At 62.1% G+C, this 56,431-nt stretch carries 52 protein-coding genes and 2 riboswitches (1 of these 54 cut by a window edge); of the genes, 25 read left to right on the forward strand and 27 right to left on the reverse strand.

The features are described 5' to 3' along the window. The first annotated feature begins 179 nt into the window (after positions 1-179). Complete coding sequence (locus AADJ04_RS03695; RefSeq protein ID WP_341238785.1) at positions 180-839, forward strand: NAD(P)H-dependent oxidoreductase; 660 nt, start codon at positions 180-182, stop codon at positions 837-839. Between the two features lie 163 nt (positions 840-1,002). Here the strand turns inward: AADJ04_RS03695 and AADJ04_RS03700 are convergent, their stop codons facing one another. The 7 genes from AADJ04_RS03700 to AADJ04_RS03730 all read right to left on the reverse strand — a co-directional run bounded on the left by AADJ04_RS03700 (position 1,003) and on the right by AADJ04_RS03730 (position 5,480). Beyond that, complete coding sequence (locus tag AADJ04_RS03700) at positions 1,003-1,404, reverse strand: FKBP-type peptidyl-prolyl cis-trans isomerase (protein WP_341238786.1); 402 nt, start codon at positions 1,402-1,404, stop codon at positions 1,003-1,005. 388 nt (positions 1,405-1,792) lie between these two features. Continuing rightward, a complete protein-coding gene (locus tag AADJ04_RS03705) occupies positions 1,793-3,097 on the reverse strand; it encodes a hypothetical protein (protein ID WP_233100151.1) in 1,305 nt (434 codons plus the stop codon). A gap of 94 nt (positions 3,098-3,191) precedes the next feature. Beyond that, a complete protein-coding gene (locus tag AADJ04_RS03710; protein ID WP_341238787.1) occupies positions 3,192-3,437 on the reverse strand; it encodes a DUF1010 domain-containing protein in 246 nt (81 codons plus the stop codon). A 141-nt stretch (positions 3,438-3,578) separates the two neighbouring features. Then, the gene (locus AADJ04_RS03715) at positions 3,579-4,397 is read right to left on the reverse strand and encodes a serine protease (RefSeq protein WP_341238788.1); all 819 of its coding nucleotides are present in this window, start codon (positions 4,395-4,397) and stop codon (positions 3,579-3,581) included. 15 nt (positions 4,398-4,412) lie between these two features. After that, positions 4,413-4,658, reverse strand: coding sequence for a DUF1010 domain-containing protein (locus AADJ04_RS03720; RefSeq protein WP_341238789.1), 246 nt, complete (start codon positions 4,656-4,658; stop codon positions 4,413-4,415). A 16-nt stretch (positions 4,659-4,674) separates the two neighbouring features. Next, on the reverse strand, positions 4,675-4,974 hold the full coding sequence (locus tag AADJ04_RS03725; protein WP_341238790.1) for a DUF1010 domain-containing protein: 300 nt from the start codon (positions 4,972-4,974) through the stop codon (positions 4,675-4,677). A gap of 143 nt (positions 4,975-5,117) precedes the next feature. Beyond that, entirely contained in the window at positions 5,118-5,480 is a 363-nt protein-coding gene (locus AADJ04_RS03730; RefSeq protein WP_013722854.1) for a cupin domain-containing protein, read from the reverse strand. 174 nt (positions 5,481-5,654) lie between these two features. On the opposite strand from AADJ04_RS03730, the gene AADJ04_RS03735 reads away from it, so the two are divergent. Together AADJ04_RS03735 and AADJ04_RS03740 are read left to right on the forward strand one after the other, a co-directional pair. Then, entirely contained in the window at positions 5,655-5,945 is a 291-nt protein-coding gene (locus AADJ04_RS03735; RefSeq protein ID WP_341238791.1) for a phage integrase N-terminal SAM-like domain-containing protein, read from the forward strand. 100 nt (positions 5,946-6,045) lie between these two features. Further along, entirely contained in the window at positions 6,046-6,852 is an 807-nt protein-coding gene (locus tag AADJ04_RS03740) for an integron integrase (RefSeq protein ID WP_341238792.1), read from the forward strand. A 69-nt stretch (positions 6,853-6,921) separates the two neighbouring features. On the opposite strand, the gene gcvP is transcribed toward AADJ04_RS03740, so the two are convergent. From gcvP to AADJ04_RS03770, 6 genes are all read right to left on the reverse strand, one after another. Beyond that, complete coding sequence (gcvP, locus tag AADJ04_RS03745; protein ID WP_341238793.1) at positions 6,922-9,822, reverse strand: aminomethyl-transferring glycine dehydrogenase; 2,901 nt, start codon at positions 9,820-9,822, stop codon at positions 6,922-6,924. Positions 9,823-9,947: 125 nt separating this feature from the next. Next, entirely contained in the window at positions 9,948-10,322 is a 375-nt protein-coding gene (gene gcvH, locus AADJ04_RS03750) for a glycine cleavage system protein GcvH (protein WP_044401996.1), read from the reverse strand. Between the two features lie 107 nt (positions 10,323-10,429). Next, positions 10,430-11,596: a glycine cleavage system aminomethyltransferase GcvT gene (gene gcvT / locus AADJ04_RS03755; RefSeq protein ID WP_198847036.1), complete on the reverse strand. Its 1,167-nt coding sequence runs from the start codon at positions 11,594-11,596 to the stop codon at positions 10,430-10,432. Positions 11,597-11,643: 47 nt separating this feature from the next. After that, positions 11,644-11,769, reverse strand: a riboswitch (glycine riboswitch). A gap of 13 nt (positions 11,770-11,782) precedes the next feature. Continuing rightward, a riboswitch (glycine riboswitch) is annotated at positions 11,783-11,892 on the reverse strand. 8 nt (positions 11,893-11,900) lie between these two features. Continuing rightward, complete coding sequence (locus tag AADJ04_RS03760) at positions 11,901-13,178, reverse strand: TRAP transporter large permease (protein WP_341238794.1); 1,278 nt, start codon at positions 13,176-13,178, stop codon at positions 11,901-11,903. Next, positions 13,175-13,669, reverse strand: coding sequence for a TRAP transporter small permease (locus tag AADJ04_RS03765; protein ID WP_312782725.1), 495 nt, complete (start codon positions 13,667-13,669; stop codon positions 13,175-13,177). Before AADJ04_RS03765 ends, AADJ04_RS03760 begins: the two co-directional genes overlap by 4 nt. Positions 13,670-13,749: 80 nt before the next feature. After that, positions 13,750-14,721 carry a TRAP transporter substrate-binding protein gene (locus tag AADJ04_RS03770; protein ID WP_044402008.1) on the reverse strand — a complete coding sequence of 324 codons (972 nt, stop codon included), beginning with the start codon at positions 14,719-14,721 and terminating at the stop codon, positions 13,750-13,752. A gap of 344 nt (positions 14,722-15,065) precedes the next feature. On the opposite strand from AADJ04_RS03770, the gene AADJ04_RS03775 reads away from it, so the two are divergent. After that, positions 15,066-15,521: an Lrp/AsnC family transcriptional regulator gene (locus AADJ04_RS03775; RefSeq protein ID WP_044402098.1), complete on the forward strand. Its 456-nt coding sequence runs from the start codon at positions 15,066-15,068 to the stop codon at positions 15,519-15,521. A gap of 96 nt (positions 15,522-15,617) precedes the next feature. Here AADJ04_RS03775 and AADJ04_RS03780 read toward each other — a convergent pair whose 3' ends face one another. From AADJ04_RS03780 to AADJ04_RS03795, 4 genes are all read right to left on the reverse strand, one after another. Next, positions 15,618-16,412: an ABC transporter ATP-binding protein gene (locus AADJ04_RS03780; RefSeq protein ID WP_066697352.1), complete on the reverse strand. Its 795-nt coding sequence runs from the start codon at positions 16,410-16,412 to the stop codon at positions 15,618-15,620. Positions 16,413-16,434: 22 nt separating this feature from the next. Next, positions 16,435-17,325, reverse strand: coding sequence for an ABC transporter permease (locus AADJ04_RS03785; protein WP_142084410.1), 891 nt, complete (start codon positions 17,323-17,325; stop codon positions 16,435-16,437). Between the two features lie 103 nt (positions 17,326-17,428). Further along, positions 17,429-18,400, reverse strand: a complete 972-nt coding sequence (locus AADJ04_RS03790; protein WP_341238795.1) for an ABC transporter substrate-binding protein — start codon at positions 18,398-18,400, stop codon at positions 17,429-17,431. Between the two features lie 216 nt (positions 18,401-18,616). Next, positions 18,617-20,317, reverse strand: coding sequence for an electron transfer flavoprotein-ubiquinone oxidoreductase (locus tag AADJ04_RS03795; protein WP_341238796.1), 1,701 nt, complete (start codon positions 20,315-20,317; stop codon positions 18,617-18,619). Positions 20,318-20,460: 143 nt separating this feature from the next. Between AADJ04_RS03795 and AADJ04_RS03800 the strand changes: the two genes are divergently transcribed. Both AADJ04_RS03800 and AADJ04_RS03805 read left to right on the forward strand, forming a co-directional pair. Beyond that, positions 20,461-21,243 (forward strand): SDR family oxidoreductase, encoded by a 783-nt coding sequence (locus AADJ04_RS03800; RefSeq protein WP_044402016.1) that lies wholly within the window; start codon positions 20,461-20,463, stop codon positions 21,241-21,243. Between the two features lie 33 nt (positions 21,244-21,276). After that, on the forward strand, positions 21,277-21,696 hold the full coding sequence (locus tag AADJ04_RS03805) for an acyl-CoA thioesterase (RefSeq protein WP_341238797.1): 420 nt from the start codon (positions 21,277-21,279) through the stop codon (positions 21,694-21,696). 117 nt (positions 21,697-21,813) lie between these two features. On the opposite strand, the gene AADJ04_RS03810 is transcribed toward AADJ04_RS03805, so the two are convergent. Further along, a complete protein-coding gene (locus AADJ04_RS03810; protein ID WP_341238798.1) occupies positions 21,814-22,536 on the reverse strand; it encodes a hypothetical protein in 723 nt (240 codons plus the stop codon). Further along, on the reverse strand, positions 22,533-23,114 hold the full coding sequence (locus tag AADJ04_RS03815; RefSeq protein ID WP_341238799.1) for a peroxidase-related enzyme: 582 nt from the start codon (positions 23,112-23,114) through the stop codon (positions 22,533-22,535). Before AADJ04_RS03815 ends, AADJ04_RS03810 begins: the two co-directional genes overlap by 4 nt. 96 nt (positions 23,115-23,210) lie before the next feature. On the opposite strand from AADJ04_RS03815, the gene AADJ04_RS03820 reads away from it, so the two are divergent. Beyond that, complete coding sequence (locus tag AADJ04_RS03820; RefSeq protein WP_066697743.1) at positions 23,211-23,603, forward strand: carboxymuconolactone decarboxylase family protein; 393 nt, start codon at positions 23,211-23,213, stop codon at positions 23,601-23,603. A gap of 6 nt (positions 23,604-23,609) precedes the next feature. Here AADJ04_RS03820 and AADJ04_RS03825 read toward each other — a convergent pair whose 3' ends face one another. Further along, positions 23,610-24,155 carry a PAS and helix-turn-helix domain-containing protein gene (locus tag AADJ04_RS03825; RefSeq protein WP_044402105.1) on the reverse strand — a complete coding sequence of 182 codons (546 nt, stop codon included), beginning with the start codon at positions 24,153-24,155 and terminating at the stop codon, positions 23,610-23,612. A 123-nt stretch (positions 24,156-24,278) separates the two neighbouring features. On the opposite strand from AADJ04_RS03825, the gene AADJ04_RS03830 reads away from it, so the two are divergent. The 6 genes from AADJ04_RS03830 (at position 24,279) to AADJ04_RS03855 (ending at position 29,767) form a co-directional block, all read left to right on the forward strand. After that, positions 24,279-24,986, forward strand: coding sequence for a CoA transferase subunit A (locus tag AADJ04_RS03830; protein ID WP_066696721.1), 708 nt, complete (start codon positions 24,279-24,281; stop codon positions 24,984-24,986). Positions 24,987-25,018: 32 nt separating this feature from the next. Continuing rightward, positions 25,019-25,660: a CoA transferase subunit B gene (locus AADJ04_RS03835; protein ID WP_066696707.1), complete on the forward strand. Its 642-nt coding sequence runs from the start codon at positions 25,019-25,021 to the stop codon at positions 25,658-25,660. A gap of 149 nt (positions 25,661-25,809) precedes the next feature. Further along, positions 25,810-27,015: an MFS transporter gene (locus AADJ04_RS03840; RefSeq protein WP_341238800.1), complete on the forward strand. Its 1,206-nt coding sequence runs from the start codon at positions 25,810-25,812 to the stop codon at positions 27,013-27,015. A gap of 130 nt (positions 27,016-27,145) precedes the next feature. Beyond that, positions 27,146-28,201, forward strand: coding sequence for a methionine ABC transporter ATP-binding protein (locus tag AADJ04_RS03845; RefSeq protein WP_341238801.1), 1,056 nt, complete (start codon positions 27,146-27,148; stop codon positions 28,199-28,201). A gap of 5 nt (positions 28,202-28,206) precedes the next feature. Continuing rightward, a complete protein-coding gene (locus AADJ04_RS03850; protein ID WP_044402037.1) occupies positions 28,207-28,872 on the forward strand; it encodes a methionine ABC transporter permease in 666 nt (221 codons plus the stop codon). A 268-nt stretch (positions 28,873-29,140) separates the two neighbouring features. Continuing rightward, positions 29,141-29,767: a DUF1566 domain-containing protein gene (locus AADJ04_RS03855; protein WP_341238802.1), complete on the forward strand. Its 627-nt coding sequence runs from the start codon at positions 29,141-29,143 to the stop codon at positions 29,765-29,767. Between the two features lie 21 nt (positions 29,768-29,788). Here the strand turns inward: AADJ04_RS03855 and ybaL are convergent, their stop codons facing one another. Then, positions 29,789-31,525, reverse strand: coding sequence for a YbaL family putative K(+) efflux transporter (gene ybaL, locus AADJ04_RS03860; protein WP_341238803.1), 1,737 nt, complete (start codon positions 31,523-31,525; stop codon positions 29,789-29,791). Between the two features lie 244 nt (positions 31,526-31,769). Between ybaL and AADJ04_RS03865 the strand changes: the two genes are divergently transcribed. Both AADJ04_RS03865 and AADJ04_RS03870 read left to right on the forward strand, forming a co-directional pair. Then, positions 31,770-32,861 (forward strand): tetratricopeptide repeat protein, encoded by a 1,092-nt coding sequence (locus tag AADJ04_RS03865; RefSeq protein ID WP_341238804.1) that lies wholly within the window; start codon positions 31,770-31,772, stop codon positions 32,859-32,861. 150 nt (positions 32,862-33,011) lie between these two features. Beyond that, complete coding sequence (locus tag AADJ04_RS03870; RefSeq protein WP_341238805.1) at positions 33,012-33,809, forward strand: MetQ/NlpA family ABC transporter substrate-binding protein; 798 nt, start codon at positions 33,012-33,014, stop codon at positions 33,807-33,809. Positions 33,810-34,057: 248 nt separating this feature from the next. On the opposite strand, the gene AADJ04_RS03875 is transcribed toward AADJ04_RS03870, so the two are convergent. From AADJ04_RS03875 to AADJ04_RS03885, 3 genes are all read right to left on the reverse strand, one after another. Continuing rightward, positions 34,058-35,296, reverse strand: a complete 1,239-nt coding sequence (locus tag AADJ04_RS03875) for a diguanylate cyclase (RefSeq protein ID WP_341238806.1) — start codon at positions 35,294-35,296, stop codon at positions 34,058-34,060. Between the two features lie 7 nt (positions 35,297-35,303). After that, on the reverse strand, positions 35,304-36,404 hold the full coding sequence (locus AADJ04_RS03880; protein WP_341238807.1) for an ABC transporter substrate-binding protein: 1,101 nt from the start codon (positions 36,402-36,404) through the stop codon (positions 35,304-35,306). A gap of 185 nt (positions 36,405-36,589) precedes the next feature. Further along, positions 36,590-37,204, reverse strand: a complete 615-nt coding sequence (locus AADJ04_RS03885) for an FMN-dependent NADH-azoreductase (protein ID WP_198847022.1) — start codon at positions 37,202-37,204, stop codon at positions 36,590-36,592. Between the two features lie 145 nt (positions 37,205-37,349). Here AADJ04_RS03885 and AADJ04_RS03890 point away from each other — a divergent pair, with 145 nt between their 5' ends. Both AADJ04_RS03890 and AADJ04_RS03895 read left to right on the forward strand, forming a co-directional pair. Then, entirely contained in the window at positions 37,350-38,297 is a 948-nt protein-coding gene (locus tag AADJ04_RS03890; protein ID WP_142084384.1) for a LysR family transcriptional regulator, read from the forward strand. A 125-nt stretch (positions 38,298-38,422) separates the two neighbouring features. Then, positions 38,423-39,322 (forward strand): HDOD domain-containing protein, encoded by a 900-nt coding sequence (locus tag AADJ04_RS03895; protein ID WP_341238808.1) that lies wholly within the window; start codon positions 38,423-38,425, stop codon positions 39,320-39,322. A 60-nt stretch (positions 39,323-39,382) separates the two neighbouring features. Here the strand turns inward: AADJ04_RS03895 and argA are convergent, their stop codons facing one another. Then, on the reverse strand, positions 39,383-40,729 hold the full coding sequence (gene argA / locus AADJ04_RS03900) for an amino-acid N-acetyltransferase (RefSeq protein ID WP_341238809.1): 1,347 nt from the start codon (positions 40,727-40,729) through the stop codon (positions 39,383-39,385). 195 nt (positions 40,730-40,924) lie between these two features. Between argA and hrpA the strand changes: the two genes are divergently transcribed. Both hrpA and AADJ04_RS03910 read left to right on the forward strand, forming a co-directional pair. After that, on the forward strand, positions 40,925-44,971 hold the full coding sequence (gene hrpA, locus AADJ04_RS03905; protein WP_341238810.1) for an ATP-dependent RNA helicase HrpA: 4,047 nt from the start codon (positions 40,925-40,927) through the stop codon (positions 44,969-44,971). Between the two features lie 188 nt (positions 44,972-45,159). Next, complete coding sequence (locus AADJ04_RS03910; RefSeq protein ID WP_341238811.1) at positions 45,160-46,860, forward strand: long-chain fatty acid--CoA ligase; 1,701 nt, start codon at positions 45,160-45,162, stop codon at positions 46,858-46,860. Positions 46,861-46,887: 27 nt separating this feature from the next. Here AADJ04_RS03910 and AADJ04_RS03915 read toward each other — a convergent pair whose 3' ends face one another. Continuing rightward, a complete protein-coding gene (locus tag AADJ04_RS03915; protein ID WP_341238812.1) occupies positions 46,888-47,265 on the reverse strand; it encodes a PilZ domain-containing protein in 378 nt (125 codons plus the stop codon). Positions 47,266-47,522: 257 nt separating this feature from the next. On the opposite strand from AADJ04_RS03915, the gene AADJ04_RS03920 reads away from it, so the two are divergent. Further along, positions 47,523-47,948 carry a hypothetical protein gene (locus AADJ04_RS03920; RefSeq protein WP_242638041.1) on the forward strand — a complete coding sequence of 142 codons (426 nt, stop codon included), beginning with the start codon at positions 47,523-47,525 and terminating at the stop codon, positions 47,946-47,948. A gap of 46 nt (positions 47,949-47,994) precedes the next feature. Here the strand turns inward: AADJ04_RS03920 and AADJ04_RS03925 are convergent, their stop codons facing one another. Then, positions 47,995-49,065, reverse strand: coding sequence for an AI-2E family transporter (locus tag AADJ04_RS03925; RefSeq protein ID WP_207373350.1), 1,071 nt, complete (start codon positions 49,063-49,065; stop codon positions 47,995-47,997). A 243-nt stretch (positions 49,066-49,308) separates the two neighbouring features. Between AADJ04_RS03925 and AADJ04_RS03930 the strand changes: the two genes are divergently transcribed. The 5 genes from AADJ04_RS03930 to AADJ04_RS03950 all read left to right on the forward strand — a co-directional run. Beyond that, on the forward strand, positions 49,309-52,185 hold the full coding sequence (locus AADJ04_RS03930; RefSeq protein ID WP_142084375.1) for a 2-oxoglutarate dehydrogenase E1 component: 2,877 nt from the start codon (positions 49,309-49,311) through the stop codon (positions 52,183-52,185). Between the two features lie 48 nt (positions 52,186-52,233). After that, positions 52,234-53,502, forward strand: coding sequence for a 2-oxoglutarate dehydrogenase complex dihydrolipoyllysine-residue succinyltransferase (gene odhB / locus AADJ04_RS03935; protein WP_341238813.1), 1,269 nt, complete (start codon positions 52,234-52,236; stop codon positions 53,500-53,502). Positions 53,503-53,619: 117 nt separating this feature from the next. Further along, a complete protein-coding gene (lpdA, locus tag AADJ04_RS03940) occupies positions 53,620-55,047 on the forward strand; it encodes a dihydrolipoyl dehydrogenase (protein WP_341238814.1) in 1,428 nt (475 codons plus the stop codon). Between the two features lie 119 nt (positions 55,048-55,166). Next, positions 55,167-56,264 carry a cell division protein ZapE gene (zapE, locus tag AADJ04_RS03945; protein ID WP_341238815.1) on the forward strand — a complete coding sequence of 366 codons (1,098 nt, stop codon included), beginning with the start codon at positions 55,167-55,169 and terminating at the stop codon, positions 56,262-56,264. Further along, positions 56,261-56,431: the 5' portion of a hypothetical protein gene (locus tag AADJ04_RS03950; RefSeq protein ID WP_341238816.1), read on the forward strand. 534 nt of this gene lie beyond the right edge of the window; 171 of the gene's 705 nt are visible here — the first part of the coding sequence; its start codon is at positions 56,261-56,263; the stop codon falls past the right edge of the window. The genes zapE and AADJ04_RS03950 overlap by 4 nt, the downstream gene beginning before the upstream one ends.

Genomic DNA, 56,431 nt, shown 5'->3' on the forward strand with positions numbered 1-56,431 from the left:
CCAAGACCGAAGCATGCGCCTTGCCGTCAAAAAATCACCCCATTGTTGACCGTTTGGGAACAATCAATTTCCCAACGCCCGCTTTTTGCCGTGGGGCATCAAATCTACATTTGCCAATGTGCGTGGTAGTCCTGCTGCCGCGCAATTCTTGATCCTCATCCAACGAAAGCCGCATTTCCATGACCACCACCCATTCCGTTGCCGACAACGCCCTCATCGACAAGCTGCAATGGCGCTACGCCACCAAGAAGATGAACCCCGCCAAGGTGGTGCCCCAAGACAAGGTGGACCGCATTGTCGAAGCCGCGCGCCTGGCTCCCACATCCAGCGGCCTGCAGCCGTTTGAAGTGTTTGTGGTGACCGATGCCGCTGTGCGCGAACGCATCAAGCCCATCGCCTGGAACCAGGGCCAGATCACCGACGGCTCCCACCTGCTGGTGTTTGCTGCGTGGGACGACTACACACCCGAGCGCATCAACGCCATGTTCGACTACACCAACGAGGTGCGTGGCTTCAAGAACGAAGGCTGGGAAAACTACCGCAACATGCTGCTGAGCACCTACCCCCAGCGCGGCGCCGAAGTGAACCACCAGCACGCTGCCCGCCAGGCCTACATTGGCATGAGCGCCTCCATCATTGCTGCCGCCTTTGAAGAAGTGGACAGCACCCCCATGGAAGGCTTCGACCCCGCCGCCCTCGACGAAATCCTGGGCCTGCGCGCCAAGGGCCTGCGCAGCGTGGCCATTCTGCCGCTGGGCTACCGCGCGGACGAAGGTGACTGGCTGGTCAACCTGAAAAAGGTATGCCGCCCCACTGAGCAGTTTGTGACCACCGTGTAAGCTGCAAAGCCCACACGGCCATAAAAAAGTAAGCCTACCGTCCAAATGACGGGAGGCTTTTTGCTTGGTGAGCTGGCCCTTTGAACTCAATACATCCGTTCGTGCTCAGTATGTCGATACCCAGCGCTTCGCATCAAGCACGCAAAGCCAGTTCTGCGGCGCTTCAGCGCCTCACAGAAATCAACTCGACCTCAAAGTTCAAAGTGGTGTTCGGCGGAATCACGCCACCCGCGCCACGCTCGCCATAGGCAATGCTGGCAGGGCAGGTCAGCTTGGCCTTGCCGCCCGGCTTCATGCGCTGCACACCTTCCGTCCAGCAAGGAATGACGCGGTTCAGCGGAAACTCGGTGGGCTCGCCACGCTTGTAAGAGCTGTCGAACTCCTTGCCATCCAGGAACATGCCCTTGTAGTGCACCTTCACAGTGTCGGTGGCCTTGGGCGACTCGCCAGTGCCGTCCTTGATCGATTCATAGACCAAGCCACTGGCGGTGGTGACAGGTTTGGCTTGTGCCATGGCGGCGGGGGCGATGGCCAGCGAAGTGAGCAGGGCAAAAAGAACGCGCATGAAGAAAGCTCTGACAAAAACAAAGGCCGATGGTAGGGCCTTGGGGGTGACGTGAGGGAGGCAAGGCGGTGCGGATTGGGGCGCTATCTGCCTGCAGGGGGGCTGCCGGTGGTGCAGAGGCGGCACAACGCTTTGAAAATGATAGCTGCCAGCGCTTACTGCGAAAGCCCTAGAGGCCAAAAAGACCACAAACCAGCGTAACGCCACCAGGCGAAGCCCGGAGAAACGGCAAACCCATCGCTGCACAGCGTTTGAGAAACTGAATGCCGTTTGAATAAACATGGGCTTGAATAAAGCTGGGTTTCAGTGGTGCTAACGTTTGACATGAGGGGCAGCTGGAGGCGGGCGAAGCCCGCCGGAAGCTGTCCCCTCGATGGAAGGGTTAGAACTATTTGCTCCAGTGCGTATATGCAGCGGCTGCCTTGGCCGGAACGGTAGATGCATCAATGAGCTGAACCAGAGCTTTGAAGCGAGTACGGCAACTTGCATGTGTCCTGAGTCGCTCTGCTAGCACTCCCTTCTTTCCAGGGAGACTCAACATGATTTCAACTTCACTCGGAGAGAAGCTCTTGATCATCTTGTGATAGTGAGGGATTGCCGCATTTGAAACGCCGTATGGGTTTCCCGTCGCGCATGTCACGACAGTCTCAACAAGCTCATCCTTGACGGTGTCAGGTGTTGCAACTTGCCCAGACAGTTGTAGCAATCGCTCAGCAAATGGAGGCTCGTTATAGAAGTTGTCGAACGACTGATGAACAGCAAGAAGGCGCTTGCAAGCGTTTGACAGCAAGGAATGGACTTCATGCTCCCCAAGCAGGGCGAGCATTCCAAGCTTCTCGAAGAACTGCTGCGATGCCTTGTGGCGCTTCTCATCGCCCTTTGCTATGTAATCGTGATGACGATTGATGAGATCTGATCGAGCTTTGGGAGTGAAGTGCGGCGCAAAATCTGCTGCCACCGACAGCGCGTTCACTCGGGCTTCTTCGTTGCTCGCAGGGTCGCTGTAGATGCCGTGAAGGGAACCGAAAATCAGATACTGCTGCGCTTCGTGGGTCTTCTGAATGCGATGCGCCCACTGATCTTTTTGTTCGGGTGAGAACTTTCCGCCTTTGATGGCCGCCATGAATGCGGAGAGATTGACGCCGATCGGGTTGTGCTCATTGCCCAGTGCGTACTTGGCGCAGCGGTTTGTAAAACCGATGAATTCGTGGTCATCAATCTTTCCGACGACCGGATGAGCTGCAGAGAAGTTGTTTCGAATATCTCGGCATTGGTCGAGGAAAAAGTAACCATCCTCTGTAATCAGATTGAGCTTGAGGCAGAGACTCAGCAGTTCAGCGTCTTTTAGGTCGAGGAGGGCCTGCTCGTCGAACGAGGTCTTACCCGTGATCTGTTCAACGACATTGAGCCCAAACCGCTTGACCTTCTCGCGGAGTTCAATGATTGAACAGTTCCAGATGTAATTGATGGCACTGTCAAAGAGTCCGGATGCGACCGCGACGCACATTCGCGCCATGCCTTCAGTTCGAAGCGCTGGCGGAATTTTCTTGAGAATTCCCGGAAGATTCGTCCACGCCGTTTCGATCTCAGACTGAGACGCAAGAATCTCGCGAGGTATGCCGAGCGCTTTAGTTAGCTGATCCAGGACTGGCAGTGTGTTCGCCGAAATGGCGGGCAGGTGGACATCTGTCATTTTTCTCTCCCTTAGATGTTGGCAGTGTGGTTCCGAGTACTTCTAACGGCCAAGATAAGCGGCTGGCTGAAAGCCAGTCCGCTTGAGCGCAAAGTTAGACCCGAAGGCCAAAAGGGCGCCCTGACTTGAAGACGGGCGCAGCCCATGAAAAAGCGCTGGGCCACCGAAGCGGAGCAGCGCTGCAAGAATGATAGCTGGTGGCGCTTGCTGCACAAGCGCCAGAGGCCCAAAAGGCTTGAAACCGACCAAGCAAACGCAGGCGAAGCCCAGCAGAGCGCCAAAACCACCAAAGAGAAACCTTTGAGAAAGGCGAAGCGCTGGAATAAATGCGGTCCTGCATAAAGCGGAATATGAAGGGACTAACGTTTGACTTAAGCGGACCGCCGTAGGCGGGTCCGCTTGAAGGAATGGTTAGGCCTGCGTGGCGTGTTCTTTTGCTGAGCGTTCGTTTTGAAAGGCTTGCTGGACCGCATCGTGCACTTCACTTGAACTTGCCCTCGAAAGCTAGAAGCTGTTCAGATTTGATGATGATTCCTAGGTTGTTCGGAATACCGGCAAGAGAAACGGCCTTCTGTTGGGTCGGAACGGTCACGATCCGGACTTCGCCTTCCACGGTGTGCTGTGGTCCTGCGTAGAGAACACCGAGCAACTTGATTCTCGAAGCTCCCATGAAGGTTCCCTTCTTCGTTTGGTAGCCACCAACTTCAAAAAGCATGACAGGAGAACCGCTTGATCCGGGAAAGCAGGCGGCGTCGATCAGAAACTCCTTCTTTCCGTTCCAGTCCCTTTTGAAGTCAGTTGCCAAGACGCCTCGGCGAAAGATCGGAAGGTTGTTTGCTCTATCCCACAACCCGTTTGGATAACCAACCATCACGATCCCTTCCAAACCGATCATGTCGTCAATCTCTGAGGCGCTAGGAATAAGGCCTCGATCCAGCGTTGCAAAGAAAAACGTGGTTCCGGTTTGATTGGCTTCCAGCAGCAGCGGCGCTATGGGCATGACACATAGATCGACGGTAGGGTCAGGATGCGGAAACCAGCGCTGCTCAAAATTGTCGAGCTCATATGCCCTTGATTTTCCAACCATGGGCATTCCGTCAGGTCCTCGCAGGGTCAGGAGGAAGCGTCCCTTCGTCGCGCCTAGAACAACATGCTTGTTAGTAACTATTACAGGAACGTGCTGCTCTCCGTTTCTATCGAGGCTGTAGAAGAAGCCCGTGCCCGTTCCAATGCCGCCGGGCAGATCACATTCGATCCGAACGGTGCTATGTGCGAGTTGCTCAGAGGGTGTGAGGGACATAGTTGCTCATAAGTCCTAACGGCCAAGGTAAGCGGCCCGCAGAATGCGGGTCCGCTTGACCGCAGAGTTAGACCCGAAGGCCAAAAGGGAGCGCCCAGCCTTGACGACGTGCGCAGCCCAAGAAAAACCGCTGGGCCACGGAAGCGGCGCAGCACTGCAAGAAGGATAGCTGGTGGCGCTTGCTGCACAAGCGCTGGAGGCCCAAAAGGCTTGAAAGCCTTTGGAACAGGGCGGAGCGCTGGAACAGGTGGGTGCGCGCATGAAACGGGTGATGGGACTAACGGCCAAGGTAAGCGGCCCGCAGAATGCGGGTCCGCTTGACCGCAGAGTTAGACCCGAAGGCCAAAAGGGAGCGCCCAGCCTTGAAGACGGGCGCAGCCCAGGAAAAAGCGCTGGGCCACGGAAGCGGCGCAGCACTGCAAGAATGATAGCTGGTGGCGCTTGCTGCACAAGCGCTGGAGGCCAAAAAGGCTTGAAACTTGCGCAGTGCAGACAGGCGAAGCCCGGCGCAGCGCCAAAACCCCAAAGGAGAAACCTTTGAGATTGGCGGAGCGCTGGAATAAATGCTGGCCTGCATAAAGAGGAATATGAAGGGACTAACGCCCGCGGTAAGCTGCGCCGGAGCGAAGCGGAGGGTACCAACAGGCGGAGCCTGTTGGCGTCAGCTTGACCAAACAGTTAGGCTGGGGAGCGGAGGCAGCTTGTTGCACTTGATATCCCCTATGTTTTTGCTGATAGCGGTTCATAACCAGCATCCAAAGGCGCAACCACTGAAATGAACCGAAGTGGGCCAACGCTGGTGCAAAGAACACCGTGCACCTGCCCTTTGTTTGCAACTACGATATCCCCCGGAACAATTGCAACGGTGTTGCCTTGCTCGTCAATTTGATATTGACCTTCCCCTGAAAGGATGGTCCATGTATCTTGTCCGTCGGGGTGAATATGTGGCGCAATAGTTTGGCCGGGCTCCACATGCCAAGCCACGATAACTGAATGCGAAGATTCAACAACAACAGACCGTATTGGTTCTTTCTCGGCTGGCTGCATGAATTCATGGGACTTATACACGCGGTGAGTGCTCATTTTTTGCTCCGTAAATGCAAGCCTTTGGGCAGCAAGATTCGCGCCGCCCAAAAGTCTAACTAGATTTAGACGACCAAGATCATACGGTTAACAGTTTGATAAAACAACAGTCTATCGAGTTTTCCCTAGTAAAAATCATGGACAGCCTTTGTAAGCAAACCTAAAATTTTCCGGATGAACTCCGATCGGGAAGAACCCTCTGTGCGGTCTGCGGTGCCTGTTTCTCCTCCACCGCCCAAGCTGTTGCATCGCATGCGCGACCATTTGCGTACGCGGCATTACAGCATTCGCACCGAGACGGCGTATTTGGATTGGGTGCGCCGCTTCATCCTGTTTCATGATAAGCGGCACCCGGCGGAGATGGGTGCGGCGGAGGTGGCTGCCTTTTTGACCCACCTGGCGGTAGACAGGCAGGTGTCGGCATCGACGCAGAACCAGGCCAAATCGGCGATCCTGTACCTCTAGGGATGTCCTGCATAACTCCCTGCGGTCTGTGATAGCGCGGCCTCGGGCAGTCCGCTGCGTTGCTTTTCTTGCCAATAGCCCGGCTATTGGCTGCAAAAAGATGCCTTGTGGCCCATCCCGATCCGCACTATCACCGACTCGCGAGGGTTATGCAGGACATCCCTACAAAGAGGTGCTGCAGGTGCAGCTTCCGTGGTTGGATGAGGTGGTGCAGGCCAAGGCGCCCAAGCGGCTGCCGGTGGTGCTGACGCCGACAGAGGTGCGTGAGCTGCTCATGCACATGCAGGGCACCACGGGCCTGATTGCCCGGCTGTTGTATGGCACGGGTATGCGGTTGCTGGAGGCGCTGCGCCTGCGGGTGAAGGATGTGGAGTTTGCGCGGCGCGAGATACTGATTCGCGAGGGCAAGGGCAACAAGGATCGGGTGACGGTGCTGCCTGAAAACCTGATCGCAGATTTGCAGGCTCAATTGCAGCGTGCACGGGCGTTGCATGAAAAAGACCTGCAGGCGGGGCTGGGGCGGGTGTATTTGCCCCATGCACTGGCGGTGAAGTACCCGGACGCCGACCGCAGCTGGGCGTGGCAGTACGTGTTTCCCTCTCCGGTGCGGGCTATGGACCCGCGCCCCGATGCGCGTACGGGCCAGCCGATGGAGCGGCGCCACCATGTGTACCCTGAGTCGGTGCAGCGCGCGGTACGCGAGGCGGCCCAGTTGGCGCAGATCGACAAACCAGTGAGTCCGCATGTGCTGCGCCACTCGTTTGCCACCCATCTGCTGCAAGCGGGCTACGACATTCGCACGGTGCAAGAGTTGCTCGGCCATGCGGATGTGAGCACCACCATGATTTACACGCATGTGCTCAACAAGGGAGGGCGCGGAGTGCTCAGCCCGCTGGATGCGCTGTAAAGCACAAAGGACCGTTGCCGGGCCTTTGTTTTCATGGGCAGCGCCATCACAGCGCTGCATCAGCGGCCTTTACGCCAATTCGCTCACCGGCAAGCAGCTGCAGAACAGGTTGCGGTCGCCGTAGACGTTGTCCACCCGGCCCACGGGCGACCAGTATTTGTTGCTGCGCAGGGCGGCCACGGGGTAGGCGGCGGCTTCGCGGGTGTAGGGGCGGTTCCAATCGGCGGCCAGCAGGCTCTCTGCCGTGTGGGGCGCGTTCTTGAGCGGGTTGTTGTCCTGCGGCAGTTGGCCGTTTTCGATCTGGCGGATTTCCTCGCGGATGGAGATCATCGCGTCGATGAAGCGGTCCAGCTCAAACAGGGTTTCGCTCTCGGTGGGCTCCACCATCAGCGTGTTGGGCACAGGGAAGCTCAGCGTGGGGGCGTGGAAGCCGTAATCAATCAGGCGCTTGGCCACGTCTTCGGCCATCACGCCGCTGGTGTCCTTGAGCTGGCGCAGGTCCAGAATGCATTCGTGGGCCACATGGCCGCTTTTTCCATCCTTGCCTTCGCTGGCGTACAGCGTGGGGTAGTGGTCCTTGAGGCGGGCGCTGATGTAGTTGGCGCTCAGGATGGCGGTTTCGGTCGCGGCCTTCAGGCCTTCGGCGCCCATCATGCGGATGTACATCCAGCTGATGGGCAGCACGGCGGCGTTGCCCAGGGGCGCGGCGCTGACGGCACCCACGCCGCCCTTCACGCCGCCGGTGTCATGGCCGGGCAGGAAGGGAACCAGGTCTTCCACCACGCAGACGGGGCCGACGCCGGGGCCGCCACCGCCGTGGGGGATGCAGAAGGTTTTGTGCAGGTTCAGGTGGCTCACGTCGCCGCCGAACTCACCAGGGGCGGCCACGCCGACCAGGGCGTTCATGTTGGCGCCGTCCACGTACACGCGGCCGCCATGGCTGTGCACCAGGGCGCACAGTTCCTTCACGCTGGTTTCAAACACGCCGTGCGTGCTGGGGTAGGTGATCATGATGCAGGCCACGTTGGCGCTGTGCTGCTCGCACTTGGCCTTGAGGTCGGCCATGTCCACGTTGCCGTTGGCGTCGCAGGCGGTCACCACCACCTGCATGCCCACCATTTGCGCGCTGGCGGGGTTGGTGCCGTGGGCGCTGCTGGGGATGAGGCAGATGTTGCGGTGGCCTTCACCCCGCGATTCGTGGTAGCCCTTGATGGCCAGCAGGCCGGCATATTCGCCTTGCGAACCTGCATTGGGCTGCAGGCTGATGCCGGCGTAGCCGGTGGCCTGGCACAGCCAGGCGCGCAGCAGTTCGTCCAGCTCCTTGTAGCCTTGCTGCTGGTCGGCAGGGGCGAAGGGGTGCACGTTGGCAAATTCGGGCCAGGTGATGGGAATCATCTCGCTGGTGGCGTTGAGCTTCATGGTGCACGAGCCCAGCGGGATCATGCTGCGGTCCAGGGCCAGGTCTTTGTCAGACAGCGCGCGGATGTAGCGCAACATGCCGGTTTCGGAGTGGTGGGTGTTGAACACCGGGTGTGTGAGGTAGCTGCTGGTGCGGCGCAGGGCGGCGGGGATCAGCGACTCCACGCCGTTTTCAAAGGCGTCGAAGGTGGGGAGCTGCTGGCCGTCTTTGGCGAACACCTTCCACAGCAGCTCGATGTCGGCGCGTGTCGTGGTCTCGTCCAGCGAGATGCACAGGTATTCTTCAAAGTAAATTCGCAGGTTAGCGCCCATGGATACAGCGCGGGCAGCTATGGATTTGGTAGCGGCGCCGGTGTGCAGGCTCAGCGTGTCGAAGCTGGCTTGTTCACGCACGGGGGCGCCCAGTTGCTTCAGGCCTTGCGCCAGGATGGCGGTGTAGCTGGCCACGCGCTGGGCAATGCGCTTGAGGCCTTCTGGGCCGTGGTACACGGCGTACATGCTGGCGATGACGGCGGGCAGCACCTGCGCGGTGCAGATGTTGGAGGTCGCCTTTTCGCGGCGGATGTGCTGTTCGCGCGTTTGCAGCGCCAGGCGGTAGGCGGGCTTGCCATGCACGTCCACGCTCACGCCCACGAGGCGGCCGGGCATGCTGCGCTTGAATTCGTCGCGGCAGGCCATGTAGGCAGCGTGGGGGCCACCGGCGCCCATGGGCATGCCAAAGCGCTGGGTGGTGCCGACCACGATGTCGGCGCCTTGTTCGCCGGGCGGCGTGATCAGCGTGAGGGCCAGCAGGTCGGCCGCCACGATGAAGGCGGCTTGCTTGGCATGGGCCTTTTCCACGTCAGCGCGCAGGTCGTCAATGCGGCCGTGGGTGGCGGGGTATTGGGCCAGCGCGGCGAAGTAGTCGCCGTCCAGCAGGGTGTTCCATTCTTCGGCCGAGTTGGCCAGGCGCACTTCCAGGCCCAGGGGCTTGGCGCGGGTCTGGATCACTTCAATGGTCTGGGGGTGTGCATCGCCCGCCACCACGAACACGTTGCTCTTGCTCTTGACCGAGCGCTTGGCCAGCGTCATCGCCTCGGCAGCCGCCGTGGCTTCGTCGAGCATGGATGCATTGGCAATGGGCATGCCCGTCAGGTCACACACCATGGTCTGGAAGTTGACCAGGGCTTCCATGCGGCCCTGGGAGATTTCAGCCTGGTAGGGCGTGTAGGCGGTGTACCAGGCGGGGTTTTCCAGAATGTTGCGCAGGATGACGCCCGGCGTGTGCGTGCCGTAGTAGCCCTGGCCGATAAAGCTCTTGAGTAGCTGGTTCTTGCCCGCAATGGCCTTGAGCTCGGCCAGCGCCGCTGCCTCGGTGGTGGCCGGGGGCAGGTCCATGGCCTGCGTGCGCGCGATGGAGCGCGGCACGATGGAGTCGATGAGCGCGCGGCGCGAGGCCTCGCCAATCACGGACAGCATGTGGGCTTCGTCCGCTGCGTCGATGCCGATGTGGCGGGGCAGGAATTCGGCGGCGTTCTCAAGCGCAGACAGGGGCAGGGCGGGCGCGTTCATGGTGCGGGCAGGGGTGAGAGGGTGAAAGAAAAGCTGCCGCGCTGTGTGCTTCCTGTTTCAGAGGTTTTTGGCTCTGAAGGCTTCAGGAATAAGCGCTGGCAGCTATGGTTTTTATAGTGAAAGGATCAGGCGCTGGCAGCAAAGGCGCTGTAGGCAGTCTCGTCCATCAGGTCGTTGAGCTGCGCAGCGTCGGCCAGCTTGACCTTGAAGAACCAGCCAGCGTTGAGCGGATCGCTGTTGGCGAGGGACGGGTCAGCGCGCAGTGCTTCGTTCACTTCCACGATTTCGCCGGTGACGGGCATGTACACGTCTGCAGCGGCTTTCACCGACTCGACCACGCCAGCCACTTCGCCTTGCGCGAAGGTCTTGCCCACTTCGGGCAGGTCCACAAACACCACGTCGCCCAGCGCGTCTTGCGCATGCACGGTGATGCCCACCACAGCGGCGTTGGCATCAGCGGCGTTGATCCACTCGTGGTCTTTGGAGAATTTGACGGTCATGGGGAGCTCCTCAAGCAATTGAAAAAGTTTAGGAATCTGCAATGTAAGCGGCTTGGCCCGTTTTGTGGCGGGCCGTTCTGCGCCGGGGGGTGGCGCGCTTGGGGCGCTTATCCGCGGTAGTAGTTGGCAGGCACGAAAGGCATGGCGCGCACTTCCATGGGCACGGCCTTGCCGCGCACCATGGCGTTGACGCGTGTGCCCACCGCTGCGAAGGCGGGCGTGACGTAGCCGATGGCGATGGGTTCGTTGACGGTGGGGCCCAGCAGGCCGCTGGTCACTTCGCCAATCTTCTGGCCGTCCGTGCTTTGCAGTTCGGTGTGTTCGCGCACGGGCACACGCTCCAGCGCCACCAGGCCCACGCGCTTGCGTGCCAGCGTGGCGGGGTTGTCGATCTGGGCCAGCACCTTGTCGGCGCCGGGGAAGCCGCCTGCACGGGCACCGCCGGTGCGGCGCACCTTCTGGATGGCCCAGTTCAGTGCAGCTTCAGGGGGCGTGGTGGTGGTGTCGATGTCGTTGCCATACAGGCACAAGCCGGCTTCCAGGCGCAGCGAGTTGCGCGCGCCCAGGCCAATGGGCTTGACTTCGGGCTGGGCCAGCAGGGCGCGGGCCAAGGTGTCGGCCTGTGCGGCGGGCACCGAGATTTCAAAACCGTCTTCACCGGTGTAGCCGCTGCGGGTCACAAAGCAGTCGCAGCCTGCAATGCTGAACGCGCCACCGGTCATGAACACCAGCTTTTCCACGCCGGGTGCCAGGCGGGCGAGGGCGGTGGCAGCTTGCGGGCCTTGCAGCGCCAGCAGGGCGTGGTCGGGCATGGGCACGACCTTGCAGCGCTGGCCGATGCGCGCCTGGATGTGGGCAATGTCACCCACCTTGCACGCGCCATTCACGATGACGAACAGCGTAGGCTCGCCGTCCACCACGCCCTGGTTGAAAAACATCAGGTCGTCGATGATGGTGCCTTCGTCGGTCAGCAGCAGGCCGTAACGCTGCTTGCCCACGGGCAGGTCGATCACGTCCACAGGCATCAGCGTTTCAAACGCGGCAGCAGCATCCGCTCCGATGAGCTTGAGCTGGCCCATGTGCGACACGTCGAACAGGCCTGCGGCGGTGCGGGTGTGTACGTGCTCGGCCATCAGGCCAGCGGGGTACTGCACGGGCATGGAGTAACCGGCAAACGGCACCATGCGGGCACCCAGTTCGATGTGCAATGCGTTCAGCGGGGTGGTGAGCAGGGGAGCGGCTGGCGTGGCAGGTGCGGAAGAGGCTGCGGACATAGGATGACTCCAGGGCAAATAGGGGCCGCAACCCGGTGGGTTACGGAATTTGCCCTGCTGTCCGCTTTACCTGAGAGATTCACCGCAGCGCCCTGGCTGGCCGTGCGGTTTGCTCCTTCGGTGGATGGCCTCATCACGCACTGTGCGAGCCACCTCTCTCCAGCAAGGGAACGCCCGCATCACTGCGGGCGGTTGTCAGTCCTTTTGCCTGAGCGTTCGGCTGCTGCCTGCGCCTTCGGCGGTACCGCTCGCTACTCCTTGTCGAGGGGCGGGGCACTCTCTCCTGACGGCCGCGATTGTAAGCCTACTTTGCGTAGACGAGGTCGCGCAGTCCCAACGATAGCGATGGCACATAGGTGATGACCAGCAGGCACACCAGGATCACGCCCACGAACGGCAGCAGGTGGCCGACGATGCGATCGAGAGAAATCTTGGCCACTGTGCAGGCCGCAAACAGGTTCACGCCAAAGGGCGGCGTGATCATGCCCAGCGCCAGATTCACCACCATGATGAGCCCGAAGTGCACCGGGTCCACACCAAAGTGCATCGCCACCGGCGCAAGGATGGGCGCCAGCACGATGATGGCGGCGCTGGTCTCGATGAACATGCCGATGATGAACAGCGCAGCATTCACCCCCAGCAGGAACATGGTGGGCGACTGCAGCACGGCTTCGAGCCAGCGACCAATCGCATCGGGCACCCCAGCGCGGGTGATGAGGAAGGCAAACAGCCCGGCGTTGGCAATGATGAACATGATCACGGCCGACGAGAGCGCCGACTTGCGCAGGATGGCGTACAGGTCTTTCACCTTGATCTCGCGGTAGATCACCACGCCCACGAGGAGTGCATAGAACACCGCCACGGCCGAGGCTTCGGTGGGGGTGAACACGCCGCCATAGATGCCGCCCAGGATGATGACGGGCATCAGCAGCGCCCAGCCCGCCTGCAAGGTGGCACGGCCCAAGGACAGGCGCCCATCTCCATCGTTCTTGCCCCAGCCTTTGATCTTGCAGTACACCCACACAAACGCCATCAGCGCCAGGCTGATGAGGATGCCGGGGCCAAAGCCCGCGATGAACAGCTCGCCAATCGACACTTCGGCGCTCACGCCGTAAAGAATCATGGGGATGGAGGGTGGAATGATCACGCCCAGCTCGGCACTGGTGGCCTGCAGGGCTGCTGCGTAGCTGGTGGGGTAGCCGTGCTTGATGAGCGCAGGAATCAAAATGGCGCCAATCGCAAACGTGGTGGCCACAGACGAGCCCGACACCGCCGCAAAGATCATGCAGGTGAGCACGCAGGTCATGGGCAGGCCGCCTTGCACGCCGCCCACAATGCTCTTGGCAAATTCCACCAGGCGGCGCGAGATGCCGCCGGTTTCCATCAGGTTGCCGGCCAGAATGAAGAACGGAATGGCCGCCAGCGGAAACTTGTTGATCGAGGCGAACATTTCCTTCACCGAGATCAGCATGTTGGCGTTGGATACCTGAATGCCCAGAATGGACGCAAGCCCGATGGACACGGCCACCGAGACGGTGAGTGCAAAGCACAACACCATGGTGAAAAGCATGGTGGTGGTCATTGCGCTGTCTCCAGTTCCTGGCGTTGGGGGTCAACCCAGTTGCCGATGATTCCTACTGCGCTGAACAGCCCACCCACGGGCAGCGCCAGATAAGCCCAGAACATGGACACCGATTCCAGCCCCGCCATGGTCTGCACGCCGCCGCGCTTGGCATAGTCCCAGCCAAACCAGACGATCACCGCGATCAGCGCCAGCGCGGCCAGGCTCACCACCGCATCCAGCACGCGGCGCAGGGCTGGCGGGCTCCAGCGGTAGAGGACGTCCACGCTCACCATCGCCCCTTGGCGAAAGGCTGCGGGAATGGCCAGAAACACCATCCAGATGAGGCTGAAGCGGATGAGCACCTCGGTCCACTCGGCAGGCTGCTCCAGCACGAAGCGCATCACGATCTGGAACATGCCCAGCGACGAGGCGATGGCCAGCATCAGGCAGGCCGCTGCCATGGCTGCGCCGGTGGTCCACCGCTCTATTTGAAGAAAAGTTTTTTTCATGAACGAAAAAGCCCGTTGGCGCAATGCCAACGGGCGGTACTAGCTATGATTTATGTAGCGAAAACGCCAGGGCCATGCGATTACTTCACGGCACGGATCTTGTCGAGTGTGGCCTTGCCGAATTGCTTTTCAAACTCGGCGTTCACTGGGGCCAGTGCCGCCACAAACTTGGCCTTGTCGGGGTTGTCCACCACCGTCATGCCCTTGGCGCGCAGGTCGGCCACGCCCTTGGCGTCGTCTTCGTCCACACGGGCGCGGTTGGCCTTGGTGCCTTCCTTGGCGGCGTCGATGAAGGCCTGCTTGTCTGCAGCGCTGAGCTTGTCAAACGCGGCCTTGTTCATCACGAAGATGCAGGGCGAGTAGACGTGGCCCGTCAGCGTCAAGTGCTTTTGCACCTGGTCGAACTTGGCCGAGATGATCACGGGCAGCGGGTTCTCCTGGCCGTCCACGGTGCCTTGTTGCAGAGCAGTGAACACTTCAGGGAAGGCCATGGGCGTGGTGATGATGCCAAAGCCCTTGTAGGCAGCGATGTGCACGGGGTTTTCCATGGTGCGCATCTTCAGGCCCTTGAGGTCTTCAGGGCCGTTCACCGAACGCTTGCTGTTTGTCATGTGACGGAAGCCGTTTTCTGCCCAGGCCAAGGCCTTGAAGCCCTTGGCGTCAAACTTGGCCAGCAGCTCTTGGCCGATGGGGCCATCGAGCACCGCGCGGGCATGGGCCTTGTCGCGGAAGAGGAAGGGTACGTCGAGGATTTTGGTCTCGGGCACGAAGTTGGGGATGGGGCCACTGGAGCTGAAGGCCAGCTCTTGCGTGCCCAGCTGCACGGCTTCGATGGATTCGCGCTCACCGCCCAGCGCACCGTTGTAGAAGGTCTGCACCTTGTAGCGGCCGCCCGTGCGCTTTTCCACTTCCTTGGCAAACGTGTCGATGGCCACGCCCTGGTGCGAGTTCTGCGCCGTCGAGATGCTGATGCGCATGGTGGTCTGCGCGGCCGCTGTGGCAACAAAGCCCAAAGCAAGGCTCAGGCCGACGACGAGTTTGGTCAATTGCATGGTGTCTCCTGTGGTGGGGCGCAGCCACGGTGGCGCGCCGGTTCAGAGCCATTATGTTGGCCTCTGTCGCGCCAGAGCATCGGGGTTTGTGCTGGTAAGTGTGCTTATCAGTCGCCTGGGCAACTGCGCAGTCTGCCCTGCAGTGCAGTGGGCCCCAAATGGCAAGCGCCCCGTGCTGGCGGTAACCAGCCGGGGCCTTGGCAGTTGGGGCGGCTCCGGTAAGAGCGCCTTGATGCAGTGAGTATGCAGACTGCGCCCCGGTTTTGTTTTCTGTTTTGTCTTCAAATTTTGAATAAAACAGAAAAATATTCTGATTTGGTGTCTGTGGCGGAATAATGGGCGCCATGGATAAGATTGATCGAAAAATTCTCGCTGTATTGCAGGCCGACGCCCGAGCCAGCCTGCAAGAGATTGGGCAGGCCGTGGGGCTGAGCCCTTCGCCGTGCTGGGGGCGCATCAAGAAGATGGAAGAGGCCGGGGTGATCCAGGGCTACACGGTGCGTATCAACCCGCAGGCGCTCGATTTGGCCGATACGGTGCTGGTACAGGTCACGCTCGACAGCCATTCAGACAACACGCTGGAGAAGTTTGGCGAAACGCTGGCCAGCATCCCGGAGGTGATCGAGGCGCACCTGGTATCGGGCGACTACGACTACCTGCTGCGCATCGTGGTGAAAGACACGCGCGACTACGAGCGCCTGCTGCGTGAGAAGCTCTACAAGATCAAGGGCATCCGCCACAGCCGATCGAGCTTTGTGCTGCGCACGCTGAAAAAAGCAGACCTGCCGTTGGGCGTGTAATGGGGGCGTTATGAACAAAAATAGCTGCTGGCGCTTACCCAGTAAGCGCCAGCAGCTATCAATTCAGTAGCGTTTTGGTGGGGTGGCTGGCTGCTGTCAGCCCAGCAGCAACGCGTCGTCGGCCAGCTTTTCGCCGCGCACCTTCTCGAACATCTGCAGCAGGTCGGGCACATCCAGGCGCTTGCGCTCTTCGCCCGACACATCCAGCACCACCTGGCCCTGGTGCAGCATCACCGTGCGGTCGCCCACATCCAGCGCCTGGCGCATGCTGTGCGTGACCATCATGGTGGTGAGCTTCTGTTCGGCCACGATGCGCTCGGTCAGGCGCAGCACGAAGTCGGCGGTGCGCGGGTCGAGTGCGGCGGTGTGCTCGTCGAGCAGCAGAATGCGCGAGGGCTGCAGCGCTGCCATCAGCAGGCTCACGGCCTGGCGCTGGCCGCCCGAGAGCAGGCCGATGCGGTCAGTCAGGCGGTTTTCCAGCCCCAGGCCCAGCGTGGCCAGGCGCTCGCGAAAGCCCTCGCGCATCGATGCCTTGACGGCGCGGCCCAGGTTGCGGAACGTGCCACGGCGCTGGGCCAGTGCCATGTTCTCTTCGATGGTGAGGTCTTCGCAGGTGCCCGCCATCGGGTCTTGGAACACGCGGGCCACGCGCTCGGCGCGGGCCCACACGGGCATGCGTGTGACGTCCACGCCATCGATGGCGATGCGGCCGCTGTCCACCGTCTGGTCGCCCGAAATGGCGTTCAAAAAGGTGGACTTGCCGGCGCCGTTGGAGCCGATGACGGTGACGAACTGCCCGGCCGGAATGTCCAGCGACATGCCGCGCAATGCGCGGGTTTCAATCGGCGTGCCGGGGTTGAAGGTGATTTCGAGGTGTTGGGCGCTCAGCATGGGGCTCTTTCGGTGCGCGGGTTCAGGACGGCTTGCGCTTGGCGAACTTGCGCTTGAGCTGCGGAATCACCAGCGCCACGGCCACCAGCACGGCGGTGACCAGGTTCAGGTCTTGCGCCTTGAGGCCGATGAAGTCGCTGTTGAGCGCCAGAGCAATGAAGAAGCGGTAGGCGATGGCGCCGATGATGACCGCCAGCGTGGCATAGATCAGGCGGCGCGAGGGCAGGATGCTCTCGCCCACGATCACGGCAGCCAGCCCGATGACGATGGTGCCGATGCCCATGGAAATGTCGGAGCCACCCTGCGTTTGCGCAAACAGCGCACCCGCCAGGCCCACCAGCCCGTTGGAAATGGCCATGCCCAGCAGCAGCATGGCGCCGGTGTTCACGCCCTGCGCGCGGGCCATGCGGGCGTTTGAGCCGGTGGCGCGAATGGCCAGGCCGCGTTCGGTAGCAAAGAACCAGTCCAGCAGCAGCTTGGCGGCCACCACGATGACGGCGAGGATCAGCGGGCGCGCAATGTAGTCCTGCATGCCTTCGGGCTGCAGCAGCACGAACAGCGTGGGGTCGTTGATGAGGGGCACGTTGGGCCCGCCCATGATGCGCAGGTTGATGGAGTACAGCGCAATCATCATCAGGATGCTGGCCAGCAGGTCCATGATCTTGAGCTTGACGTTGAGCCAGCCGGTGATCAGCCCGGCCACGGCACCTGCCGCCGTGGCAGCCAGCGTGGCCACCCAGGCGTTGGTGCCGGTGGAAATTAGAATGGCGCAGACGGCGCCGCCCAGCGGAAAGCTGCCATCCACCGTGAGGTCAGGAAAGCGCAGCAGCCGGAACGAAATGAAAACGCCCAGGGCCACCAGGCTGAAGATCAGGCCGATTTCAACGGCGCCGAGCAGGGAAAAGAAGGACATGGGCAGCGGGGCCAGCAAGGGGAAAAACAAAGCAGGAGCCACGCGGGGCATGGCTCCTGCCGGAGGGGCCGGGCATACGCCCAGCCCTGCAGCACGGCGGTGCTTACTGCACCACTTGCGCGGCCGACTTGACCAGCGCGTCGGACAGCTTCACGCCCTGCTTTTCGGCAGCGCCGGGGTTCACGAACAGTTCCATCTTGGTGCTGATCTCGGGCTTGATGTCGCCAGGCTTTTCACCCTTGAGGATGCGCGCCACCATGCGGCCGGTCTGCTCGCCCAGGTCGCGGTAGTTGATGCCGAAGGCAGCGATGGCGCCGCGCTTGACGCTGTCGGTGTCGGATGCTACGAGTGGGATCTTGGCGTCCTGGCCCACCTTCACCAGTGCCTCGTAGGCCGACACCACGTTGTTGTCGGTGCTGGTGTAGATCACATCGACCTTGCCGATCAGGCTGCGTGCGGCGCTGCTCACGTCCACCGAGCGGGGTGCTGCGGCTTCCACCAGCGTCATGCCCAGCTTGGGCAACAGGGTCTGCAATTGCTTGACCACGACCACCGAGTTGGCTTCGCCGGGGTTGTAGACCACGCCCACGCGCTTGGCGTTGGGCACCACTTGCTTGACCAGTTCCATCTGCTTGTCCAGCGCCAGCAGGTCTGACACGCCGGTCACGTTGCCGCGCGATGGCTCCCAGTCTTTGAGCAGCTTGGCGGCCACGGGGTCAGTCACTGCGGAGAACACCACGGGCACCGTCTTGGTCGATGCAATCACGGCCTGGGCCGAGGGCGTGGCAATGGCCACGATGGCGTCGGGATTGTCACCCACGAACTTGCGGGCGATCTGCGCGGCGGTGCCGGTGTTGCCCTGGGCGCTTTGGTACTGCCACTTCAGGTTCTTGCCGGATTCGAAGCCTGCTTCTTTCAGGGCTGCCTGCACACCGTCGCGCACGGAGTCGAGGGCCGGGTGTTCCACGATGGCCGTCACGGCCACGGATTTTTGCTGCGCACTGGCGGGGGAGATGGCGGCTACGGCCAGGGCGAGGGCGCCCAGGGACATCCAGGGCAATTGCTTCAAGTTCATCTTCGGGGACTTTCTGGGGGGGAGAGATACCGCTGGCCCTGCTGAGGCTGCGTTGGGGCCAGCCCATGAGTTTACTTCGCTGCACCTGGCAGGCTGCCTGCTGGCGGCAGCCGTCCCACGCGGGTGCTCGGCTATTCACGCCGCCACCGGCCGTATAAAGAAAAAGGGCCTGCACGGCAGGCCCTTCCAGCGCGAGGTGCTATGGTTTTTGCAGTCTTACATGCCAGCGTAGTTCGGGCCGCCACCGCCTTCGGGCGTCACCCACACGATGTTCTGTGTGGGGTCCTTGATGTCGCAGGTCTTGCAGTGCACGCAGTTTTGCGCGTTGATCTGCAGGCGCTGGGCATCGCCGCCCTTGGTGGTGTCGGGCACAAACTCGTACACCCCGGCGGGGCAGTAGCGTGCCTCGGGGCCGGCGTACTTCGCCAGGTTGATCTTCACCGGCACGCTGGCGTCCTTGAGCGTCAAGTGCGCAGGCTGGTTCTCTTCGTGGTTGGTGTTGCTGATGAACACGCTGGAGAGGCGGTCAAACGTCAGCTTGCCATCGGGCTTGGGGTAGTCGATGGGCTTGCACTGCGCTGCAGGCTTCAGGTAGGCGTGGTCGGGCTTGTCGCGGTGCAGCGTCCAGGGGATGTGGCCGCGCAGCACAAACTGCTCAAAGCCGTTCATCAGCGTGGCGGTGGTCAGGCCGTATTTGAACCAGTTCTTGAAGTTGCGGTCCTTGTTCAGCTCGGTGTGCAGCCAGCTGGCCTCAAACGCCTTGGGGTAGGCGCTCAGCTCGTCGTGCTGGCGGCCTGCCACCACGGCCTCATAGGCGGCTTCGGCCGCCAGCATGCCGGTCTTGATGGCGGCGTGGCTGCCCTTGATGCGGCCCACGTTGAGGTAGCCCGCGTTGCAGCCCACCAGCGCGCCGCCAGGGAACACCGTCTTGGGCAGCGCGTTGATGCCGCTGGCGTTGATGGCGCGCGCGCCGTACGACAGGCGTTTGGCGGTGATTTCGCCCTTCTCGTTCTCGAAGTAGTAGCGAACGTTGGGGTGCGTCTTCCAGCGCTGGAATTCTTCAAACGGGCTGAGGTAGGGGTTGGAATAGCCCAGACCCGTCACGAAACCGACGGCGACCTTGTTGCCTTCCAGGTGGTAAAGGAACGCGCCACCGTAGGTGTCGTTTTCCATGGGCCAACCGGCGGTGTGCATCACAAAGCCGGGCTGGTGGCGCTTGGGGTCGATTTCCCACAGTTCCTTGATGCCGATGCCGAAGCTTTGCGGGTCACGGCCTTCGTCCAGGTGGTACTTGGCGATCAGCTGCTTGCCCAGGTGGCCGCGTGCGCCTTCGGCAAACACCGTGTACTTGCCCAGCAGTTCCATGCCGAGCTGGAAGTTGTCAGTGGGCTCGCCTTCCTTGCTGATACCCAGGTTGCCCGTGGCCACGCCACGCACCGAGCCGTCTTCGTTGTACAGCACCTCAGCCGCCGCGAAGCCGGGGAAGATTTCCACGCCCAGGGCTTCAGCCTGCTCGGCCAGCCACTTGGTGACGGCGCCCAGGCTCACGATGTAGTTGCCGTGGTTGTGTGCAAAGGGGGGCAGCAGCGGGTTGGGCACGCGAAAGCCCGACTTCTTGCTCAGGAAGATGTAGGCATCGTCGGTGACGGGCTGGTTCAGTGGCGCGCCCTTGGCCTTCCAGTCGGGGATCAGCTCGGTCAGGGCCTTGGGGTCCATGATGGCGCCCGAGAGAATGTGCGCGCCGGCCTCAGAGCCTTTTTCCAGCACCACCACGGACACATCCTTGCCGTTTTCAGCGGCCAGTTGCTTGAGGCGAATAGCTGTCGACAGACCGGCAGGGCCACCGCCGACCACCACCACGTCGTACTCCATGGATTCGCGGGGACCGTACTGGGCAAGAATTTCTTCGTTTGTCATGAGCGTCTCGTCGGGCGTTTGATAATGGTTTGATTTTCTACCGGCAATGGTGCGTCCACTGTCTGGCTGGGGACTGATTGTATGCAAGCGAACGCACACAATCGAACGATCGTTCTATTTTTCGGAATTTGGAGGAAATTCAAATGGCATACAGCATCGACCTGTCTGGCCGCGTGGCCTTCGTGACCGGCGCTTCCAGCGGCCTTGGCGCCCAGTTCGCGCGCACCCTGGCCCGTGCGGGTGCGGGCGTGGTGCTGGCCAGCCGCCGCATCGAAAAGCTCAAGGAGCTGCGCGCCCGCATTGAAGGCGAGGGCGGCGACGCCCATGTGGTGGAGCTGGACGTGACGGACCACGATTCCATCAAAGCCGCCGTGGCACATGCCGAGACGGAGATGGGCTCCATCGACATCCTCGTCAACAACTCGGGCGTGAGCACCACCCAGCGCATCCAGGACGTGACGCCTGAGGACTACGACTTCATCTTCAACACCAACGTCAAGGGCGCCTTCTTTGTGGCGCAAGAGGTGGGCAAGCGCATGCTGGCCCGCTCGCGCGGCGCGGCACCTGGCAGCTTCACGGGTGGGCGCATCATCAACATTGCCTCGATGGCCGGCCTGAAGGTGCTGCCGCAGATTGGCGCCTATTGCATGAGCAAGGCCGCCGTGGTGCAGATGACGCGCGCCATGGCGCTGGAGTGGGGCAAGTTCGGCATCAACACCAACGCCATCTGCCCTGGTTACATCGACACCGAAATCAACCACCACCACTGGCAGACCGAACAAGGCCAGAAGCTGGTGAACATGCTGCCGCGCAAGCGCGTGGGCAGCCCCGAAGACCTGGACGCACTGCTGGTGATGCTGGCCAGCGACCAGAGCCATTTCATCAACGGCGCGGTGATTGCCGCAGACGATGGCTTTGCGGTTTGATGTGCGTGGCGCGATAGGCAGCGGGGGCGGGTGATGCGGATTGAAATTCCTGAAGCCAAAAAGCTGGTTTACGAGATGCGCTTCCCCGTGCGCTGGGGCGACATGGACGCCATGGGCCATGTCAACAACACGGTGTACTTTCGCTACCTGGAGACAGCGCGCATCGAATGGATGCGCTCTGTGGGCTGCAACCCCGCGCCCGATGGCCAGGGGCCAGTCATCGTCAACGCCTTCTGCAACTTCTATCGCCAGCTTGAATACCCTGCGGACGTGCTGCTCAAGCTGTACGTGAGCGACCCCGGCCGCACCACCTTTGAAACCTGGGGCACGATGGAGCGAGTGGATGAGTTCGGCGTGATCTGCGCAGCGGGTGGGGCCACCACGATCTGGGTGGATTTCCCGCAGCAAAAGGCCATCACGCTGCCTGACTGGATGCGGACCTTGGTGGACTAGGTTGAGTGAAATCTAATGAAAAGTGGCTGCAGCGCCTTCTCAGTAAGCGCTGGCAGCTATCAAATAAAGAGCAAACTTCTGCCGACACCCTGCTGGGTGGGTTGGCTTAGTCTGCGTTCAAGGCAGCACCACGCACTGCCACAGCGGCATGCCCCGGTCTTGCGCAGCACCCACTAGCAGCACGCGTTGCAGGCCCGGCAGGTAACGGATGGCCGTTTGGGGGGCCGTGTAGACGGCGGTGTCGTTCAGTCGCTCTACCATTTGCAGGTGGCGACCAGAGGGGACATGCGTGATGGTGAGCGTGCGGGTGCCTGTGTGCAGCGTCTGCGGGATGCGCCCTTCGGTGCCATAAAAGCCGCCCCGCACAGTGCGCACGCGTTGCGTGCCGGCAAAGGTGGTGTGGATGCGCAATTGGCCGTCGGTGCTGGTGCAGTCGTCGGTAAAGCCTGCGGCGCAGGTCATGGGCAGCAGTTCGCTGTGCTGCACCGCGCGCACATCTGGCCCTTTGGCTTCACTGAGGGGCACGTTGATCAGTCGGGCGCAAGTGGCCGTGGCTTCAACACGCCACGCTGCGGCCAGGGGGTGGTCTTCGATGCCCAGGCGCTGCACACCCAGGCCTGCTGCGACCCAATAAGTGGGCGGTTGCCCGCCGTTGTGCAACAGCGAATGGCTGGGCCAGGGCTGCAAGCGACCCGCTGGCAGCGCGATAGGCAAGGGGTGCAGGGGCAGGGCGTTGGGTTGGCCCGCCACCCATTGAAACCCGCCCGCCACTGCCCCCGCGCAGCCCAGGCTGGCAAGCCCGCTGGCCGCCGTGTGCAGAAGCCAGCGCAGCCGCGTCATGCCTTGGTTTTGGGCAGACGACCCATGGCGTAAAACTCGGGGTTGGGCATCATGCCCGCGAAGCTGGCCATGCGATTGGACAGCCCGAAAAACGCCGTGATGGCAGCGATGTCCCAGATGTCCTCGTCGTCAAAACCATGGGCGTGCAGGGCGGTGAAATCGGTCTCTTCGATGGCGTGCGAGTTCTGGCAGACCTTCATCGCAAAGTCGAGCATGGCGCGCTGGCGTGGCGAGATGTCTGCCTTGCGGTAGTTCACCGCCACCTGGTCGGCCACCAGAGGTTTTTTCTCGTAGATGCGCAAGATGGCGCCATGGGCCACCACGCAATACAGGCACTGGTTGGCCGCGCTGGTGGTGGTGACGATCATCTCGCGCTCACCCTTTGTCAGGCTGCCTTCTTCTTTGAGCATGAGGGCATCGTGGTATGCGAAGAAGGCCCGCCATTCGGCCGGACGGCGCGCAAATGCCAGGAAGACGTTGGGAATGAAGCCCGCCTTTTCCTGCACTTCCAGGATGCGGGCACGGATGTCTTCAGGCAGGCTGTTGAGGTCGGGGTGGGGAAAGCGGGGCGTGGTCATGGTGTGTCTCCGGTTCTTGTGGTGCACGGCTTGATTTGCCGACGCATCATCATAGGATTGCCGCCGCAGTTTCTTCCCTTTCCAGAAAGTACCTCGATGACAACTTCCGCTTCCAAAGATTTTGAAAAAGGCCTCGCCACCCGCAAGCAGGTGATGGGCGAAGACTTTGTGGCCAATGCCTTTGCCAACGCCACCGAGTTCACCATGCCCATGCAGGAATACATCACGCGCAACGCGTGGGGCGATGTGTGGCAGCGCCCTGGGCTGGACATGAAAACACGCAGCCTGGTCACCGTGGCCTTGCTCGCCGCGCTGGGCAAGCAGCATGAACTTAAGGGCCATGTGCGCGGCGCGCTCAACAACGGCGCCACTGCGCAAGAGATTCAAGAGGTGTTGCTGCACACCAGCATTTACTGCGGCGTGCCCACGGCGGTGGATGCCTTCCGCTCGGCCGCCGAGGTGATTGACGGGCCCAAGAAGCCCGCCTGACGGGGTTTACTGCCCCGCCAGCAGCTTGTGCACCAGGTCTGCCGCTGTGGATGCGTTGTACTTGCGCATAAGGCGGGCGCGGTAAATCTCGACCGTGCGATGGCTGATCTCCAGGGCCTTGCCGATTTCCTTGGAGGTGAGCCCTTCGAGCAGGCGGGCGGCCACCTCACGTTCGCGCCCGGTTAGTTCGGCACGCACGGGCCGCTGCGAGCTGAGGTCTTCAAAACTCCAGATGCCCGAGGCGTGCGGGTCGTCGCGATTGAGCGCGCGGCCCGACACATGGCACCAGAACAGCTCGCCATTGGCGCGCTTCATCACGCGGTTGTCGGCGTAGTGGCCCTTGGCGTTGAGGATAGGCGCCATGTGTGCGCCCAGGCGTTCGTACTCATCGGCGCTGGGATAGAGAATCTGGAACGACTGGCCCATCAATACCTCGCGCGACGCGCCAAACATTTCGCACACATGGCGGTTGCAGTCCACCATCGTGCGGTTGCGTGAAAGCACCAGGCCCACGGGGGCCAAGTCAAAAGCCAATCGGTAATCTACGTCCATGGGGCGGGGTGGTTGTTCTGGGCGGGGCGGGCCCCAATGAGGGCAAATCTTTACGGGGTACTACTTACGGGTCTACGTAGTATCGTAGTGCATCCCAATCCAAATATTCGCAAGGAGATCGCGGTGAACAAGTTATTTCCCTCCGCAGCCAAGGCGCTCGAAGGCGTGGTGGCTGACGGCCAGCTGCTGGCCGTGGGCGGCTTCGGGCTGTGCGGCATCCCGGAAGCCCTGATTGATGCCTTGCGCGACTCGGCCGTGAAGGACCTCACGGTCATCTCCAACAACGCCGGCGTGGACGGCTTTGGCCTGGGCAAGCTGCTGGAGACCCGGCAGATCAAGAAGATGATTTCTTCGTACGTGGGTGAAAACAAAGAGTTCGAGCGCCAGTACCTTGCGGGCGAGCTGGAGCTGGAATTCACCCCCCAGGGCACGCTGGCCGAAAAGCTGCGTGCGGGCGGTGCAGGCATTCCTGCCTTCTTCACCAAAACCGGCGTGGGCACCATCGTGGCCGAAGGCAAGGAGCTGCGCGAGTTTGATGGCGAAACCTATGTGATGGAGCGCTCGCTGGTGCCCGATGTGTCGCTGGTCAAGGCCTGGCGTGCCGACAAGGCCGGCAACCTGCAGTTCCGCCTGACGGCGCGCAACTTCAACCCTGCGGTGGCGATGGCTGGCAAGCTGTGCATCGTCGAGGTGGAAGAGGTGGTGGAAACCGGCGCCATGGCGCCCGACCAGATCCATCTGCCCGGCATTTACGTGCACCGCATCGTGCACAACCCCACGCCCGAAAAGCGCATTGAAAAGCGCACCATCACCGAAAAGGCTGGCGTCTGAGCCCGCACCACTGAACCGCTGGAGAACGAACTATGTCGTGGAGTCAAGACCAAATGGCGGCCCGTGCCGCCCAAGAGCTCGAAGACGGCTTTTATGTGAACCTGGGCATTGGCATCCCCACCCTGGTGGCCAACTTTGTGCCTGCCGATAAGGAAGTGTGGCTGCAGTCCGAAAACGGCATGCTGGGCATTGGCCCCTTCCCGACCGAAGACGAAGTGGATGCCGACCTGATCAACGCAGGCAAGCAGACCGTCACCACCATCAAGGGCTCATCCATCTTTGGCAGCGACCAATCGTTTGCCATGATCCGGGGCGGCAAGATCAACCTGTCCATCCTGGGCGCGATGCAAGTCAGCGAAAAGGGCGACCTGGCCAACTGGATGATCCCTGGAAAGATGGTCAAGGGCATGGGCGGTGCCATGGACCTGGTGGCGGGCGTCAAGCGGGTGATCGTGCTCATGGAGCATGTGGCCCGCAAGAAGGACGGCACCGAAGACCTGAAGATTCTGCCCAGCTGCACCTTGCCCCTGACGGGCGTGGGCGTGGTGGACCGCATCATCACCGACCTGGGCGTGATGGATGTGACGCCCGAAGGCCTGAGGCTGGTGGAATTGGCTCCTGGCGTGAGCTTTGAGCAGATCCAGTCCAAAACCGGCGTGACCTTGCTGCGCTGAACCACCGCTGTTTGCAAACTGAATGAAGAGGCCGATTGCCCTGGGTGGCAGTCGGCCTTTTTTTGTTTGCATTTCCGCCTCGCGCTTGAATGCAGGGCCTTGCAGACCCCGACCAGCGCTTCGTTGACGAAGCCGTGACAATCGCCGCCATGCATTCCACTTCCCCTGAATCCACCCAACGTACGTTGCGCTTCATGGCGCTGGCGGCTTTTGCCAGCATGGCCTCGATGCGCGTGTGCGACCCGATGCTCCCGGCCTTGTCTCAGGAGTTCAACGTCAGCACCGGCGACGCCTCGGCCGTGATCGCGGCCTTTGCGGTGGCGTATGGCGTGCTGCAACTGTTTTATGGCCCGCTGGGCGACCGGCTGGGCAAAACCCGCGTGGTGCTGGGGGCCACGTCGGCGTGTGCGCTCTTCAGCGCCATCACGGCGCTGGCGCCCAACCTCACGGCGCTGGTGGTGTCGCGGGCGGCCATGGGCGCTTCGGCGGCGGGCATCATCCCGCTGTGCATGGCCTGGATTGGCGATCAGGTGCCCTACGAACAGCGCCAGGAAACCCTGGCCGGGCTGATGGTGGCCACGGTGTCGGGGATGATGGCCGGCCAGTGGTTTGGCGGCTTTGCGGTAGAGGCGCTGGGCTGGCGCGTGGCGTTTGGCGTGCTGGCGTTCTTGTTTGCCACGGCCGCCACGCTGCTGTGGCGGCAGGTGAAGGCCACCACGCCAGGTGTTGGCGGCGTGCATGAATCCTCTGCGCCTTTTTCATTGGCCGCTTACCTTGCCAACACCCGCCAGCTGCTGGCCATGCCGCGCGTGCGCTGGGTGCTCACCGTGGTCACCATTGAAGGCGCACTGGCGTTTGGCACGCTGGCGTTTGTGCCCAGCCGCATGGTGGAGGGGTATGGCCTCTCGGCAGCGGCGGCGGGCGGTGTGATGGTGCTGTATGGCATTGGCGGTCTGGTGTACAGCTTGTTCGCGCGCCGTTGGCTGGCTTTGCTGGGTGAGCATGGGTTGGCGCTGCTGGGTGCCAGCGCCATCGCCACCGGCTTGTTGTTACTGGCCTGGTCGCCCTCTGTGGCATGGGCTGTGGCGGGCTGCTTTGCGGCGGGGCTGGGCTTTTACATGCTGCACAACACCCTGCAGACGCAGGCCACACAGATGGCGCCGCAGGCGCGGGGCATGGCGGTTACGCTGTTTGCGTGCCTGCTGTTTCTGGGGCAATCCGCCGGGGTGTTTCTGATGGCATTGAGCGTGGACAGGGGCTGGCTGGTGCCGGTGTTCACGGCGGCGGCGGTGGGGGTGATTGCGTTGGGCGTAGTCATTTCGCAGTCGTTGCGTCTGCGCAGTGCTGCAGCCTAATAACCTGCGCTTCTTATGACGTAATTATTCGATGGTTTGATTTTTTATAGCGAAGTTATACAGTCCACCCCCTTACCCAACTTTCCAGCGCCGCAGCGGGTGATGCACCTGGGCGGCGCGATTTGTTTGCATGATTCATTTACGGGGCATCACCCAGACGTACCAGGGTTCACAAGGCCCGGTGGAGGCCCTGCGGGGCATTGACCTGCAGATCACCCCAGGCGAGGTGTTCGGCATCATCGGGCGCAGCGGCGCGGGCAAAAGCTCGCTGGTGCGCGTTATCAACCTGCTCAACCGGCCCACGCGGGGCGAAGTCATCGTCAATGGCCGCGACCTGACCAAGTTGAACGACTCGCAGTTGCGCGAGGCGCGCCGCGACATCGGCATGGTGTTCCAGCACTTCAACTTGCTGTCGTCACGCACCGTGTACGACAACGTGGCTTTGCCGCTGGAGCTGGCGGGCATGGACAAAGCCGCCATTCGCGAACGCGTGAGCCCGCTGCTGGAGCTGGTGGGCCTGGCCGCGCTGGCCGACCGCTACCCCGCGCAGATCAGTGGCGGGCAAAAGCAGCGCGTGGGCATTGCACGCGCGCTGGCCAGCCGGCCCAAGGTGCTGCTCAGCGACGAGGCCACCTCGGCGCTGGACCCGGAGACGACCCGCTCGATCCTCGACTTGCTGCGCCAAGTGAACCGTGAGCTGGGCCTGACGGTGGTGCTCATCACCCACCAGATGCAGGTCATCAAGCAGGTGGCCGACCGCGTGGCCGTGATCGATGCTGGCCAGATCGTGGAGCAAGGGCGCGTGCTGGACGTGTTCACCCGCCCGCAGCAGCCCATCACCAAGAGCCTGATCGACGAAATCCTGCCGCAAGAGCTGCCCGCCAGCGTGCTGCAGCATGTGCAACAGCTGGCCAGCCAGTTGCGCACGACGGCGCCGGGGCATGTAGGCCAGTTGCTGCGGCTGTCGTACTCGGGCGACAACGCCTACCAGCCGGTGCTGTCGCGCATGGTGCGCGAGTACGGCGTGGACATGAGCATCCTGCACGGGCAGGTCGATGAAATCCAGGACCAGACCTTTGGCTCGCTGGCGCTGTATGTCACGGGCGAGCCAGCGCGCCTGAACGGGGCGGTAGAGCATTTGCGCGCCAGCGGCGTGGAAGTGCAAGTTGTTGAGAGCGGGAGGTAAGGGCCATGTTTGCAAATTTCACCGAAGCCATGCTGGAGCTGTTCGTCACCTCGCTGTGGGAAACCATCGTCATGGTGGGCATTTCAGGCGTGGTGGGGGCTCTGCTGGGCATTCCCCTGGGCGTGTTTCTGCGGTTGACTGACCATGGCGGCGTGCTGGAAAACGGCCCCGTCAACAAGCTGGTGGGCTGGGTGGTGAACGCGGTACGTTCCACGCCATTCATCATCTTGCTGGTGGCCATCATTCCGCTCACGCGCTTTGTGACGGGCTCGTCAATCGGCACGGCCGCCGCCGTGGTACCGCTCACCATTGCTGCGGCGCCCTTTGTGGCCCGATTGGTGGAGTCTGCCTTGCGTGAGGTGGACCACGGTTTGGTCGAAGCCGCCCAGGCCATGGGCGCCACCACCAGCCAGATCGTCTGGAAGGTGCTGTTGCCCGAGGCGCTACCCGGCATTGTGGCGGGCCTGACCATTACCTTCGTGAGCCTGACGGGCTACTCTGCCATGGCGGGCGCCATTGGCGGCGGCGGGCTGGGTGACCTGGGCATCCGCTACGGCTACCAGCGTTTCCTGCCGGAAATCATGCTGGCCGTGGTGCTGGTGCTGATTTTCTTTGTGCAGGCTGTGCAAAGCCTGGGTGACTGGGCGGTGCGCAAGCTCAGCCACCGCTAAAGCCTGGGGGCTTCGCAGCCCACGGCTGCGATTTGCTTCTCTTTTGATAGCTGCCAGCGCTTTCCAGATAAGCGCTGGCAGCTATTTTTGTTTCAAATTGATTGGCCGCCATTGACCCTAGACCACAACCCTGTGCAAAAGCAGGGCGGGGCTCCAGAGCACTGCATTGGATCTGCATCAGAGCGCGCCGTGGTGAACTGGGCAAAGTGGCCGCGCGGATGTACAAACGCATTACCGGCCTGGCCGGGTGCATGAAAGAATGGCTGCCATGAAACGTCTTCAACCTCTGTCCATCTCTCGCAGGGCCGCTGTGGCCACGCTGCGGGGCGCGTGCATGGCCTGGCTGGGCCTTGCCAGCGCGGGTGCCGCATTAGCGCAGGCCGAACCGGTGGCTGCCAACGGGCTGGTGGTGTCTGCAGACGGCACCTACGTCACCGATGAGCGGCTCAAACTGATCTGGGCGCGCTGCGTGGAGGGCATGGCCTGGGATGGCAAAACCTGCACCGGCAAGCCGCTGATGCTGGACCGCGCCGAGGCCCGGGCCCGTGCGGTGGAGCGCTGGAAGGCTGAGGGCGTGAACTGGCGCCTGCCGCGCGTTCCAGAGCTGCAGCGTCTGTTCAACAAATCGGCCCAGCCACCGGGGCTGGATTTGACGGTGTTCCCCGCCGCGCCGCTGGACTGGACCTGGACATCGACCTCCGACGTGAAGTCGGCGCAGCAAAACCAATACGCCTATGGCAACGCGATGCAGAGCCGCACCGGCAGCACGGTCAACCAGATGTCGTATTTGCATGGCTGGGCGGTGAACCTGCGCACGGGGGAGTCGCGCAAGGACGTGAGCAAGGACGCGAAGCTGCCGGTGCGGCTGGTGCGGCCGCTGCCTGTAGAGCCCTGAATCCGCAGAAGCCCGCCGCCCTCAGTGCTGCGGGCTCGCCTGCAGGGGGCCGGATGCTGATGCCGGGTCGGCCTCGAAGCGCTGCAGGATATGCCGCGTCATGGCCTGGGTCAGTGCTTCGTCGCGCACCACCACCGTGCCCACCTGGTCGGCGCGCAGCAGGGCTGATTCTTCTTCGCTGTGGCTGCGCACCACGATCTCGATGTTGGGGTTCAGCGCACGGGCAATTTCAACCATCTGCCGCACATGCAGCGTGTCTGGGATGGCAATGACCAGGATGGCGGCGTTGGCGATATGGGCCTGGATCAGCACTTCCGGCTCTGCTGCGTTGCCCGACACGGCGGCAATGCCCGCGTGGCGCAGTGATTCCACCAGCTCCCGGTTTTGTTCGGCCACGATGCAGGGAATGCTGGCTGCAGCCAGTGCCTTGGCAATGCCCCGTCCCACCTGGCCGTAGCCCACCAGCACCACTTGCCCTTCCAGATATTTGCGTTCGGTACTCATGGGCAACTCGGCAAAGGGGTCGTCGCGCCTTTCCAGCTCGCGGGCCAGTTCCGAGCGTTTGAGCAGCCAGGCTTGCAGCGGCGCAATGGCCGCAAACAGCAAGGGGTTCAGCGCAATCGAGATCAAGGCGCCCGCCAGCACCAGACTCATGCCCACGGCGGGCAGCAGCCCCAGGGCTACGCCCAGGCCGGCCAGGATGAACGAAAACTCGCCAATCTGCGCCAGACTGGCCGCCACGGTCAGGGCCGTGTTCAAGGGGTAGCGGAACGACAGCACCAGCGCCAATGCCGCCAGCGATTTGCCCACCATGATGATGGCCACCACGCCCAGCACGGGCAACGGCTGCTCCACCAGCACCCTGGGCTCAAACAGCATGCCCACCGATACAAAAAACAGCACCGAGAACGCATCGCGCAGCGGCAGCGACTCTTGCGCAGCGCGGTGGCTGAGGGCCGATTCGCGCATCACCGTGCCAGCAAAGAAGGCTCCCAACGCGAACGAAACGCTGAACAGCGCCGAAGCCCCGTAGGCAATGCCGATGGCTGCAGCAATCACCGACAGCGTGAACAATTCGCGCGAGCCTGTTTTCACCACCTGCCACAGCAGCCAGGGCAGCACGCGGCGGCCTACCAGCAGCATCAGGGCGATGAATGCCGCCACCTGCAGCAGGGTCTGGCCCAAGGCCTGCCACAGCGGGCGTGCCTCTTCGGCAGGCGCTGCGCCACCACCCAGCAAACCGGCCAGCGGCGGCATCAGCACCAGCACCAGCACGCAGGCCAGGTCTTCCACCACCAGCCAGCCCACGGCAATGCGGCCGTTCATCGAATCGAGCACGCCCCGCGCCTCCAGGGCCTTGAGCAATACCACCGTACTTGCGCACGAGAGCGACAGTCCAAAAATCAAACCGCTGCCCACGCCCCAGCCCATCCACCATGCCAGTCCCATGCCCAGCAGGGTGGCCACGCTCATCTGCACCACCGCGCCTGGCACCGCCAGACGGCGCACCGAGAGCAGGTCGCCCAGTGAAAAGTGCAGGCCCACGCCAAACATCAGCAGCATCACGCCGATTTCAGACAGCTGCGAGGCCATGTGCACATCGGCCACAAAACCCGGCGTGGCAGGGCCAATCAGAATGCCGGCCAGCAGGTAGCCCACCAGGGCCGGCAGGCGCAGCTTTTCGGCGATGAAGCCAAGCACCAGCGCCCCGCCAAATCCGGCAGCGATGGTGGTGATCAAGGTCAGGTTGTGGTCCATGCCTGGTGGAAGGTGTGGGTCAGCCAAGAAAGAGGGGGAAGCCGCAGAGAGGCCCGGCGCGATGGCCGGCAGCCAAGCGCGGCACAACGTTGGTGCAGTATCAGGCAAAGCAGCTTCTGTTCCAACCGTTCTGCTCTGGCAAGGGCTTTACCGCGTGGCTTCTCGGTGTGTTCGCGCCATACTTGGCGCACCACAACGTGCCGCATGAGCACGCCACTCAACCCCGATTGGAGACAACACCACCATGCCCATTCCGTTCCAGACCTTCGACCCTGACCTGTTTGCCCGCGCCCAGCCCCTGCTGGATGACGAGTGGCTGGCCCGCGACCCTGAACTGGCGCCCGTGCTGCCCACCGTGCTGGCCCGCAATGTGGGGCAGGACTGGCACAAGGCGGGCACCTTCCGGCACCACCTGGTGGGGGTGACCCGTTCGCTCACCGTGTGGCAGCAACCGCGCGATGTGCGCATGCTGGGCTTGCTGCACAGCGTGTATGGCAATGCGTTTGTGGATCTGGTCAAGTTTGACCCTGCCAGCGAACGTGCGCGCCTGCGTGAGCTGGTGGGCGAGAGTGCCGAGCACTTGGTCTACCTGTTTTGCACGCAGTCGCGCACGCAGTTTGTGCAGAAGGTGCTGGGGCAGGGCATGGAGGAGGACGGTAGCCTGCTGCTCGACAAGGACGCCACGCAGCACCGGCTCACGCCCTACGAGGTGGCCGCCTTCACCATCGTGAGCATGGCAGACACCATTGAGCAGTGGTTCAGCTGGCAGGACGATATCTACTCGCGCTTTCCGCATGTGCAGCACCGGCCGCAGGCGGTGCACTGGGCTGCATCGCTGTGGCCGGGGCCCATGCGCCCCACGGGCCGCATGGTGCACCAGATCAATGGGCTGTCCAAAGCGCTGAAGCATCCCGGCCTCAAGGGCTTGCTGCCCACACCGCCGGTGTTTGGCCATTGCAATCACCATTTGTCGGCTGCCAACGAGGCCGCAGCGGCATCGCTGTATTGGTCGGTCATCCAGCAAGACCAGCCTTTGGTGGACCTGGACGTGGCCACGGGTGTGCTTGAAAGCGCGGTGCGCCACAACCCTTGGGTGGGCGAGCCGCAAATGGTACTGGCGCAGTTGTACCTTGCCACTGGCCGTCACGACGATGCCAGGCAGGCCGCCAGCAGCGCGTTGCACCTGTTCAGCGCCTGGGGCAATTCGTGGGACAAGCGCGTGCAGTGGGACGCTTGGGTGGCCTGGACGCGCATCCTGCTGCAAGCCGCCGAGGGCGGGCCCTGGCCAGAACGCCTGGACAAGCTCAACAACGTGGCACTGCGCGGAGCGCATTGAGGCTGGCGGGCCCAGCCTGCATGCGATCGTGGCTGCCACCGTTGATGTGCTTCATGTCAATTGCTGGCTAAGATAATTAAAACTTATTCTTTTGAGTTTTAAGAATTGCTGCGTACGATCGGAAACATCTCCATACGAAAGGTGTTTTCTGTGAACAAGCGCTCTCTGTTGCAATCCGCCCTCGCGCTGGCCCTGGTGTCTGGTTTCTCTGCCAGCGCCATGGCGCAAGACAAGCCCTTGAAAATTGGCGTGACGGGTGGCCCCCACGCACAGATTTTTGAAGTGGTGAAGAAGGTTGCCGAGAAAGACGGCCTGAAGATCCAGGTCATTGAGTTCAGCGACTACGTGCAGCCCAATGCCGCGCTGGCTTCGGGTGACCTGGACGCCAACAGCTACCAGCACAAGCCTTACCTGGACCAGCAGGTGAAGGATCGTGGCTACAAGTTCGTGCCTGCGGGCTACACCGTTAACTTCCCCATTGGCATCTACTCCAAGAAGATCAAGAGCCTGAACGACCTCAAGCAAGGTGCGAAGTTCGGTATTCCGAACGACCCTACCAATGGCGGCCGCGTGCTGCTGGTACTGCAGGATAAGGGCCTGATCAAGCTGCGCCCCGAAGCGGGCCTGAAGGCTACGCCGCTGGATGTGATCGACAACCCCAAGAAGATCAAGTTCGTGGAGCTGGACGCCGCCCAGTTGCCCCGTTCGCTGGATGACCTGGACGCGTCTGCCATCAACACCAACTTCGCTCTGTCCGCAGGCCTGAACCCTGCCAAGGACGCCATTGCGCAGGAAAGCGCGAAGAGCCCCTACGTCAACCTGATTGCTGTGCGCGAAGCCGACAAGGACAAGCCCTGGGTGACCAAGCTGGTCAAGGCCTACCAGTCGGAAGAAGTGCGCAAGTTCATCCAGACCGAGTTCAAGGGCGCTGTGATCCCTGGTTTCTAAGGGTCAGGTGGGTGCTGGTGGCGACGTCGGTGCCCAGGCTCCAACACTCAGCGGGCTGCGGCCCGCTTTTTTTCGGCTGTGCTGGGGTGAATGCGCTGAATGACGCGCCGCCACCCGCTCAGGCAGTGGAGTGGGTGATGCAGCCCCCTCGCCGGTTATTTAAGTGAAATTGGCCTCTAAGGCACTCTGGGTAAGCGCTACCAGCTATTGATTTGGTAGCGATTGTGCCCGGTGCGCGACTTGCTCGTTCAAGCGCCAGCAACCACCTGTTGCCGGCCTGCCGACTTGGCCTGGTAGACCAGGGCGTCGGCGCGCGAGAGCAGGGCAAGGGCATCCTCGCCCGGCCGGTAGGCCGTGACCCCGAAACTGGCGCTGATGTACACCGAGCCCCCCCGGGGGTTGGGCACCGCGTGCTGTGGCAGGGCGTCGCACAGCCGGTGGGCAATGGCGATGGCGGCTTCGAGCGGGGTCTCGGGCAGCACCAGTACAAACTCTTCACCGCCGTAGCGCGCAATCCAGTCCACCCCCTGGCGCAGCGTGCCAGCGACATGCTTTGCCGCGCTGCGCAACACTTCATCGCCCAACTGGTGGCCGTGCTGGTCGTTGAACTGCTTGAAGTGGTCAATGTCCATGAACACCACCGCCAGCGGGCGGTGGTAACGCTGGGCGCGTTCGATTTCCTCGGGCAGCTTGTCTTGCAGCGCACGCCGGTTGTAGCAGCCGGTCAGGCCATCGGTGACGGACAGGTGCCGTATCTCCTCCAGCAGCTTTTCGAGTTGGGCCGTGCGTTCATTCACCAGGTCGTCAAGGTTGTGGATGTGCTCGTGCAATGCCGTCTGCAGCTTGACCACGCCCTGTTCCAGCAGGTCAATCTCATCGCTGTGGGGTTGGGGGGCTCGGTTCAGCCGCAAAGGGGTGGTCAGCTGGTGGGGAGTGAGCTCACTCGCAAATCCGGCAACGGTGGACAGCGGCTTTTGCAGCAGCTGCTTGAGCATGAAGGCGATCAGCGCGCAAATGCTGGCGGTGAGTGCGCTGTAGCCCAGCAAGATGCGCAGTGCCTCGGCCTGCAACCCTTGCCACAGGTACTGCGGGTTGCCGCTCAGGTGCAGCACGCCCAGCGCCTGGGTGCCGTGCGGGGCGTAGATGGTGATGCTGCGTATCGCTTCTTGCTGTGCCAGTTCAGAGTTGCCCGCCTCAAACACCTGGCCCCCGGCAGCCTGCAGCCGGGCAAAACCGATGGCAGGCTTCTTGGCAATGAATTGCAGCTGGGCCTGCACGGCCTGGGTTTCAATGTCCCACAGCGCGGCGGCCAGCAGGGGCACGCTGGTGTTGGCCACATCGCTCATCACGGCCTCGAACTGCCTTTGGTGTTCAGAGCGCAGCAGCCAGCTCTGCACTAGGAAGACGACCACCATGCACAGCACCGCCAGCACAATGGTGCGCTGGATCAGCACGTTGGCAATGGAGCGAAAGGGACGCGCAGTCATACAGCGATTAAAGCAGCTGCTCGAAGCCAAACTGGTAGCGCTTCACCTTGGGATTGAGCACCTTGCTGTAGCTGCGCACGTTCAGGCTGGCAAAGCCGTTACCGAAGCGCTGCTGGTAGCGGTGGGCCAGATCAGGGGTAAGCAGGGCGAACATGGGGCGTTCCAGCTCCAGCCCTTCGGAGGCGAAGTCGCGCCCGCGATGGTAGTCATAGACCATCACCAAGGCCCACGCACCCGCAATGAAATGCCCGCCTGCCAACGCTGTGAGCTGCCCGTTGCGCAAGCGCTTGATGGCTTCTGTGGTGGTATTGACGGAGCTGAACCACATGTCCTGGCCAGGCGCTGCCGTGCCGGCCTTGGCCAGTGCATCCATGGCGCCAAAAGCCATCAGGTCGCTTCCCGTCCACACCAGAAGGGCCTGGGGGTGGCGCTGCAGCAGCCAGGTCATCTGCTCTTCAGCTTTGGTGCGCGACCAGCCCGCGTACACCGTCTGGTGCAGCACCACATCGGGTGCCTCACCCACGGCCTTGAGCATGCCTTCGTTGCGCTGGATGGAGGAGGTGGTGGACCGGTCCCCCGCAATCGCCAACAGATGCAGCTTGCCATCCGGGCCATGGGCGCGTTGGGCTCTGCCCGCGGCAATCAGTGCCTGGGCGGTGAGATATCCGGCATCCGCGGCCCGTGGTTCCAGTGATCCGATCCAGTGACTGAAGCGCTCCCGTGGCCCGCCGTTTTCTGCCTTCTGGGCGGCGGTGAGGGTGCTGAAGGCCAGGAACACGCGGATGCCGCTGCCTTCGAAAATCCGCAGCATCTCGGGGCCGGTGCCGTAGTCGTTGGTGAGGATGACGTAGTCGGGTCGTTTGTCAGCCGGACGGGCGACGATGGAGCGGGCGATTTCAAACGAGCGCAGGTGCTCTCGCCGCACAAAATATTCTTCCAGTGGCACACCCAGACTGCGCGCGGCAGCGTTCATCGACTCACTGACCGTGCGCCAATACGGCTCGTCTGGATGGCCCGGATTGATGAATGCTACCGCCTGGGCCCAGCCCATGAAGGGAAGGCCACAGACCAAAAACGCCAACAACCGACGCACATACGAAGCTGCCAAATCAATCGTCCCAGGTACCCACTCACATCTCGTACACCACCGAAAGATGCTTACAGTGTAAGTGTGACATTACTGCCTGGTTTTTTGTGCGTAGGGGTAATAATTGTTTGCAAATGAAAAAAGCCCCGGCTTCTGAATGTTGCGCATGGGTGCAACATTCAGAAGCCGGGGCTTTGTGGCGACGGTCAGGCCGCTGTGTGCTGGCGTGTGTGCTCGGCGGCGGCAGCCAGGGCTTGCGCTTTGGCATCAGGCCCCATGGCGACGCCTTCGGCGCGCACGAAGCGCACGTCCGTCACACCAAAGAACCCCATCACGGTCTGCAGGTAGCTTTCCTGGTGTTCCATGGCCTGGCCGCCAGCGCTGGTCGAATAAACGCCACCCCGGGCAGATGCCACGATCACGGTCTTGCCCTTGGCCAGGCCTTCGGGGCCGTTGGCACCGTATTTGAATGTGCGGCCAGGCTGGGCGATGCGGTCAATCCAGGCCTTGAGCTGGGTGGGGATGCCAAAGTTGTAGAACGGGGCGCCAATGACCACCACGTCTGCTGCCAGGAACTGGCTCACGAGCTGTTCGGACACGGCGTTTTCACGCTTCTGCGCTTCTGTCAAACCGTCGGTCTGGCCAGTGCGGGGGGCCATTGCGTCCATCGTGAAATGGTTGGGGGCGTTGACAGCCAGGTCCAGGTAAGTGACTTGGGTGCCTGGGTGGCTGGCCTTCCAGGCTTCCACGACCTGGGCCGTGAGTTGACGCGAAACGGAAGCATCTCCAGTGATGGATGAGTCGATGTGAAGCAGTTGCATGGTGTTCTCCTCGTTAAGTTGCCGCGACGGTCACGGCTTGAGAAGAATTGTCGATTTGTTCACAAAATTTGATAAGCCGCCCGAATCGCGATAGATTGTTCTATTAATGGAACAGTATTCAAGCTGACAACGGAGGGAGCGCGACATGCAAGATCTGAACGACATGCTGTACTTTGCCGAGGTGGTGGAGCGTGGCGGCTTTGCTGCCGCCGGCCGGGCGCTGGGCATTCCCAAATCGCGACTGTCCAGGCGTGTGTCTGATCTGGAAGCCCATCTGGGCGTGAGGCTCTTGCAGCGCACCACCCGCAAGCTGTCATTGACCGAAGTGGGAGAGGCTTACCTGCGGCACTGCCAGTCCATTCGCGAATCGGCCCAGGCGGCGGCTGATGCAGTGGCCCAGGTGCAGACCGAGCCGCGTGGCACCGTGCGGGTGAGTTGCCCCGTCACCCTGGCCCAGACCGTGTTGGCTGAATTGATGCCCGCCTTCCTGGCCCAGCATCCTTTGGTTCGTGTGGAAATGCAGGTGACCAACCGGGCGGTGAACGTGGTGGAGGAGGGCATTGACGTGGCGCTGCGGGTGCGTCCCTCGCTCGAAGACAGTGCCAGCATGGTGGTCAAACGCCTGGACCAAGCCCGCCAGGTGCTGGTGGCCAGCCCCGACTTGCTCATTCGCCAGGGCACGCCCACCAAGCTGGAAGACCTTGCCAAACTGGACAGCATTGCCATGTCGGCGCCCGACGGGCGGGCTTCCTGGAACTTGATCGGCCCCGGTGGCGCCCACCAGGTGGTGCATTACACCCCGCGCTACGTGGCAGATGACCTGCTCACCCTCAAATTTGCCGCCGTGGCGGGTACGGGTATTTGCTGGCTGCCCGATTACATGTGCCAGGAGGAGATGCGCGACCGGCGCCTGGTGCGCGTGCTGCCCGACTGGGCGCCTCAGCCTGCCATCGTGCATGCAGTGTTCGCGTCTCGCAGGGGGCTTTCGCCCGCAGTGCGGCGGTTTTTGGACTACCTGGGCGAGACCATGCCGGGGCGCAACAGCCTGGACAGCCGCGCGGGACTGCAAGGCGTGGGCGGCGCTGGTATTTGAGGTGCTGGGAAGGCGGGCATTGCGCAATGCCCCCTCGTTTCCGTGCGGCAGAGCCTTCTGCCTATCTTTTGGCTGCACAATGCAACCAATTGAAACCGTGTCGAACCCGTACCGAAAGCGCGACCATGCCGGCTTTGATGTCAGTGCGATCCCCCGCCGCAACCTCCCACTCCATAGACCATGACATCGAGACCGCCCGCGCCCACCCCAGCGTGCGCGCCATCGTCATTCCGCCTTGCCCAGACTCGCTGGTGAGGTTGCAAGAGATTGCCTCCGCCCCCGAGCTCGATTCGCAGGCTCTGGAGCAGCTGGCTTCGTCAGATGTGGCCATGGCGGCTGCGGTGATCCGCACCGCCAACAGCCCGTTGTACGGCTTGGCACAGCCGGTGCAGACCGTGGGCATGGCACTCACGGTGCTGGGCTTGCAGCCTGCCCTGGAGTTGCTTTCCGCGTTCATCACCCGCAATGCCCTGCATGTGCGTACTCCGCTGCTGGAACATTTTTGGGAAAGCTCGCAGCGCAAGGCCATCGCCTGCGAACACATTGGCCGCCAGCTTTACAGCTTCGACCCGGGTCTGGGCTACAGCTTTGGTCTTTTTTGCCATGTGGGCATGCCTGTGCTGGTGAAGGCGGTGCGCGGCTATGCGGGCACAGTGACAGAAGCCCTGGCGCGCAAAGACCGCACCTTCACGCAAACCGAGAATGCCGCGCACCGCACGGACCATGCGGTGATGGGCGCCATCGTGGCGCGCACCTGGCATCTGCCCCCTGATGTGGCCCAGGCCATCTGGCTGCACCACGACTTTTCCTGCCTGAGCGATGAACGATTCGATGCCACCGTGCGGCATTTGGTAGCGCTGGGGTTGCTGGCGGAATATTTGGTCCACCACCACGAAAACCTGACGCCAACCCGTGAATGGACGCTGCACGGCCAGGCATGCATGGACCACTTGCATGTCACGCAGGATGAGCTCAACCACTGGATCGACGAGCTTTACCCGGCCTTCGAGGCCGTGGCGTTGTAGTCGCTTTGGGCCGTCAGGGCTGCCCGGCATGGCTGCACATGCAGCTCGCAGGGCAGGAAATCAGAGCTTTTTCACCAGCACCTGGCTGCGGCGGTCCCAGTTGTACTTGCGCTTGCGTGCATCGGGCAGCCAGTCAGGGTCCACGGGCTGGAAGCCTCGTTTGATGAACCAGTGCATGGTGCGGGTGGTCAGCACAAAGATGCTGTCCAGCCCCATGGCGCGGGCGCGCTGCTCAATGCGTTTGAGCAGCTTTTCTCCGTCGCCCGTGCCCTGGCTTTGGGGCGATACGGTGACCGCCGCCATCTCCGCCGTCTTGGCTTCGGGGTAAGGGTACAGGGCTGCGCAACCAAAAATCACCCCATCGTGCTCGATCACGGTGTAGGTGGCGATGTCGCGCTCGATTTCGGTGCGGTCGCGCTTGACCAGCGTGCCATCTTTCTCGAACGGCTCGATCAGTTGCAAGATGCCGCCCACGTCATCAATGGTGGCCTCGCGCAGCTCTTCCAGCTTCTCGTCGATGACCATGGTGCCGATGCCATCGTGCACATACACCTCCAGCAGCAGCGAGCCGTCGAGTGCAAACGGAATGATGTGGCTGCGCTCCACGCCGGCTTTACAGGCCTTCACGCAGTGCTGCAGATAAAACCCCGTATCAGTCGGTTGCTGCGCGGGCGGCAGCTTTGCCAACAAGGCCTGTGCTGCCGCCAGCGGCAGTTCGGTGTCGATGGGGTTGTCCTCACTCTCGGGGTCGGTGGGCTGCATGCGAATGCCAGGGACTTCCGTGAGGAAAATCAGCTTGTCTGCCCGCAATTCGATCGCCACGCTGGTGGCAACTTCTTCCATGCTCAGGTTGAACGCCTCACCGGTGGGTGAGAAGCCAAAGGGCGACAGCAGCACCAGCGCGCCCATGTCCAGCGTGCGTTGGATACCGGCCACATCCACCTTGCGCACCAGGCCAGAGTGCTGGAAATCCACCCCATCCACAATGCCCACGGGCCGTGCGGTGAGAAAGTTGCCTGAAATTACCCGCACCGTGGCGCCTGCCATGGGCGTGTTTGGCAACCCCTGGCTGAAGGCGGCTTCAATCTCATAACGCAACTGGCCAGCGGCTTCCTGCGCACAATCCAGCGCCACCGAATCCGTGATGCGAATGCCGTGAGAGTATTTGGCGGCATGCCCCTTCGCGGCCAACTGTTCATTCACCTGAGGGCGGAAGCCGTGCACCAGCACGATCTTGACGCCCATGGCCTGAATCAGCGCCAAGTCTTGCGCAATGTTGTGCAGCTTACCGGCGGCAATGGCCTCACCCGTCAGCCCGATCACAAAGGTCTGGTTGCGAAACTTGTGGATGTAAGGCGCCACCGACCGGAACCAGGGCACGAAAGTGAAATTGAAAACGGCAGACATGGCGGTGGGCAAGAGGCCTTGGAATATGCAGGGGCACAGACAGCGAAAGGCGACCGCCTGGGTCGCCAAGTCGCGCATCATAAGCATGCCAAGCGCCGGTGTGTGTAAAAAAACAGCGGTATGAAACCGTGGAGGCAGCGTGGCCACGGTTTGTTTCGGGCGGAACAGGGGCGTGGCTATCGATAATGCAGGGCTATGTCTTTAGAACAGCGTCCGCCCGAGCTACCCCGCACCCCTTCGCGCCCCGCAGCCCCCCTCCGTATCGAGTTTCCCGAGTCGCTTCCCGTATCCGGCAAGCGCGAAGAGATCATGGCTGCCATCGAAAAGCACCAGGTCGTCATCGTGTGCGGCGAGACGGGTTCTGGCAAGACCACGCAGCTGCCCAAGATTGCGCTGGCACTGGGCCGGGGCAAGTGCAACGCCAAGCCGGGGCACAAAGGCCAGCTCATTGGCCACACCCAGCCGCGCCGCATTGCCGCCAGCAGCGTGGCCAAGCGCATTGCCGAAGAGCTGAAGACGCCGCTGGGTGAAGTGGTGGGCTACAAGGTGCGCTTTCAGGACCGGCTGAGCCGCGACGCGTCCGTCAAGCTGATGACGGACGGTATCTTGCTGGCAGAGACGCAGACCGACCCACTGCTGAAAAACTACGACACCCTCATCATCGACGAGGCGCACGAACGCAGCCTCAACATCGACTTTCTGCTGGGCTACATCCGCCAGATCCTGCCGCGCCGGCCTGATCTGAAAGTCATCGTCACCTCGGCCACCATCGATGCCGACCGGTTTGCCAAGCATTTCGAGAGCGCCAAGGGTCCAGCGCCCGTCATCATGGTGTCGGGCCGCACCTTTCCGGTGGAGCAGCGCTATCGCCCGTTTGAAGACAGCCGCGACTATGGCCTGAACGAGGCCATTGCCGATGGGGTGGATGAGCTGTGGCAGGGCAATGCGGGTGGAGACATATTGATCTTCCTGCCCGGCGAGCGCGAAATCCGCGAGGCGGCCGACCACCTGCGCAAGCACTTGTCGCACCAGCCGGTGATGCGCAATGCCGAGGTGCTGCCGCTGTTTGCACGCCTGTCGCAGGCCGAGCAGGATCGCATCTTTGACGGCCACACGGGCCGCCGCATTGTGCTGGCCACCAACGTGGCCGAAACATCGCTCACTGTGCCGGGCATCCGGTACGTGATTGACGCAGGCACAGCGCGCGTGAAGCGCTATTCTTTCCGTAGCAAGGTGGAGCAGTTGCTGGTCGAGCCCATCAGCCAGGCTGCCGCCAACCAGCGGGCGGGTCGTTGCGGCCGCGTGGCCAACGGTATCTGTATCCGCCTGTATGACGAGGCGGACTTCAACAGCCGCCCGCGTTTTACCGATCCGGAAATTCTTCGCAGTTCGCTGGCCGGCGTCATCCTGCGCATGAAGTCGCTGCACCTGGGCGATGTGGCTCAGTTCCCGTTCATCGAGGCGCCTTCGGGCCGCGCCATTGCCGACGGCTACCAGTTGCTGTCCGAACTGGGCGCAGTGGACGATGCGAACGAGTTGACGCCCATGGGTGTGGAGCTGTCCAAGCTGCCGCTGGACCCGCGCGTGGGCCGCATGATTCTGGAAGCCCGCGAACGCCGAGCGCTGGACGAGGTGCTGGTGATTGCCAGCGCCCTGAGCGTGCAAGATGTGCGCGACCGCCCGCTGGAAGCACAGCAGCAGGCCGACCAGGCGCACGCCAAGTTTGATGACGAGAAGAGTGAATTCAGCGGCTACCTGAAGCTGTGGAAGTGGATCAGCGAGGCCCGGGGCGGGGCGCCCAGCCTGCCTTCGGCGCGCGCGCAAAAGGCCATGGCGCTCAAGAAAGCGCCTTCGCAAGCCATCTTGCCCGTGGGGCAGCGGGCCGCCGCGCCAGCGCCTGCACCCGCCGCAACGCCGGAGGCCGCGCCCACGCACAAGCTCAGCAACCGCCAGTACGAAGCGCTGCTGCGGCAGAACTTCATCAGCATCCGCCGCCTGCGCGAGTGGCGCGACATCCATACACAGTTGCTCACGGTGGTGACGGAGCATGGCTGGCGCATCAACACGCAACCGGCCAGCTACGAGCAAATTCACCTCTCGATGTTGGCGGGCCTGCTGGGCAACGTGGGCTGCAAGAGCGACGAGGACGACTGGTACCTGGGCGCGCGCGGCATCAAGTTTTACAAGCACCCGGGCGCGCACCTGAACAAGAAGCCGGGTCGCTGGATCGTGGCGGCCGAATTGGTGGAGACCACGCGCCTGTTTGGCCGGGGCATTGCCGCGATCGAGCCGCAATGGATAGAGCAGAGTGGCGGCCACCTGCTCAAGAAGCAGATGCTGGACCCGCACTGGGAGAAGAAGGCCGCCCAGGTCACCGCGCTGGAGCGCGCCACGCTGTACGGCATCGTCATCTACAACAACCGACGGGTGGACTTTGGCAAGGTGGACCCGCACGGCGCGCGCGACATCTTCCTGCGCGAGGCCCTGGTGCAGGGCGAGTGGGAAACCCGCCTGCCGTTTTTGGCCGCCAACCAGAAGCTGATCGCCAAGGTGGAAGAGCTGGAGCACAAATCCCGCCGCCAGGACGTGCTGGTGGACGACGAGCTGATCTACGCTTTCTACGACCAGCAGGTGCCGCAGGACGTGTGCAGTGGCGCAAGCTTTGAGCGCTGGTACAAAGACGCGAGCCGCGCCAACCCCGAGCTGCTCAAGCTCACCCGCGACGAGCTGATGCGACACGAGGCCGCGGGGATCACCACCAGCGCCTTCCCCAAGACCGTGCGCCTGGGCGGCGTGGACTGCACCGCCAGCTACCTGCACGAGCCCGGCGATGCGCGCGACGGCATCACCGTGACGGTGCCGCTGTTTGTGCTGAACCAGGTGAGCGAGGAGCGCTGTGAATGGCTGGTGCCCGGTATGCTCAAGGACAAGATTCAGGCGCTGCTCAAAAGCCTGCCCCAGCGCCCACGCAGCCGCTTTGTGCCGCTGCCCGAATCGGCCACGCGGCTGGCCGAGCTGTTCACTGCGCCTGAGCGCTTTGGCTCCGGCAGCCTGACGGATGCGCTGCTCAAGCAAGTGCGCGACGAGACCTCGCTGGATGTGAAGCGGGCGGACTTCAAGCTCGACATGCTCAGCCCGCATTTGTTCATGAACTTCCGCGTGGTCGATGAGCACGGCCGCCAGCTCGGCCATGGCCGCAACTTGGGCGCGCTCAAGGCCGAATGGGGCGCCAAGGCGCGGGGGGCCTTCCAGGCGCTGGCGGGGCTCAAGCTGGGCGGGCAGAGTGGATTAGAGCAAAATACGGCTGTAGCGCCCGAAGGTAAAGCGCAGGCAGCTAGCAAAAATGTAGCAAAGGCTGCCCCTGCACCAGCTTCTGCGCCAGCAGTCCCGGCGGGCCAGCGCTACACCACCTGGACGTTTGGTGAGCTGCCCGAACTCATGGAAATCAAAAAGGGCGGACAGACGCTGGTGGGCTTCCCGGCGCTGATCGATGGCGGTGATGCGGTCACCATCGAAGTGTTCGACGAGCCTGAGGTGGCGGCCACCAAGCACCGTGCGGGTCTGCGTCGCTTGTTTGCGCTGCAGATCAAGGACGCGCTCAAGTACCTTGAAAAGAACATCCCCGACCTGCAGAAGATGGCTGTGGCCTATATGCCGCTGGGCACGCAGGAAGAGCTGCGTGCCCAGATCATCGACGTGGCCCTGGACCGCGCTTTTCTGCTCGACCCGCTGCCCACCGACGAGGCGGCCTTCAAACGCCGAGTGGAAGAAGGCCGGGGCCGCCTGACGCTGATTGCCAACGAGGTGGCCCGGCTGGCGGGCACCATCCTCATCGAATACGCGGCTGCCGTCCGTAAGCTCAAGGACACCAAGAACGCGCCGGACGCCACGGCCGATGTGGCCCAGCAGCTGCAGCGCCTGATGCCCAAGCAGTTCATTGCCCAGGCCCCTTGGGCGCAACTGGCGCACTTTCCGCGCTACCTCAAAGCGGTCACTCTGCGCCTGGACAAGTACCGGGCTGACCCCGCCCGCGATGCTGCCAAACTTGCCGAATTGCGCCCGCAGGAGCAGCGCTATTGGCGTCTGGTGGCCGAGCGCAAGGGCGCGGTGGACGCCCGCATGCAAGAGCTGCGCTGGCTGCTGGAAGAGCTGCGCGTGAGCTTCTTCGCGCAAGAGCTGCGCACGCCCCAGCCGGTGAGCGTGAAGCGGCTGGACAAGCTGTGGGCGCAGGTGAACAGCTAACGGTGGGGCTTTGCTGCATGCGCTGTGCCTTGCCCATCAAGGCACACGAGGGGCTCAGCAGATCACGCAGGCGGCTGTGACGGCGATGCCTGTGTCTCGGTCACCTTGGTGACGGCCTGGCGGGCGATCCCCATTGCCCGCTTGCCTGTAGGCATCTAGGCTTGCAGGCAAAGGAGACTGTTCGCCCTATGCGCTCGCACCACAAGTTCTGGCCCCGTCGTCTGCCCCATGCCATCACTGTTCCATCCACCTCGCTGTGGGACAACCTGGCCATCAGCGCCCAGCGTTATCCGGACAAGGTGGCGCTGGTTTTCTTTGGTCGTACGCTGACTTATCGTCAGCTCAAGGAGGGCGCTGAGCGCCTGGCTGCCTACTTGGCGACTTTGGGTGTGAAACGGGGCGATCGCGTGGCGCTGTGCATGCAGAACTGCCCTCAACTCGTGATGGCGCACTTTGCCATTTTGCGGGCCAACGCGGTGGTAGTGCCCGTCAACCCGATGAACCGGGCCGAAGAGCTCAAGCACTACATCACCGATCCCGACACCAAGGTCGCCATCACCACGGGCGACCTGGCAGCTGAATGGGTTCACGCAAGTGATGCATTGCCACCAGCCGAGCGCCTGGCGCACCTTGTCGTCACCCAGTTCACTGATGCGTTCGATGCCAACGTGAGCGGTGATGATGCTCCGCCCCCTGCGTGGGCAGACTGGCTGGGCACGCGCCACCCTTTGCCTGCGCTGCAGCAAGGCCAGGCACATGCCTGGAGCGATGCCATCGCCTGCACCAGCGAACCGCCCGCCCTGGCGGTGGGGCCGCAGGACTTGGCTTTGTTGCCCTACACCAGCGGCACCACCGGGCTGCCCAAGGGGTGTATGCACCCGCACAAAAGCATCATGCACAACGCGGTGGCCAGTGCGCTTTGGGGGGCTGGGTCGGCCGACAACGTTACTCTGGCGGTGGTGCCCATGTTCCACATCACCGGCATGGTCAGCGTGATGCATGCCTCGATCTACAGTGCTGCCACCATTGTGATCATGCCCCGATGGGACCGCGATTTGGCGGGCCGCCTGATTTCACGCTGGCAGGTGACGAACTGGACCAATATCCCCACCATGGTCATTGACCTGCTGGCCAGCCCGCATTTTGCAAGCTATGACCTGTCGAGCCTGGTCTACATCGGCGGTGGCGGCGCAGCCATGCCGCAGGCGGTAGCACAGCGGTTGCTGGAGCAATATGGGCTGCGTTATGCCGAGGGGTATGGACTGACCGAAACCGCTGCGCCGTCGCACTCCAACCCGCCTGACAATCCCAAGCAGCAGTGCCTGGGAATCCCCTTCATGAGCACTGATGCCCGGGTGATTGACCCTGACACGCTGCAGGAGGTGCCTGTGGGTGAGCAGGGCGAGATCATCATCCACGGCCCCGAGGTGTTTGAGGGCTACTGGAAGCGGCCCGACGCCACGGCTTCGGCGTTCATCGAGTTCGAGGGCAAGCGGTTTTTCCGCTCGGGCGACCTGGGGCGTATGGATGAAGACGGCTATTTCTTTTTGACGGACCGGCTCAAGCGCATGATCAACGCCAGCGGCTTCAAGGTCTGGCCGGCCGAGGTGGAGGCATTGATGTTCCGCCACCCAGCGATTCAAGAGGCCTGCATCATCGCCGCCAAGGACAGCTACCGGGGCGAAACGGTGAAAGCGGTGGTGGTGCTGCGCGCTACCCACAAGGACACCACCGAGCAGCAAATCATTGACTGGTGCCGCGAGAACATGGCGGTGTACAAGGTGCCGCGCATCGTGCAGTTTGTGCCCGCCTTGCCTAAGAGCGGCAGTGGCAAGGTGATGTGGCGCGCGTTGCAGGAAAGCGAGCTGGCTGTTGAGGCAAAGGCCTGACGGTCGCCCCCGTCAACGCGCGGGGGGCTACTCGGCAGCACTCGATGACTGAATGAGTTCTGCCAGATCGCGCTCCAGCAATGAGGGGTCACCCAGTTGCAGTTCAATCAAGCGCCGCAGGTGGGTGACGCTGTCCAGGTCAATGCTTCTGCACAGCAGCCCTGCGCGATTCCCGTCCACATGGGCAATGCCTGCGGTCATCGAAATGCAGTCCTCCGTCTCGGCCAGCGGCACGTCGAGCTTGCAGGGCATACCGGCAGGTACCTGCGTGTTTTCAGGCAGGGTGATCAACGCACCCTTGAGAGACAAGTCCAGCACCTGCACGTTGAAGGCTGCAGTGGCCAGGGTCAACACAGCGGGTGCATCAAACTGCACGCGCACGTAGTGGCGTCGTTCATAGGGCATGGCAGGCTTTCATGAGGGTGGGTTTTGCGCATGCTAATTCACTGCGCCACTCCTGTTGCCAAATATTTAGTGCCGTCTGCACTTGCTATCGGTGCGTGAAGTGACGCGATAGCCGTTTCATTTTCTGGACGGCTGCCAACAGCCGCTTACAAAAAAACATCGTGGAGCAATGTTCAGCCCAGCGGAGGCGGTTACAAATGATGATGAAAGTACTTTGGAGTGAACAAATGATCGTGAATTTGTTGCCGCACAAGCTCATGGCTGCTGGCGCAGGGCTTTTGCTGGGGTTGGCGGGCAACGTGGCTTGGGCGCAGAGCTACGTAAACGCTACCGTGGATGGGCAATTGGCGCCGGGTGTGTACGGTCGGATTCAGATCGGAAGCGGTGGTCCACCTCCGTTGATCTATGCAGAGCCCGTCATCATTCAACGGCCCCCGGTAGCGGTTCACCGCTCTCCTATTTACATGTATGTGCCGCCAGGGCATGCGAAGAACTGGGCCAAACACTGTGGGCGCTACAACGCCTGTGGTCAGCCGGTGTACTTCGTGAAAGAGCCTGGAAGCCGTCCGCCGAAGCGGGGCGGTCACCATGCGGGGCCGCATGGCGATGACCACCGTCATGGGCACCGTGATGATCGGCACCCTCGTGGCAATGGCCGCGGGCATGGCGGCCACAAGGACTGACGGATGGAAGGGGGCTCGGAAGGGCTCCCTTTTTTATTTCAGCAGATCACGGGTTGGGCGGCGGCGCTCCAGAACCTTCCGCAGGAGCAAACAGATCCCAGCAGGCCATGAAGAGGGCGGCAATGACCGGGCCGATCACAAAGCCGGTCAATCCAAACAAGGCCATGCCGCCCAGGGTGGAGATCAGCACGACATAGTCGGGCATTTTGGTGTCCTTGCCGACCAGTATCGGGCGCAGCACGTTGTCCACCAGGCCGATGACAAAAACGCCGAAAAGAGTGAGCACTGCGCTTTGCCAAATGGCCCCCGTAGCCAAAAAGTAGATGGCCACCGGCACCCAGATCAAGCCAGCCCCGACAGCGGGCAGCAACGACAGAAACGCCATGAGCACGCCCCACAGCACCGGCCCCTGGATGCCCAGAATCCAGAAAATCAGCCCGCCCAGAGCCCCTTGAGATGCTGCCACAACGATGTTGCCCTTCACGGTGGCCCGGATCACAGTGGTGAATTTGCTCACCAGCTTTCTCTTGTGGTCGTTGTCGAGCGGCGTGGCATGGTTGATGCGAAGCGCCAGAGCGCGCCCATCGCGCAGCAGGAAAAACAGCAGGTACAGCATGATCCCGAAGCCGACGAGAAATTCAAGCGTGTTTTGGCCAATATTCACCGCCTGGGAGGCCAGGAATTGGCTGGCTTGAACAGCCACGGACGAGAGCTTTTGCTGAAGCTCTTCCAAAGTGGTGAGGTTCAAGCGTTCCAGCAGCTGGGTGACCCAGGCGGGGAGCGCCGCTACCACCTGCTGAACGTAGGCCCCAAAGTTGAGCTGGCCGCTTTTGACCCGCTCATAAATGGCCGTGGCTTCCTGTATCAACGACACACCGATGAGCGTCATGGGCAAAATCACCATGACCATGCACAGCCCCAGCGTGCACAGGGCGGCCAGATTTTCGCGTCGGGGCATGCGCTGCAGCATTTTGCGGTGCAGGGGGGTGAAGAGGATGGCCAGCACGATTCCCCAGAAAATTGCGCCATGGAACTGCCAGAGAATGGCGCCAAATGCGACGCTCACGATGGCCAGCAGCAGCAGAAATGCCTTGTTTTGAAGTGGGTGTTGAGTCATTTACCAGGTTGCATTCGGGCAATACAGCCCCGCAATGTACGACACGCCACCTGATTATTTCGCGGCAGAGCAAAGGCACTTTCCAGCTCGACCTTGGTCAATGCCCGGTTCAGTGGCACAATCGCCACCGCAACCCTAGGCCCTTCCCCAGCCACAGTCGCATCCGCCAACCGGTTCAGCCGTGTCGCGGAAGGTTTACCAACCAGCTAATGCTCCCTGCAGGGGAGCGGAGGTCAGCGGAATATGAGCGATACGACATCCGTCTATCAAGCCTACCAAGGCAACACCTACCTCTTCGGCGGCAATGCGCCGTATGTCGAAGAGATGTATGAAAACTACCTTGCCAATCCTGGCAGCGTTCCAGACACATGGCGCGAATACTTTGATGCACTGCAGCACGTACCCGCTGTGGATGGCTCCAATGCCAAGGACGTTCCGCACCTTCCCGTGGTCAACGCGTTCGCTGAGCGCGCAAAGGCTGGCGGCACCAAAGTGGTGGTTGCAAGCGCTGACGCCGAAATGGGCCGCAAGCGCACCGCCGTTCAGCAGCTGATTGCCGCCTACCGCAACGTGGGTCAGCGCTGGGCTGATCTGGACCCCCTCAAGCGCACTGAGCGCCCCAACATTCCAGAACTGGAGCCTTCGTTCTACGGCTTCAGCGACGCCGACCAGGAAACCGTGTTCGACACCAGCAACACGTTCTTCGGCAAGGACAAGATGCCCCTGCGCGAGCTGCTGAACGCGCTGCGCGAGACCTACTGCGGCACCATCGGCGTGGAGTACATGTACGCCACCGACCAGGTGCAAAAGCGCTGGTGGCAGCAAAAGCTGGAAAGCATCCGCAGCAAGCCCAACTTCTCTGCCGACAAGAAAAAGCGCATCCTGGAGCGCCTGACGGCCGCCGAAGGCCTGGAACGCTACCTGCACACCAAGTACGTGGGCCAGAAGCGCTTCTCGCTCGAGGGGGGCGAGTCCTTCATTGCCGCCATGGACGAGTTGATCAACTCCGCAGGCGCAAAGGGCGTGCAGGAAGTGGTGATCGGCATGGCCCACCGCGGCCGCCTGAACGTGCTGGTCAACACCCTGGGCAAGATGCCCAAGGACCTGTTCGCCGAGTTCGAGCACACCGCCCCCGAGGACCTGCCCGCCGGTGACGTGAAGTACCACCAGGGCTTTTCCTCCGACGTCTCCACGACCGGCGGCCCGGTGCATCTGTCGCTGGCCTTCAACCCCTCGCACCTGGAAATCGTGAACCCCGTGGTCGAGGGCTCGGTGCGCTCGCGCATGGACCGCCGCGGCGACCCCAAGGGTAAACAGGTGCTGCCCGTGCTGGTGCACGGTGACGCGGCCTTTGCCGGCCAGGGCGTGAACCAGGAAACCCTGGCCCTGTCCGAAACCCGTGGCTACACCACGGGCGGTACGGTGCACCTGATCATCAACAACCAGATCGGCTTCACCACCTCCGACCCGCGCGACCTGCGCTCCAGCACGTTCTGTACCGACATCGTGAAGATGGTCGAGTCGCCCGTGTTGCACGTCAATGGCGATGATCCAGAAGCCGTGGTGCTGGCCACCCAGCTGGCCCTGGAGTTCCGCATGGAATTCCGCCAGGACGTGGTGGTGGACATCACCTGCTTCCGCAAGCTGGGCCACAACGAGCAGGACACTCCTGCTTTGACCCAGCCGCTGATGTACAAGAAGATTGCCCAGCATCCCGGCACGCGCAAGCTGTACGCCGACAAGCTGGCTGCTCAAGGCCTGGGTGAGACTCTGGGCGATGAGATGGCCAAGGCCTACCGGGCCGCCTTGGACGCTGGCAAGCACACCGTGGATCCTGTGCTGACCAACTTCAAGAGCAAGTACGCAGTGGACTGGTCGCCCTTCCTGGGCAAGAAGTGGACGGACGCTGGTGACACCGCCATTCCTCTGACCGAGTGGAAGCGCCTGGCCGAGAAGATCACCACGATCCCCGAGACCGTTACCCCACACCAGCTGGTGAAGAAGGTATACGACGACCGCGCCGCCATGGGCCGTGGCGAGATCAACGTGGACTGGGGCATGGGCGAGCACATGGCCTTCGCATCGCTGGTGGCCTCGGGCTACCCGGTGCGCCTGTCGGGCGAGGACAGCGGCCGCGGCACGTTCACGCACCGCCACGCCGTCATCCACGACCAAAAGCGCGAGAAGTGGGACGAAGGCACCTACGTGCCGCTGCAGAACGTCGCCGAGAACCAGGCTCCGTTCACTGTCATCGACTCCATCCTGTCCGAGGAGGCCGTGCTGGCCTTCGAATACGGCTACGCCTCTAACGACCCCAACACCCTGGTGATCTGGGAAGCGCAGTTCGGTGACTTCGCCAACGGCGCGCAGGTGGTGATCGACCAGTTCATCGCCTCGGGTGAGGTGAAGTGGGGCCGCTTGAACGGCATCACGCTGATGCTGCCGCACGGCTACGAAGGCCAGGGCCCGGAGCATAGCTCGGCCCGCGTGGAGCGCTTCATGCAGCTGGCCGCTGACGCCAACATGCAGCTCGTGCAGCCCACCACGGCCAGCCAGATCTTCCACGTGCTGCGTCGCCAGATGGTGCGTGACCTGCGCAAGCCGCTGGTCATCTTCACGCCCAAGTCGCTGCTGCGCAACAAGGACGCCACTTCGCCGCTGACCGAGTTCACGAAGGGCAGCTTCCAGACGGTGATTCCTGAGCAGGATGACGCCATCGAGAAGAAGGCAGCCAAGGTCAAGCGTGTGATCGCTTGCTCGGGCAAGGTGTATTACGACCTGGTGAAGAAGCGCACCGAAAAGGAAGCCGACGACGTCGCCATCATTCGCGTGGAACAGCTGTACCCCTTCCCGCACAAGGCGTTTGCCGCTGAGCTGAAGAAGTACCCCAATGCGACCGAGATCGTTTGGTGCCAGGACGAGCCCCAAAACCAGGGTGCCTGGTTCTTCATCCAGCACAACATCCACGAGAACATGCTCGATGGCCAGAAGCTGGGTTATGCCGGCCGCGCAGCCTCCGCATCGCCTGCGGTGGGTTACTCGCACCTGCACCAGGAACAGCAAAAGGCTCTGGTGGATGCCGCCTTCGCCAAGCTCAAGGGTTTTGTCCTGACCAAGTAAGGCCGGAAACCCGAATACAGAACAAAACCCTCACTGAAAGAATTTGTCATGGCTATCGTAGAAGTCAAAGTCCCCCAGTTGTCTGAATCCGTGGCGGAAGCCACCATGCTGACCTGGAAGAAAAAAGCCGGTGAAGCTGTTGCTGCCGATGAAATCCTGATCGAAATCGAAACCGACAAGGTCGTGCTCGAAGTGCCCGCACCTGCGGCTGGCGTGCTGGCTGAGCTGGTGGTGGGTGATGGCGGCACCGTGGTGTCTGACCAGGTCATCGCCAAGATCGATACCGAAGGCAAGGTTGGCGCGGCTGTGCCTGCTGCTGCCCCCGCAGCCGCAGCTGCGGCCCCTGCTGCCGCAGTGGCAGCAGGGGCAGCACCTGCTGCTGGCGGCTCCAAGGGCGATGTGGCCATGCCTGCCGCCGCCAAGCTGCTGGCCGACAACAACCTGTCTGTTGGCGACGTGGCTGGCTCCGGCAAGGATGGCCGCGTGACCAAGGGTGACGTGTTGGCCGCCGTGGCCGGTGGCGCCAAGCCTGCTGCTGCTCCTAGCGTGATCCCCACAGGCGTGCCCACCAAGGCGCTGCCCCAAGTGGCCGCTCCTGCCGCCCCCAACCTGGGTGACCGTCCAGAGCAGCGCGTGCCTATGACCCGCCTGCGTGCCCGTGTGGCCGAGCGTCTGCTGCAGTCGCAATCGACCAACGCCATCCTGACCACGTTCAACGAAGTGAACATGGCACCCGTGATGGACATGCGCAAGAAGTTCCAGGACGCGTTCACCAAGGAACATGGCGTGAAGATCGGCTTCATGAGCTTCTTCGTGAAGGCGGCTGTGCACGCCCTCAAGAAGTTCCCTGTGCTGAACGCCTCTGTCGACGGCAACGACATCGTTTACCACGGCTACTTCGACATCGGCATCGCCGTGGGTTCGCCCCGTGGTCTGGTGGTGCCCATCCTGCGCAATGCCGACCAGATGAGCTTTGCCGAGATCGAGAAGAAGATCGCCGAGTTCGGCAAAAAGGCTGCCGAAGGCAAGCTGGGTATTGAAGAATTGACTGGCGGCACGTTCTCGATTTCGAACGGCGGCACTTTTGGCTCGATGATGTCTACCCCCATCATCAACCCACCCCAGTCCGCCATCTTGGGCGTGCACGCGACCAAGGACCGCGCTGTGGTGGAAAACGGCCAGATCGTGATCCGTCCGATGAACTACCTGGCAATGTCTTACGACCACCGCATCATCGACGGCCGCGAAGCCGTGCTGGGCTTGGTCGCCATGAAGGAAGCGCTGGAAGACCCAGCCCGTCTGCTGTTCGACATCTGATCGAGCTTTGACACCCGTCCTCTGAAACCGGAACCCACCTGTGAAGCCCCTGGCGCAAGCACTGCGCGGCGCTATTCACCGGTGGGTTTTTCTTCAACTGAATCAACGAGATTTCTTATGAGCAAGCAATTCGACGTCATCGTCATCGGTGGTGGCCCTGGTGGCTACATCGCGGCCATCCGTGCCGCCCAGCTGGGCAAGACTGTGGCCTGTATCGACGAATGGAAGAACGAGAAGGGTGGCCCCGCACCCGGCGGCACCTGCACGAACGTGGGCTGCATTCCCTCCAAGGCATTGCTGCAATCTTCCGAACATTTCGAGCACGCCAACCACCACTTTGCGGACCATGGCATTTCCGCCAAGGACATCAAGATCGATGTGGCCAAGATGATCGGCCGCAAAGATGCAGTGGTGAAGCAGAACAACGACGGCATCCTGTACCTGTTCAAGAAGAACAAGGTCAGCTTCTTCCACGGCCGTGGTTCGTTCGTGAAGGCTGCCGAAGGCGGCTATGAGATCAAGGTGGCTGGCGCCGCCGAAGAAACGCTGGTGGGCAAGCACATCATCGTTGCCACGGGTTCCAACGCCCGCGCGCTGCCTGGCGTGCCATTTGACGAAGTGAACGTGCTGTCCAACGACGGCGCACTGCGCATTGGTGCCACCCCCAAGAAGCTGGCCGTGATTGGCTCGGGCGTGATTGGCCTGGAGATGGGCTCTGTGTGGCGCCGTCTGGGCGCGGATGTCACCATTCTGGAAGGCCTGCCCACGTTCCTGGGTGCCGTGGACGAGCAGATCGCCAAGGAAGCCAAGAAGGCGTTCGACAAGCAAGGCCTGAAGATCGAACTGGGCGTGAAAGTGGGTGAGATCAAGAACAGCAAGTCCGGCGTGAGCATTGCCTACACCAATGCCAAGGGTGAAGCCCAGACATTGGACGCCGACAAGCTGATCGTCTCCATCGGCCGCGTGCCTAACACCATTGGCCTGAACGCCGAAGCCGTGGGCCTGCAACTGGGCGAGCGTGGCGAGATCGTGGTGGACGGCGATTGCAAGACCAACCTGCCCGGCGTGTGGGCTGTGGGTGACGTGGTGCGTGGCCCGATGCTGGCGCACAAGGCGGAGGAAGAAGGCGTTGCCGTGGCCGAGTGCATTGCTGGCCAGCATGGTCACGTCAACTTCAACACCATCCCCTGGGTCATCTACACCAGCCCCGAGATCGCTTGGGTGGGCCGTACCGAGCAGCAGCTCAAGGCCGATGGCGTGAAGTACAAGGCGGGCACGTTCCCCTTCCTGGCCAACGGGCGCGCACGCGCACTGGGCGACACGACTGGCATGGTCAAGTTCCTGGCCGACGCAACCACAGACGAAATCCTGGGCGTGCACATCGTGGGCCCCATGGCCTCCGAGCTGATCTCTGAAGCCGTGGTGGCAATGGAGTTCAAGGCCAGCGCCGAAGACATCGCGCGCATTTGCCACGCCCACCCGTCCCTGAGCGAAGCCACCAAGGAAGCGGCTCTGGCCGTGGACAAGCGCACACTGAACTTCTGATTTCAGAATTTCAGTCAAAATGGCCGCTAGCGCACTATGGATAAGCGTTGGCAGCTATTAAATTAATAGCTAACCCTCGCGCCACTGCGGGGGTTAGCCTTTTCTGAGGCATCAACACCGTGAGCGTCAAACAGGCGTACCTGGCCGAGCTGGCCGCCAAAGGCTTTCAAAGTGACCCTGCGCAGCTGCGTGCGATCGACGCTTTACAGCGCTGTGCCGACGATTGGGCTGCGTACAAGTCCAAGCGGTCGAATGCCCTCAAAAAGCTGCTGAACCGGCCCGACATCCCGAAGGGCGTTTACATGTACGGCGGGGTGGGGCGCGGCAAAAGCTTTTTGATGGACTGCTTTTTCAATGCGGTGCCCATCAAGCGCAAGGTGCGCCTGCACTTTCACGAATTCATGCGCGAGGTGCATCGCGAACTGGTGGCGCTACAGGGCATGGTGAACCCCCTGGATGTGCTGGGCGCCCGCATTTCCAAGCGCTACAAGCTCATTTGCTTCGACGAGTTTCACGTCGCTGACATCACGGACGCGATGATCCTGCATCGCTTGCTGGTGTCCCTGTTTGACAACGGGGTGGGATTTGTAACCACCTCGAACTTCGTGCCCGACGGCCTGTACCCAGACGGTCTGCACCGTGACCGCATTCTTCCTGCGATTGCCTTGCTCAACGAGCGCATGGAAGTCGTCAACGTGGACAACGGCACCGACTACCGCCGCCGTGCGTTGGAGCATGTCAAGCTTTATCACACCCCGCTGGGAACCGAGGCTGACGCGGCCATGAACGAAGCGTTCAACCAATTGGCCGGTGTACATGATGAAGACCCGGTGCTGCACATTGAGGCGCGCGAGATTCGTGCGCGCCGCAAGGCGGGTGGGGTGGTGTGGTTTGACTTCACTACGCTGTGCGGCGGCCCTCGTTCGCAGAACGATTACCTCGAAATTGCCACCCAGTTCCATACGGTGCTGCTGTCGGGCGTGCCCTACATGCCAGTCAACATGGCTTCGCCGGCACGCCGTTTCACCTGGCTGATCGATGTGCTGTATGACCGCCGCGTCAAGCTGATCGTCTCAGCTGCCGTGTCGCCAGAGCAGTTGTATACCGAGGGGCCGCTGTCCCACGAGTTTCCTCGCACGGTATCGCGCCTGAATGAAATGCAGTCCAAAGAATTCCTGGATCTGGAGCGGCGCTTGGTGGACACGGGGCTGACATGAAAGCGCGACAACTCATCACCTTATCGGTTCTTGCTCTCTGGTTGGGGGTGGCCGGAGCCCAGTCGGGCGAGCAGGAGGCTCATGGTCAACTTGCCTCAGCAGGTCTAGAGGCTTCGGCAGCAGCCCAGCGGGATGCCGAGCGCGCAGCGATTGAGCAGGTTCGCCGA

The organism is uncultured Acidovorax sp., from assembly GCF_964021665.1.
GTDB lineage: Bacteria > Pseudomonadota > Gammaproteobacteria > Burkholderiales > Burkholderiaceae_C > Acidovorax > Acidovorax temperans.

Coding starts and splice junctions, on each gene's coding strand:
- AADJ04_RS03695 (WP_341238785.1), top strand. CDS start 180: ATGACCACCACCCATTCCGTTGCCGACAACGCCCTCATCGACAAGCTG.
- AADJ04_RS03700 (WP_341238786.1), bottom strand. CDS start 1,404: ATGCGCGTTCTTTTTGCCCTGCTCACTTCGCTGGCCATCGCCCCCGCC.
- AADJ04_RS03705 (WP_233100151.1), bottom strand. CDS start 3,097: ATGACAGATGTCCACCTGCCCGCCATTTCGGCGAACACACTGCCAGTC.
- AADJ04_RS03710 (WP_341238787.1), bottom strand. CDS start 3,437: ATGCAGGACCGCATTTATTCCAGCGCTTCGCCTTTCTCAAAGGTTTCT.
- AADJ04_RS03715 (WP_341238788.1), bottom strand. CDS start 4,397: ATGTCCCTCACACCCTCTGAGCAACTCGCACATAGCACCGTTCGGATC.
- AADJ04_RS03720 (WP_341238789.1), bottom strand. CDS start 4,658: ATGCGCGCACCCACCTGTTCCAGCGCTCCGCCCTGTTCCAAAGGCTTT.
- AADJ04_RS03725 (WP_341238790.1), bottom strand. CDS start 4,974: ATGCAGGCCAGCATTTATTCCAGCGCTCCGCCAATCTCAAAGGTTTCT.
- AADJ04_RS03730 (WP_013722854.1), bottom strand. CDS start 5,480: ATGAGCACTCACCGCGTGTATAAGTCCCATGAATTCATGCAGCCAGCC.
- AADJ04_RS03735 (WP_341238791.1), top strand. CDS start 5,655: ATGAACTCCGATCGGGAAGAACCCTCTGTGCGGTCTGCGGTGCCTGTT.
- AADJ04_RS03740 (WP_341238792.1), top strand. CDS start 6,046: ATGCCTTGTGGCCCATCCCGATCCGCACTATCACCGACTCGCGAGGGT.
- gcvP (WP_341238793.1), bottom strand. CDS start 9,822: ATGAACGCGCCCGCCCTGCCCCTGTCTGCGCTTGAGAACGCCGCCGAA.
- gcvH (WP_044401996.1), bottom strand. CDS start 10,322: ATGACCGTCAAATTCTCCAAAGACCACGAGTGGATCAACGCCGCTGAT.
- gcvT (WP_198847036.1), bottom strand. CDS start 11,596: ATGTCCGCAGCCTCTTCCGCACCTGCCACGCCAGCCGCTCCCCTGCTC.
- AADJ04_RS03760 (WP_341238794.1), bottom strand. CDS start 13,178: ATGACCACCACCATGCTTTTCACCATGGTGTTGTGCTTTGCACTCACC.
- AADJ04_RS03765 (WP_312782725.1), bottom strand. CDS start 13,669: ATGAAAAAAACTTTTCTTCAAATAGAGCGGTGGACCACCGGCGCAGCC.
- AADJ04_RS03770 (WP_044402008.1), bottom strand. CDS start 14,721: ATGCAATTGACCAAACTCGTCGTCGGCCTGAGCCTTGCTTTGGGCTTT.
- AADJ04_RS03775 (WP_044402098.1), top strand. CDS start 15,066: ATGGATAAGATTGATCGAAAAATTCTCGCTGTATTGCAGGCCGACGCC.
- AADJ04_RS03780 (WP_066697352.1), bottom strand. CDS start 16,412: ATGCTGAGCGCCCAACACCTCGAAATCACCTTCAACCCCGGCACGCCG.
- AADJ04_RS03785 (WP_142084410.1), bottom strand. CDS start 17,325: ATGTCCTTCTTTTCCCTGCTCGGCGCCGTTGAAATCGGCCTGATCTTC.
- AADJ04_RS03790 (WP_341238795.1), bottom strand. CDS start 18,400: ATGAACTTGAAGCAATTGCCCTGGATGTCCCTGGGCGCCCTCGCCCTG.
- AADJ04_RS03795 (WP_341238796.1), bottom strand. CDS start 20,317: ATGACAAACGAAGAAATTCTTGCCCAGTACGGTCCCCGCGAATCCATG.
- AADJ04_RS03800 (WP_044402016.1), top strand. CDS start 20,461: ATGGCATACAGCATCGACCTGTCTGGCCGCGTGGCCTTCGTGACCGGC.
- AADJ04_RS03805 (WP_341238797.1), top strand. CDS start 21,277: ATGCGGATTGAAATTCCTGAAGCCAAAAAGCTGGTTTACGAGATGCGC.
- AADJ04_RS03810 (WP_341238798.1), bottom strand. CDS start 22,536: ATGACGCGGCTGCGCTGGCTTCTGCACACGGCGGCCAGCGGGCTTGCC.
- AADJ04_RS03815 (WP_341238799.1), bottom strand. CDS start 23,114: ATGACCACGCCCCGCTTTCCCCACCCCGACCTCAACAGCCTGCCTGAA.
- AADJ04_RS03820 (WP_066697743.1), top strand. CDS start 23,211: ATGACAACTTCCGCTTCCAAAGATTTTGAAAAAGGCCTCGCCACCCGC.
- AADJ04_RS03825 (WP_044402105.1), bottom strand. CDS start 24,155: ATGGACGTAGATTACCGATTGGCTTTTGACTTGGCCCCCGTGGGCCTG.
- AADJ04_RS03835 (WP_066696707.1), top strand. CDS start 25,019: ATGTCGTGGAGTCAAGACCAAATGGCGGCCCGTGCCGCCCAAGAGCTC.
- AADJ04_RS03840 (WP_341238800.1), top strand. CDS start 25,810: ATGCATTCCACTTCCCCTGAATCCACCCAACGTACGTTGCGCTTCATG.
- AADJ04_RS03845 (WP_341238801.1), top strand. CDS start 27,146: ATGATTCATTTACGGGGCATCACCCAGACGTACCAGGGTTCACAAGGC.
- AADJ04_RS03850 (WP_044402037.1), top strand. CDS start 28,207: ATGTTTGCAAATTTCACCGAAGCCATGCTGGAGCTGTTCGTCACCTCG.
- AADJ04_RS03855 (WP_341238802.1), top strand. CDS start 29,141: ATGAAACGTCTTCAACCTCTGTCCATCTCTCGCAGGGCCGCTGTGGCC.
- ybaL (WP_341238803.1), bottom strand. CDS start 31,525: ATGGACCACAACCTGACCTTGATCACCACCATCGCTGCCGGATTTGGC.
- AADJ04_RS03865 (WP_341238804.1), top strand. CDS start 31,770: ATGCCCATTCCGTTCCAGACCTTCGACCCTGACCTGTTTGCCCGCGCC.
- AADJ04_RS03875 (WP_341238806.1), bottom strand. CDS start 35,296: ATGACTGCGCGTCCCTTTCGCTCCATTGCCAACGTGCTGATCCAGCGC.
- AADJ04_RS03885 (WP_198847022.1), bottom strand. CDS start 37,204: ATGCAACTGCTTCACATCGACTCATCCATCACTGGAGATGCTTCCGTT.
- AADJ04_RS03890 (WP_142084384.1), top strand. CDS start 37,350: ATGCAAGATCTGAACGACATGCTGTACTTTGCCGAGGTGGTGGAGCGT.
- AADJ04_RS03895 (WP_341238808.1), top strand. CDS start 38,423: ATGCCGGCTTTGATGTCAGTGCGATCCCCCGCCGCAACCTCCCACTCC.
- argA (WP_341238809.1), bottom strand. CDS start 40,729: ATGTCTGCCGTTTTCAATTTCACTTTCGTGCCCTGGTTCCGGTCGGTG.
- hrpA (WP_341238810.1), top strand. CDS start 40,925: ATGTCTTTAGAACAGCGTCCGCCCGAGCTACCCCGCACCCCTTCGCGC.
- AADJ04_RS03910 (WP_341238811.1), top strand. CDS start 45,160: ATGCGCTCGCACCACAAGTTCTGGCCCCGTCGTCTGCCCCATGCCATC.
- AADJ04_RS03915 (WP_341238812.1), bottom strand. CDS start 47,265: ATGCCCTATGAACGACGCCACTACGTGCGCGTGCAGTTTGATGCACCC.
- AADJ04_RS03920 (WP_242638041.1), top strand. CDS start 47,523: ATGGCTGCTGGCGCAGGGCTTTTGCTGGGGTTGGCGGGCAACGTGGCT.
- AADJ04_RS03925 (WP_207373350.1), bottom strand. CDS start 49,065: ATGACTCAACACCCACTTCAAAACAAGGCATTTCTGCTGCTGCTGGCC.
- AADJ04_RS03930 (WP_142084375.1), top strand. CDS start 49,309: ATGAGCGATACGACATCCGTCTATCAAGCCTACCAAGGCAACACCTAC.
- odhB (WP_341238813.1), top strand. CDS start 52,234: ATGGCTATCGTAGAAGTCAAAGTCCCCCAGTTGTCTGAATCCGTGGCG.
- lpdA (WP_341238814.1), top strand. CDS start 53,620: ATGAGCAAGCAATTCGACGTCATCGTCATCGGTGGTGGCCCTGGTGGC.